At 70.8% G+C, this 55815-nt stretch carries 57 protein-coding genes and 2 tRNA genes (2 of these 59 running past the window's edge); 19 read left to right on the forward strand and 40 right to left on the reverse strand.

What is annotated here, in order from left to right; translation table 11 throughout:
- Positions 1-90, forward strand: partial view of an alpha/beta fold hydrolase gene (locus AB0B68_RS13180; RefSeq protein ID WP_357196008.1) — the 3' portion only. 765 nt of this gene lie to the left of the window's left edge; 90 of the gene's 855 nt are visible here — the last part of the coding sequence; its start codon lies off the left edge, out of view; the stop codon is at positions 88-90.
- Between the two features lie 147 nt (positions 91-237).
- Positions 238-1389 (forward strand): site-2 protease family protein, encoded by a 1152-nt coding sequence (locus tag AB0B68_RS13185; protein WP_357259981.1) that lies wholly within the window; start codon positions 238-240, stop codon positions 1387-1389.
- 142 nt (positions 1390-1531) lie between these two features.
- Here the strand turns inward: AB0B68_RS13185 and AB0B68_RS13190 are convergent, their stop codons facing one another.
- The 3 genes from AB0B68_RS13190 to AB0B68_RS13200 form a co-directional block, all read right to left on the reverse strand.
- Entirely contained in the window at positions 1532-2443 is a 912-nt protein-coding gene (locus tag AB0B68_RS13190; protein WP_357196014.1) for an alpha/beta hydrolase, read from the reverse strand.
- A gap of 143 nt (positions 2444-2586) precedes the next feature.
- On the reverse strand, positions 2587-3858 hold the full coding sequence (locus tag AB0B68_RS13195; RefSeq protein ID WP_357259984.1) for an FAD-binding protein: 1272 nt from the start codon (positions 3856-3858) through the stop codon (positions 2587-2589).
- A complete protein-coding gene (locus AB0B68_RS13200; RefSeq protein WP_357259987.1) occupies positions 3855-4538 on the reverse strand; it encodes a hypothetical protein in 684 nt (227 codons plus the stop codon). Before AB0B68_RS13200 ends, AB0B68_RS13195 begins: the two co-directional genes overlap by 4 nt.
- Before the next feature lie 189 nt (positions 4539-4727).
- Here AB0B68_RS13200 and AB0B68_RS13205 point away from each other — a divergent pair, with 189 nt between their 5' ends.
- Complete coding sequence (locus AB0B68_RS13205; protein WP_357223898.1) at positions 4728-5150, forward strand: hypothetical protein; 423 nt, start codon at positions 4728-4730, stop codon at positions 5148-5150.
- Between the two features lie 33 nt (positions 5151-5183).
- On the opposite strand, the gene AB0B68_RS13210 is transcribed toward AB0B68_RS13205, so the two are convergent.
- Positions 5184-6113, reverse strand: a complete 930-nt coding sequence (locus AB0B68_RS13210) for an LLM class F420-dependent oxidoreductase (RefSeq protein ID WP_357259990.1) — start codon at positions 6111-6113, stop codon at positions 5184-5186.
- Positions 6114-6211: 98 nt separating this feature from the next.
- Between AB0B68_RS13210 and AB0B68_RS13215 the strand changes: the two genes are divergently transcribed.
- Positions 6212-6523 (forward strand): metalloregulator ArsR/SmtB family transcription factor, encoded by a 312-nt coding sequence (locus AB0B68_RS13215; protein WP_355009751.1) that lies wholly within the window; start codon positions 6212-6214, stop codon positions 6521-6523.
- The gene (locus tag AB0B68_RS13220) at positions 6524-7054 is read left to right on the forward strand and encodes an SRPBCC family protein (RefSeq protein ID WP_355580151.1); all 531 of its coding nucleotides are present in this window, start codon (positions 6524-6526) and stop codon (positions 7052-7054) included. It begins immediately after the preceding gene.
- 47 nt (positions 7055-7101) lie between these two features.
- On the opposite strand, the gene AB0B68_RS13225 is transcribed toward AB0B68_RS13220, so the two are convergent.
- The 4 genes from AB0B68_RS13225 to AB0B68_RS13240 all read right to left on the reverse strand — a co-directional run bounded on the left by AB0B68_RS13225 (position 7102) and on the right by AB0B68_RS13240 (position 10253).
- The gene (locus AB0B68_RS13225) at positions 7102-8139 is read right to left on the reverse strand and encodes a hypothetical protein (RefSeq protein ID WP_357259993.1); all 1038 of its coding nucleotides are present in this window, start codon (positions 8137-8139) and stop codon (positions 7102-7104) included.
- Positions 8139-8408 (reverse strand): hypothetical protein, encoded by a 270-nt coding sequence (locus AB0B68_RS13230; RefSeq protein ID WP_124859437.1) that lies wholly within the window; start codon positions 8406-8408, stop codon positions 8139-8141. Before AB0B68_RS13230 ends, AB0B68_RS13225 begins: the two co-directional genes overlap by 1 nt.
- Positions 8409-8862: 454 nt before the next feature.
- The gene (locus tag AB0B68_RS13235; protein WP_357259996.1) at positions 8863-9657 is read right to left on the reverse strand and encodes a methyltransferase domain-containing protein; all 795 of its coding nucleotides are present in this window, start codon (positions 9655-9657) and stop codon (positions 8863-8865) included.
- 41 nt (positions 9658-9698) lie between these two features.
- Positions 9699-10253 (reverse strand): Uma2 family endonuclease, encoded by a 555-nt coding sequence (locus AB0B68_RS13240; protein ID WP_357259999.1) that lies wholly within the window; start codon positions 10251-10253, stop codon positions 9699-9701.
- Positions 10254-10424: 171 nt separating this feature from the next.
- Between AB0B68_RS13240 and AB0B68_RS13245 the strand changes: the two genes are divergently transcribed.
- The 4 genes from AB0B68_RS13245 (at position 10425) to AB0B68_RS13260 (ending at position 13296) form a co-directional block, all read left to right on the forward strand.
- Positions 10425-11027, forward strand: a complete 603-nt coding sequence (locus AB0B68_RS13245; RefSeq protein WP_357260121.1) for a TetR/AcrR family transcriptional regulator — start codon at positions 10425-10427, stop codon at positions 11025-11027.
- A 10-nt stretch (positions 11028-11037) separates the two neighbouring features.
- Complete coding sequence (locus tag AB0B68_RS13250; RefSeq protein WP_357260003.1) at positions 11038-11511, forward strand: GNAT family N-acetyltransferase; 474 nt, start codon at positions 11038-11040, stop codon at positions 11509-11511.
- A 9-nt stretch (positions 11512-11520) separates the two neighbouring features.
- Positions 11521-12000, forward strand: a complete 480-nt coding sequence (locus AB0B68_RS13255) for a hypothetical protein (protein ID WP_357260006.1) — start codon at positions 11521-11523, stop codon at positions 11998-12000.
- Positions 12001-12075: 75 nt separating this feature from the next.
- Entirely contained in the window at positions 12076-13296 is a 1221-nt protein-coding gene (locus AB0B68_RS13260) for an MFS transporter (RefSeq protein WP_357260009.1), read from the forward strand.
- 6 nt (positions 13297-13302) lie between these two features.
- On the opposite strand, the gene AB0B68_RS13265 is transcribed toward AB0B68_RS13260, so the two are convergent.
- Positions 13303-13896, reverse strand: a complete 594-nt coding sequence (locus tag AB0B68_RS13265) for an HD domain-containing protein (protein WP_357260013.1) — start codon at positions 13894-13896, stop codon at positions 13303-13305.
- A gap of 165 nt (positions 13897-14061) precedes the next feature.
- Between AB0B68_RS13265 and AB0B68_RS13270 the strand changes: the two genes are divergently transcribed.
- Positions 14062-15006 (forward strand): RNA polymerase sigma-70 factor, encoded by a 945-nt coding sequence (locus AB0B68_RS13270; protein WP_357260016.1) that lies wholly within the window; start codon positions 14062-14064, stop codon positions 15004-15006.
- 82 nt (positions 15007-15088) lie between these two features.
- Positions 15089-16276 carry an FAD-dependent oxidoreductase gene (locus tag AB0B68_RS13275; RefSeq protein WP_357260019.1) on the forward strand — a complete coding sequence of 396 codons (1188 nt, stop codon included), beginning with the start codon at positions 15089-15091 and terminating at the stop codon, positions 16274-16276.
- 98 nt (positions 16277-16374) lie between these two features.
- On the opposite strand, the gene AB0B68_RS13280 is transcribed toward AB0B68_RS13275, so the two are convergent.
- The 9 genes from AB0B68_RS13280 to AB0B68_RS13320 all read right to left on the reverse strand — a co-directional run bounded on the left by AB0B68_RS13280 (position 16375) and on the right by AB0B68_RS13320 (position 25328).
- The gene (locus tag AB0B68_RS13280; protein WP_357196057.1) at positions 16375-16632 is read right to left on the reverse strand and encodes a Txe/YoeB family addiction module toxin; all 258 of its coding nucleotides are present in this window, start codon (positions 16630-16632) and stop codon (positions 16375-16377) included.
- Entirely contained in the window at positions 16629-16910 is a 282-nt protein-coding gene (locus tag AB0B68_RS13285) for a type II toxin-antitoxin system prevent-host-death family antitoxin (protein WP_357196060.1), read from the reverse strand. The genes AB0B68_RS13280 and AB0B68_RS13285 overlap by 4 nt, the downstream gene beginning before the upstream one ends.
- 128 nt (positions 16911-17038) lie before the next feature.
- Positions 17039-18256 carry an Imm21 family immunity protein gene (locus tag AB0B68_RS13290; protein ID WP_357260022.1) on the reverse strand — a complete coding sequence of 406 codons (1218 nt, stop codon included), beginning with the start codon at positions 18254-18256 and terminating at the stop codon, positions 17039-17041.
- Between the two features lie 100 nt (positions 18257-18356).
- The gene (locus AB0B68_RS13295) at positions 18357-19787 is read right to left on the reverse strand and encodes a hypothetical protein (RefSeq protein WP_357260025.1); all 1431 of its coding nucleotides are present in this window, start codon (positions 19785-19787) and stop codon (positions 18357-18359) included.
- Positions 19784-20314: a SigE family RNA polymerase sigma factor gene (locus AB0B68_RS13300; protein ID WP_357196069.1), complete on the reverse strand. Its 531-nt coding sequence runs from the start codon at positions 20312-20314 to the stop codon at positions 19784-19786. Before AB0B68_RS13300 ends, AB0B68_RS13295 begins: the two co-directional genes overlap by 4 nt.
- A gap of 113 nt (positions 20315-20427) precedes the next feature.
- A complete protein-coding gene (locus tag AB0B68_RS13305; protein WP_357196072.1) occupies positions 20428-20736 on the reverse strand; it encodes a hypothetical protein in 309 nt (102 codons plus the stop codon).
- 92 nt (positions 20737-20828) lie between these two features.
- Positions 20829-21713 (reverse strand): hypothetical protein, encoded by an 885-nt coding sequence (locus AB0B68_RS13310; protein WP_357260029.1) that lies wholly within the window; start codon positions 21711-21713, stop codon positions 20829-20831.
- A gap of 34 nt (positions 21714-21747) precedes the next feature.
- A complete protein-coding gene (locus tag AB0B68_RS13315) occupies positions 21748-22467 on the reverse strand; it encodes a hypothetical protein (protein WP_357260032.1) in 720 nt (239 codons plus the stop codon).
- A 95-nt stretch (positions 22468-22562) separates the two neighbouring features.
- Positions 22563-25328: a BTAD domain-containing putative transcriptional regulator gene (locus AB0B68_RS13320; protein WP_357260124.1), complete on the reverse strand. Its 2766-nt coding sequence runs from the start codon at positions 25326-25328 to the stop codon at positions 22563-22565.
- Between the two features lie 136 nt (positions 25329-25464).
- Between AB0B68_RS13320 and AB0B68_RS13325 the strand changes: the two genes are divergently transcribed.
- The 4 genes from AB0B68_RS13325 (at position 25465) to AB0B68_RS13340 (ending at position 28300) form a co-directional block, all read left to right on the forward strand.
- A complete protein-coding gene (locus AB0B68_RS13325) occupies positions 25465-26310 on the forward strand; it encodes a hypothetical protein (protein WP_357260035.1) in 846 nt (281 codons plus the stop codon).
- 81 nt (positions 26311-26391) lie between these two features.
- Complete coding sequence (locus AB0B68_RS13330; protein ID WP_357260038.1) at positions 26392-27012, forward strand: dihydrofolate reductase family protein; 621 nt, start codon at positions 26392-26394, stop codon at positions 27010-27012.
- A 16-nt stretch (positions 27013-27028) separates the two neighbouring features.
- A complete protein-coding gene (locus AB0B68_RS13335) occupies positions 27029-27481 on the forward strand; it encodes a hypothetical protein (protein WP_357260041.1) in 453 nt (150 codons plus the stop codon).
- Positions 27482-27595: 114 nt separating this feature from the next.
- Positions 27596-28300: a TMEM175 family protein gene (locus tag AB0B68_RS13340; protein WP_357260045.1), complete on the forward strand. Its 705-nt coding sequence runs from the start codon at positions 27596-27598 to the stop codon at positions 28298-28300.
- Positions 28301-28331: 31 nt separating this feature from the next.
- Here AB0B68_RS13340 and AB0B68_RS13345 read toward each other — a convergent pair whose 3' ends face one another.
- The gene (locus AB0B68_RS13345) at positions 28332-28886 is read right to left on the reverse strand and encodes a hypothetical protein (RefSeq protein ID WP_357260049.1); all 555 of its coding nucleotides are present in this window, start codon (positions 28884-28886) and stop codon (positions 28332-28334) included.
- Positions 28876-29424 (reverse strand): hypothetical protein, encoded by a 549-nt coding sequence (locus AB0B68_RS13350; protein ID WP_357260052.1) that lies wholly within the window; start codon positions 29422-29424, stop codon positions 28876-28878. Before AB0B68_RS13350 ends, AB0B68_RS13345 begins: the two co-directional genes overlap by 11 nt.
- Positions 29425-29544: 120 nt before the next feature.
- Here AB0B68_RS13350 and AB0B68_RS13355 point away from each other — a divergent pair, with 120 nt between their 5' ends.
- Positions 29545-30009: a hypothetical protein gene (locus tag AB0B68_RS13355; protein WP_357260055.1), complete on the forward strand. Its 465-nt coding sequence runs from the start codon at positions 29545-29547 to the stop codon at positions 30007-30009.
- A gap of 54 nt (positions 30010-30063) precedes the next feature.
- Here the strand turns inward: AB0B68_RS13355 and AB0B68_RS13360 are convergent, their stop codons facing one another.
- Positions 30064-30738 carry a uridylate kinase gene (locus AB0B68_RS13360; protein ID WP_357260058.1) on the reverse strand — a complete coding sequence of 225 codons (675 nt, stop codon included), beginning with the start codon at positions 30736-30738 and terminating at the stop codon, positions 30064-30066.
- A gap of 608 nt (positions 30739-31346) precedes the next feature.
- On the opposite strand from AB0B68_RS13360, the gene AB0B68_RS13365 reads away from it, so the two are divergent.
- Positions 31347-31691 (forward strand): hypothetical protein, encoded by a 345-nt coding sequence (locus tag AB0B68_RS13365; RefSeq protein WP_357196114.1) that lies wholly within the window; start codon positions 31347-31349, stop codon positions 31689-31691.
- A 258-nt stretch (positions 31692-31949) separates the two neighbouring features.
- Here the strand turns inward: AB0B68_RS13365 and AB0B68_RS13370 are convergent, their stop codons facing one another.
- On the reverse strand, positions 31950-32696 hold the full coding sequence (locus AB0B68_RS13370; protein ID WP_357260061.1) for an SDR family oxidoreductase: 747 nt from the start codon (positions 32694-32696) through the stop codon (positions 31950-31952).
- Between the two features lie 94 nt (positions 32697-32790).
- Here AB0B68_RS13370 and AB0B68_RS13375 point away from each other — a divergent pair, with 94 nt between their 5' ends.
- Positions 32791-33390 (forward strand): TetR/AcrR family transcriptional regulator, encoded by a 600-nt coding sequence (locus AB0B68_RS13375; RefSeq protein WP_357196120.1) that lies wholly within the window; start codon positions 32791-32793, stop codon positions 33388-33390.
- A 115-nt stretch (positions 33391-33505) separates the two neighbouring features.
- Here AB0B68_RS13375 and AB0B68_RS13380 read toward each other — a convergent pair.
- The 4 genes from AB0B68_RS13380 to AB0B68_RS13395 all read right to left on the reverse strand — a co-directional run bounded on the left by AB0B68_RS13380 (position 33506) and on the right by AB0B68_RS13395 (position 37307).
- Positions 33506-33582: transfer RNA gene (locus AB0B68_RS13380), tRNA-Ile, on the reverse strand.
- Positions 33583-33704: 122 nt separating this feature from the next.
- On the reverse strand, positions 33705-34943 hold the full coding sequence (locus tag AB0B68_RS13385) for an FAD-dependent oxidoreductase (RefSeq protein ID WP_357260064.1): 1239 nt from the start codon (positions 34941-34943) through the stop codon (positions 33705-33707).
- A complete protein-coding gene (locus tag AB0B68_RS13390) occupies positions 34933-37050 on the reverse strand; it encodes an MMPL family transporter (RefSeq protein WP_357260068.1) in 2118 nt (705 codons plus the stop codon). Before AB0B68_RS13390 ends, AB0B68_RS13385 begins: the two co-directional genes overlap by 11 nt.
- Positions 37051-37234: 184 nt before the next feature.
- Positions 37235-37307 (reverse strand) — tRNA-Asn (locus AB0B68_RS13395).
- Between the two features lie 294 nt (positions 37308-37601).
- Here AB0B68_RS13395 and AB0B68_RS13400 point away from each other — a divergent pair.
- The gene (locus AB0B68_RS13400) at positions 37602-38006 is read left to right on the forward strand and encodes a hypothetical protein (RefSeq protein ID WP_269682837.1); all 405 of its coding nucleotides are present in this window, start codon (positions 37602-37604) and stop codon (positions 38004-38006) included.
- A gap of 64 nt (positions 38007-38070) precedes the next feature.
- Here AB0B68_RS13400 and AB0B68_RS13405 read toward each other — a convergent pair whose 3' ends face one another.
- The 14 genes from AB0B68_RS13405 to AB0B68_RS13470 all read right to left on the reverse strand — a co-directional run.
- Positions 38071-39078, reverse strand: coding sequence for a sugar phosphate isomerase/epimerase family protein (locus AB0B68_RS13405; RefSeq protein WP_355009784.1), 1008 nt, complete (start codon positions 39076-39078; stop codon positions 38071-38073).
- Between the two features lie 211 nt (positions 39079-39289).
- Positions 39290-39793 (reverse strand): ATP-binding protein, encoded by a 504-nt coding sequence (locus tag AB0B68_RS13410; RefSeq protein WP_357260071.1) that lies wholly within the window; start codon positions 39791-39793, stop codon positions 39290-39292.
- A gap of 370 nt (positions 39794-40163) precedes the next feature.
- Positions 40164-42278: a ThuA domain-containing protein gene (locus AB0B68_RS13415; RefSeq protein WP_357205777.1), complete on the reverse strand. Its 2115-nt coding sequence runs from the start codon at positions 42276-42278 to the stop codon at positions 40164-40166.
- Between the two features lie 75 nt (positions 42279-42353).
- Positions 42354-45212 carry a PQQ-dependent sugar dehydrogenase gene (locus AB0B68_RS13420; protein WP_357260074.1) on the reverse strand — a complete coding sequence of 953 codons (2859 nt, stop codon included), beginning with the start codon at positions 45210-45212 and terminating at the stop codon, positions 42354-42356.
- A 219-nt stretch (positions 45213-45431) separates the two neighbouring features.
- The gene (locus AB0B68_RS13425) at positions 45432-46499 is read right to left on the reverse strand and encodes a polyprenyl synthetase family protein (protein ID WP_357205780.1); all 1068 of its coding nucleotides are present in this window, start codon (positions 46497-46499) and stop codon (positions 45432-45434) included.
- Entirely contained in the window at positions 46496-47911 is a 1416-nt protein-coding gene (locus AB0B68_RS13430; RefSeq protein ID WP_355009789.1) for a nucleotide pyrophosphatase/phosphodiesterase family protein, read from the reverse strand. The genes AB0B68_RS13425 and AB0B68_RS13430 overlap by 4 nt, the downstream gene beginning before the upstream one ends.
- Positions 47908-49107, reverse strand: a complete 1200-nt coding sequence (eboE, locus tag AB0B68_RS13435) for a metabolite traffic protein EboE (protein WP_357260077.1) — start codon at positions 49105-49107, stop codon at positions 47908-47910. Before eboE ends, AB0B68_RS13430 begins: the two co-directional genes overlap by 4 nt.
- Positions 49107-49964, reverse strand: a complete 858-nt coding sequence (locus AB0B68_RS13440) for a TatD family hydrolase (protein ID WP_355009791.1) — start codon at positions 49962-49964, stop codon at positions 49107-49109. The genes eboE and AB0B68_RS13440 overlap by 1 nt, the downstream gene beginning before the upstream one ends.
- Positions 49965-50573, reverse strand: coding sequence for an EboA domain-containing protein (locus AB0B68_RS13445; protein WP_357205787.1), 609 nt, complete (start codon positions 50571-50573; stop codon positions 49965-49967). It abuts the gene before it with no gap.
- Between the two features lie 55 nt (positions 50574-50628).
- Positions 50629-51582 carry a sugar phosphate isomerase/epimerase family protein gene (locus tag AB0B68_RS13450; RefSeq protein WP_357205790.1) on the reverse strand — a complete coding sequence of 318 codons (954 nt, stop codon included), beginning with the start codon at positions 51580-51582 and terminating at the stop codon, positions 50629-50631.
- Positions 51579-52526 (reverse strand): SCO3242 family prenyltransferase, encoded by a 948-nt coding sequence (locus AB0B68_RS13455; protein ID WP_357260081.1) that lies wholly within the window; start codon positions 52524-52526, stop codon positions 51579-51581. Before AB0B68_RS13455 ends, AB0B68_RS13450 begins: the two co-directional genes overlap by 4 nt.
- The gene (locus tag AB0B68_RS13460) at positions 52510-53676 is read right to left on the reverse strand and encodes an inositol-3-phosphate synthase (protein ID WP_357260085.1); all 1167 of its coding nucleotides are present in this window, start codon (positions 53674-53676) and stop codon (positions 52510-52512) included. The genes AB0B68_RS13455 and AB0B68_RS13460 overlap by 17 nt, the downstream gene beginning before the upstream one ends.
- Positions 53677-54321: 645 nt before the next feature.
- Positions 54322-55530, reverse strand: coding sequence for a Gfo/Idh/MocA family oxidoreductase (locus tag AB0B68_RS13465; protein ID WP_357206719.1), 1209 nt, complete (start codon positions 55528-55530; stop codon positions 54322-54324).
- 21 nt (positions 55531-55551) lie between these two features.
- A protein-coding gene (locus AB0B68_RS13470) for a substrate-binding domain-containing protein (protein WP_357206721.1) crosses the window boundary here: on the reverse strand, positions 55552-55815 show its 3' end. It continues 789 nt past the right edge of the window; only the last 264 of its 1053 coding nucleotides appear in the window; its start codon lies off the right edge, out of view; its stop codon occupies positions 55552-55554.

The following is a 55815-nucleotide window of genomic DNA, read 5'->3' on the forward strand; positions in this document are numbered from 1 at the left end:
CCGATCGCCGACTACGCGCTGGACTGGGCGCTGCGCGCGGCGGCCCTGCCCCGCGAGGCGACAATCGCCAGCGAAACCCCCCGCCGCTGACCCGGCTGGTCGCCCTGCCCGATTGCCATGATCAGATGATGAGAAACAGCTCTGGAATGTCTCTGACAGCTGTTTCTCATCACCTGATCACGCAAGACCACGCTGGCGGTGCGGCATGTCGGCGTCCTGGCGGGGTACCTCTGTGCGATGAGGGCCAGTTTCCGGCTTGGCCGGGTCGCAGGAGTGCCGGTCGGTGTCAACTGGAGTGTGCTGGTCATCTTCGCGCTGATCGCGTGGGGGTTGGCCGCGAACCAGTTCCCCCGTTCGTACCCGGACCGCTCGCCCGTGGCGTACACCCTCGCCGGCCTGGCCGCGGCGGTGGTCTTCTTCCTCGGCCTGCTCGCCCACGAGGTGTCGCACGCGGTGGTGGCCAAACGCAACGGGCTGGAGGTCGACGGCATCACGCTGTGGCTGTTCGGTGGCGTGGCCGAGTTGCGGGGCGAGCCGCGTGACCCGGGCGCGGAGTTGCGCATCGCAGGCGTCGGCCCGCTGGTCAGCCTGCTGATCGGGGCGTTCTTCGGTGCCATCGCGGCGTTGCTCGCGCTGGCCGGGCAGGGCGGGCTGCTGTTCGGGGCGGTGGCCTGGCTGGCGGGGATCAACGTGTTGCTGGCCGTCTTCAACGTGCTGCCGGCCGCGCCCCTGGACGGTGGCCGGTTGCTGCGCGCCGCGGTCTGGAAGGCCACCGGCGACCGGACCCGGGCGTCAGTGGTCGCCGCTCGGGCCGGCTGGGTGCTGGGTGTGCTGCTGATCGGCCTGGGGTTGTGGCAGTTCCTGTCCGGTGTCGGTTTCGGTGGGCTCTGGTTGGCGCTGATCGGCTGGTTCCTGATCGGAGCAGCCGGCATGGAGGAGCGGCAGGCCCGCACCGGCACCGCGCTGCGCGGGATCCGGGTGGGCGACGTGATGACCCCGCAGCCGCAGACGGCCTCGGCGCAGATGACTGTCGCGGACTTCGTCGACCACTACCTGTTCGCGTACCGGCATTCGGCGCTGCCGCTGACCGAGGACGGCCGGCCGACCGGGCTGGTCACCGTCGATCGGGTGCGGGGCGTGCCGCCGGAGCGGCGGGCGTCGACCACGCTGGCCGAGGTGGCCTGCCGGGCCGAGGATCTGGTGCTGGCCCAGCCCGGGGAACAGCTCAACGACCTGCTCCCCCGGCTCTCCGAGTGCGCCGACGGCCGCGCCCTGGTGGTGACCGAAGACGGCCACCTGACCGGCATCGTCTCCCCCAGCGACATCAGCCGCGCCGTCCAACGCAGCACCCTCCGCACCCCCAACCCCACCCCCTCCCCACCCCGTTGATCATGAAGTTATTGCGCCGACACGCCGTGCCGAGTGGCAATAACTTCATGATCAACCGAGGCGGAGGGCTGAGGCGGGGGCCGAGGCGGGGGCGGGGGCGGGGCGGGGGCGGGGGCGGGGGCGGGGGGCAGGGATTGCGGGGTCAGGAGTGGGGGCAGGTGTCTCGGTACTCCTGGATGGTTGCTGAGGCTGGGGGTGCGGGGCAGAGGAACTGGTCGTAGCGGGTGTCGTCGTCCACGAAGCGCTTCAGCCAGGAGATGCTGTACTTGGCGACCGTCACGTTCGTCGAGGTGGGCGCGGAGTGGCTGGCGTTGTTGAGTTCCAGGTACGCCTTGTCCAGCGTGGACGGCAGGCTGGTGTAGAAGGGCTCCGAGTGCGACGAGACCGGCGCCACCGAGTCGTTCTCCGCGCCGACGACCAGCGTCGGCACTCGTACGCCGGACCAGTTCTTGACGGTGTGCCAGCCGGTCAGCGGGATCGCGGCCTGCAACTGCGGTCGTGAGTTCGCCGCCGAGAGGCTGCCGCCGCCGCCCATCGAGTGCCCCATCACGGCGAGCCGGTTGCGGTCGATCCGGGTACGCACGCCGCTGGTGTTGGTGAGGTAGTCCAGGGCTGCGAGCAGTTGCGTGCCCCGGCTGGCCGGCTGGTCGTAGCGGGACAACGTGTCGATCGTGATCACCACGAAGCCCTGCGAGGCGAGGCGCGGTCCCAGCCAGGCCACGCTGGACTGGGTGGCGGTGTAGCCGGGTGAGATCGCCACCGCGCCGAAGGTGCCCTCGGCGGTGCTGGTCGGGTAGTAGATCGTCCCGCCCCGGAAACCGCTGACGCTGGAGGCCGCGACGGTGCTCTGGGCGATGGCGAACGCGCCTCGGCTGGCCTCGATGCTGGCCACGGTGGGGGCCGGGCCGCGCTCGTAGGGGCTGGCGGCGCCGTGGGCGGCCGGCGCCGCTGCGCCCAGTCCGGCGCCGAGCACGGCCAGGGCGAGCGCCCAGCGCAGACCGCGGCGGGGGCGAGGGACGACTGGTTCGGTGATGATGGCGGGTACGGGCTGCATGTCTCGCTCCGAGGGATGGAGCCGACGGTCCCGGGACGGGGACCGGACGATGAGACTCATCGACAGACGTCAGTGTCCGCTCAGGGTCTCGCACCCCACCAATCCCAGCCGCCCCATGCCGCCGCGCTATGACACGCGCCGCGTCACCGGGGGAAGTAGCGGTCCATGGCCTCGGTGCGGAACGTGCCCTTCGGGTCCAGGTCGGCCAGGAGCGCGGCGAAGTCGTCGTAGCGCGGGTAGCGGGCGGACAGCTCGGCCGGGTCGGTGACGAAGACCTTGCCCCAGTGCGGGCGGGGCGCGAAGGGCGCCAGCCGCTCCTCCACGGCGGCCACCACGGGCAGCACCGCCGCGGTGTCGTCGACCCAGGTGAAGTGCAGCACGAAGCTGTCGCGCCGGTAGTTCGGGCTGAGCCACAAATCGTCGGCCGCCACCGTCCGCAGCTCGGACACCAGCAGTACCGGGGCGATCAGGTCCGCCACGTCGTCCAGGGCGGCGAGCGCGTCTGCCGCCGCCGTACGCGCGACGTGATACTCGGACTGCAGCTCGTCGCCGCTGCTCGGGGTGAAGCCGAGCTTGAAGTGCGGCAGCCGTTCGTGCCACGGGCCCGGCTCGCCGAGCTGCGGGGTGCAGTTCTCCGCCGGCATCCCGAGCACCGGGTGCCGAGGCTGGTCGGCAGCCGTGGTGCCCAGCCAGTCCGCCGGGGGTGACGGCTCGTCGGCCACCTGCTTGCGCCACACCTCGCGCAGCCGGGGGGTACGGAAGTCGGTGAAGACACTCACGCTGTACGCCGAGCCGAGCGCCTCGTCCAACGCCGTCCGGTCCAGGTCGAGGCGTACGTACTGGCGCAGCGCGAAGGTCGGCACGACGTCCAGCGTGACGCGGGTGACCAGGCCGAGTGCGCCGAGCCCGACCACCATGCCGGCGAACGTGTCGGTGTCGCGGTCGACCCGCAGCAGGTCACCGTCGGCGGTGACCAGTTCGAGGCCGGCGACCGCGCTGGCCAGGTTGCCGTGGGTCTGACCGGAGCCGTGGGTGGCGGTGGCCACTGCGCCGGCCACCGAGATGTGCGGCAGCGAGGCGAGGTTTTCCAGCGCGTACCCCTGGGTGTGCAGCTGTCGGGCGACGTCGCCGTAGCGCATCGCGCCGCTCACCGTGACCTGCCCGCGCTCGTGGTCCACCTCGACGACCGGGGGCAGCCCGGCGAGGCTGACCAGGTCACCGTCGGTGTCGCCGAGACGGTTGAAGGAGTGCCCGCTGCCCACCGCCCGGATCCGGCTGCTGCCGGCGACGAGCCGGCGCAGCTCGTCGACAGAGGTGGGGCGGTGGAACGCCTTCGCGGCGTACCGCACGTTGCCGGCCCAGTTGCGGCGCGGAACGTCAGTGGTCGACGCGGTGTGCGGTCCCTGCGCGGTCATGTGGCGGTCTCCCGATCGGTGCTCTGCTGGTCGGCCAACGCGGCGACGAGGGCACCCAGAACGGTATCCGTCTCGGACGTGTTGTAGCCACGCTGGGCGATCGGCAGACCAGCCTTGGTGGCGCGTTCGATCTCCCCGCGGGCCGCCTGCCGGGCTGACGTGTCCCCGGACATCAGCGCGTCCTGGCCGCGTCGGATCAACCGGTCGACCCGGTCCATCTGGTAGCCACGCAGACCGATCATGAGCTCCGGTGCCTCGAAGGCGGCGCGGCGCACCGCGAGCAGGTCGACGAACCGGTCGCCGGCATAGCGGGTCAACGCGGCCGACACCTGCTCGGGCTGCTCACGGACCTGGTCGAGGACGAGCAACTCGATGGCCGGGCGACCGTCGGACGGATGGCGCGCCGTCACCAGCTCACGGGGCACACCCTGCACAGGAACCAGCAACAGTCGCGGCGGGCTCGCGTAGCCGTCGCGTCGGGGCGGCTCGTCGAGGACCAGCGTGTCGACCTCGTCCCACCGAATCTCCCGGCGCAGGCCGGGACGCCGGATGCTGAGCCCATCCGAGTGGATCCCGAACCGGAACGGCCGCATCGCGCTGACCAGCGCCACCGCGCCGAGCGCGATCGCCCCCACCGCGATGATCGTCCGTAGCAGGGCGCCGTCGCTGGGATAGACCAACAGAAGCACTCCACCGAGTACGCACACCGAGGCGAGCGCACGGGCCCCCCGATTCCGGCGCAGTTCCACGCTCGGACCCCCGTTTCATGACCGTGGCGTCGGTCCCGACATCTTCCGCCAGACCGGGCACCAGGGACACCGGTCGATCGGGCACGGTTGTTCTCGTCGTCGTCGGGGAACCCTACGCCCATGAGCAGCTACCGTGATCCGGCCGCACGAGGCGACGTCTTCCCCTCCGAGGAGGAGCTGGACCCGACCGGCACCGAGGTCGAGCAGGCCAGCGCGCCGCCGGCCGGCGAGTTTTCGAGCCACCCGTCGCCGACGCCCGGTCCTCGGCCCACACCGACGCCCGCGCCCGCCCCGACTCCGGTGCCGGCACCCGGCCCGCCGCCGCGCGCTCCTGGCGCGCAGTCGATCGTGACGCGTCACCTGGACGGCTCGGTGGAGGTGGTCACCGACCTCGACGGTGACGGCGTCGCCGACGTCGTCCAGATCGACGTGGACGGTGACGGGATCCCGGACATCACCTACGTGGACAGTGACCGCGACGGGCGGCTGGACACCGTGCTGGGCGACCCGAGCGCGGTCGGGACAAACTTCCACCGGGCCTGACCGGCGAGGTCGTCCCACGGCCACCCGGCCGAGTCAGAGCTTCGCCATCACCTCGCCGGCGACCAGCTCCAGGTGCTCCAGGTCGCTGAGGTCCAGCACCTGGAGGTAGAGCCGCTCGCTGCCGATCTCCGCGTACCGGCCGATGGTGTCCAGCACCTCGGCGGGCGTGCCGGCCAGACCGTTGGCCCGCAGCTCGTCCGGATCGCGACCGATGGCGGCAGCGCGGCGGGCCACCTCGGCGTCGTCGCGCCCGCAGCAGAGCACCAGGGCGTTGGACCAGACCATCTCGGCCGGGTCCCGGCCGATCTCGACGCAGGCCGCGCGTACCCGGTCGAACTGCGCCGCGGTGTCCGGCACCGAGGCGAACGGCAGGTTGAACTCGTCCGCGTAGCGGGCGGCCAGCCGAGGGGTGCGCTTCGGGCCCGTACCGCCGAGCAGGATCGGAGGACGGGGCTGCTGCACGGGCTTTGGCAGGGCCGACGAGTTCCGGACCGGGTAGTACCGGCCGTCGTGGTCGAACCGCTCCCCCGGCGGCGTGGCCCAGAGCCCGGTGATGACGGCGAGCTGCTCCTCCAGCCGGTCGAACCGCTCGCCGAGCGGCGGGAACGCGATGCCGTACGCGCTGTGCTCCTCGGCGTACCAGCCGCTGCCGATGCCCAGCTCCACCCGGCCGCCGCTCATCTGGTCGACCTGCGCCACAGTGATCGCCAGCGGGCCGGGCAGCCGGAAGGTGGCGGCGGTCATGAGCGTGCCGAGCCGGATGCGGCTGGTCTCCCGGGCCAGGCCGGCGAGCGTGGTCCACGCGTCGGTGGGGCCGGGCTCGCCGCTGACGTCACCCATCTTCAGGTAGTGGTCGGACCGGAAGAACGCGCCGTAGCCGGCGTCCTCGGCGCAGCGGGCGACGGCGAGCAACTGGTCGTAGGTGGCACCCTGCTGGGGCTCGGTGAAGATCCGAAGTTCCATGATCCGAGCATAGGGAGCCGATCGGCGGTGGCGCGTCGGGACGACGACCGTCGTCATATGCTTTGACAGTCATATGACGGACGAGGCATATTGGGAAGGTGTCCACCGACGCCTTCACCGTCCTCGCCGAGCCCACCCGGCGCCGGATCCTCGATCAGCTCCGCGACGCCGAACGCAGCGTCGGCGAGCTGGTCGATGGGCTCGGGGTCAGCCAGCCAGCCGTCTCCAAACACCTGCGGGTGCTGCGCGACGCCGGCTTCGTCACCTGCCGGACGGCCGCCCGACAGCGGATCTACCGCCTCGACCCCGGCCCGCTGCGGGTCGTCGACGGCTGGCTCGACCCGTACCGGCGGCTCTGGGCCCGACACCTGGACGCCCTGGAACGGCACCTCGACAGTCAGGAGCAGTGAATGGACCGCGACGCGTTCCGCCCGAGCCCACCCGCCGACGTGCGCGCCGAGCGAAACGACGCTCGCGCGACCCTCGTCTTCGTCCGCGACCTGCGGCATCCGCCAGCCACCGTCTGGGCGGCACTGACCGACCCGGCCCAGCTCGCGCAGTGGGCGCCGTTCCTCGCCGACCGCGATCTCGGCAACGCCGGCGCCGCCGTGCTCACCCTCGTCGACGGCGAGACCACCCAGGAGGACCCGGCGACGGTACGCCGGGCCGAGCCGCCGCACCTGCTGGAGTACACCTGGGGCGACGACCTGCTGCGCTGGGAGCTGAGCCCGCTGGGCAGCGGCACCCGGCTCACCCTGCGGCACACCGTCGCCGACCGGGGCATGCTGCCGATGGTCGCGGCCGGCTGGCACCTCTGCCTCGACGTGGCCGACCGGTTGCTCGACGGCGACCCGGTCGGCCCGATCCGCGGCGCGGAGGCCAAGGACTTCGGCTGGCCCGAGCTGCGCGACGCGTACGCCGAACGGCTCGGTGAGGGCTGACCGGTGCAGTTCCGGCGGCCCCGGAGCCCGGAGCCGCCGGAACCCGGTCAGACGTACGGCCGCTTGGCGTACGCCTCGCGCAGCGCGGTCAACCCGGCCGCCTTCGGCACCAGGGTGCCCCAGCCGGAGTTGAAGTAGTTGGTGCGCACGATCCGTGGCCCGCGCTCGGCGTTGAGCTGGGCGATCGCGGGCGGGACGGTGGCGATCCAGGCGGCCTGGTTCGGAATCTCGGCGACCCTGACGCCCCACTCCGCGATGATCACGGGTCGGGACAGCGCCACCGGGCCGAGATCCGCCACCGCCCAGTCCTTGGTACGCCGAAACCGGGCCAGCGCGGTGTGGCTGGCGTTGGTGCCGTACACGTTCCACTGGAGGTAGTCGAGGCGGGACATCAGCGACTCCGGGTGGGTGCGCTGGAAGCATTCCCGGTCGAAGCCGCCCAACCCCACCGAGAAGGTCGTCCCGGTGGGCAGGGTCCGCGCCTTGAACCACGTCAGGATGTAGTTCATCGCCTGCACCGCGCGAGCGTCCGACTCGGCCCAGGTGTACGCCTTCCCGTCCTCGGTGGTGCCGAACTCGTGATCGGTGTCCAGTTCCGAGGCGAGCTGGATGTTCACCCCGAAACCGAGCGCCCGGTACTGCGACAGGGCGCGGGCGAACAACCCGTCGCACTGCCCCTTGATCACCTGGTTGTACCCGTACGCCCTCGGCCAGGTGGTGCCGGGGCGCTGCTGGATGGTCATCGACGGGGCCGGCACCGTGTAGCTGACGCCGTCCACAGTGATGCTCTGCGGCCCGTAGTTCGGGGCGCCGTAACTCTTCAACTCCAGGACCATGTTCATCTGCACACCGGCCTTACCCAGGTTGACCAGCCAGGGCCGGTTGTAGCCGGGGAAGATGAAACCGTCGGCGAAGCTGCGGTACTGGGTGAGCGACCGGAAGTTGCCGCCGGCCATGTCGGCGGTCGGGTCGGCGCCTCCGGAGAGGTAGTAGCCGCCGAGCACGGGTTGGCTCAGGCTGTAGTCGGCGGCCGCCGTCGCGGTGTTGCCGGCGGCGTCGCGGACCTGGACGGTGACCCTGGGCATCACGCCACCGACCGATACACGGCCACGGAGCCGTTGTCGGAGACCCGGGTCCAGGTACGTCCGGAGTTGTCGGTGACGGTGACTGTGAGCGGGTCGATGACCGCGGTGACCTTGACCGGCGCGCTGCTGTTGCCCTGCGCGTCGGTGACCACGATGGTGACGGTCAGCGGTTTGGTGTCGGCGTCCGAGTAGGTGACGGTCAGCAGCATCTGGTCACCCGGCGCGAAGACGGATGCGTTCAGGGCTGCGGTTGCAGTGGGAGCGGCCATGTCGGGCCCTTTCTTGCTCGGTCGCCGGGCCTCGGCGCGCGGTCGAGCGACGCCGGACCCCGGCGGGGTCCACAGTGCGAAAGGCCGGCGGGGCACGGGGACGGCGGGCACGACCGGCGGACGGCGCTGCCTGACTGCCGATCGTGCTGACGTCCTTGTCCCGATGGGCGGAGGCACCGCTGCGGGCGCCCGCAGGGGTGTCGGTGACAGCCACGGCCTGTCGTACGCGCGATCGGCACGGCAGCTGTGCCGTGACCGCCACGGCTTCGAGGCCGGGCTGGGTGAGGGCGGCACCGGTGCGGACGATGTTGTCCCCACCGGGCCGGAGGATCGGGATGTGGCCCGCCACCCGTCTACCTCCACCTGCCCCAAGGGTGCCCTACCAGGGGATTTACCGTCTTGTCCGAATTGCGACAAGAGCCCGGAAGGCTCGGGAAGGGCTTGGCGCGACGGGTTACTCGGGCGGCGTGCCCCGCACGGCCCAGGCCCGCGCGGTGAGCCGGATCGACCCGTCCGGCTCGATCGGAAGCCGGGTCGCCAGCAACTCCCGCAGCGCGGCCCGGTCGGATTCGGCCAACGTCGCGACGTACCCCGGGGCGGACCCCTGACCGCCGAGGAACGGTGCCCAGTAGTCGGCGAAGTTGGTAAAGGTCGTCGGTACGTCGACCGGCCAGACCGACACGTCCCGCAACCCGGCCCGCTCCCACAGCGTGCGGAGCGCGTCGGGCTGGCACACGGTGGTGCGGTTCCCCTCGTCCCGCTTCGCCGAGGCCGGGTCGAGCTGTGCGGCGGCGGCCCAGAAGTGCCGCATCATCGCCATTCCCTCGGCGTAGTCCCAGACGTAGGCGGCCACCACCCCGGCCGGCCGGACCACCCGGGCGAACTCCGCCACCGCCCGCGCGGGCTCCGGCACGAAATTGAGCGTCAATCCGCTGACGACCACGTCCGCGACGCGATCGGGCAGCGGCAGCGCTTGGGCGTCACCAACATGGAAGGCCGCTCGGGGGTCGGTGACCTGGGTACGCGCGACAGCGACGAAGCCCTCCGACGGGTCGATGCCGGTTATCTCGGCGGGGTCGTTGTGGGTGAGGATCGTCGAGGTCAGTGCTCCGGTGCCGCTGCCCACGTCGAGCCAGTGCCGCTCCGGCGCAACGGCCAACCCGCGCAGGAATTCCACAGCGACCAGGCGGCTCCACCGACCCACGTACGCCTCGTACGCGTCACCGTTCGCCCACACCGGCTGCACCATCCCGAAAAGATACGACAGGTCAGGGCCGTCGATGCTGGCGTTCAGTCGAGGTGATCGGCGGGGGCGGTCTGGAGCAGCCAGGCCAGTGGCATCCGTGCCCGCGTCTCGTAGCTGCCGTCCCTGCTCAGCCGGTGGAGGGTGACCGTCTGCGCGCCGTCCCGATCGACGACCCAGTACTGCGGGATCCCCGCCGACGCGTACTCGCGGACCTTGGTCACGGAGTCCATCGCCTCCGAGCCCGGCGAGACGATCTCCACGACGAGTACGACGTCGGCGACAGTGGCCCAGACGCTGCGGGACGGCGGCTTACGCCAGACGCTCACGTCGGGGATGCGGCCACCGTCACCGTCCGGTCCGGAGATGCGCACACCGACCGCCTGAAGCACGTGCTCGGCAGGCCACCCGGCCACGATCAGCCAGGCGAAGAGGCGGCTGGCGATCATGGCGTGTTCCGAATCGGGCGGCGGCATGACCGACAGGACCCCCTCGGGGCTGGTCTCATAGCGGTGACCGTTCGGATCGGCGGCGTTCATCGCCGCCACGTCTGCGAGCGTCACAACGGCGGGCATGTGCATGCCGACAGCCTCAGCGCTCATGGGTCTCATCCTAGGTGACCAGCGGTGCCGAGCACCGCACCCGAAGGCGCGGTGTCCGCGGCGGTGGCGACTGGTCCACCCGATCTGGCATCCTGGTCAAGTGGAACCTCGTTCCGCTAACAATGACACGGGACACTGTTCCGTTTGCCGAGTGACGGAGGTAACGGCGCGTTGGTCGACATCGACGGCGAACCAGGGAGGCCGACCCCGCGGAAGCGGGCCGACGCCCGGCGCAACGAGGCGACACTGCTGGCCGCCGCCGCCTCGGCCTTCGTCACCTCGGGCGTGGACGTGCCCGTACGGGACATCGCCACCCGGGCCGGCGTCGGTGTGGGCACCATCTACCGCCACTTTCCGACCCGCGCCGACCTCATCGTCGCCGTCTACCGACACCAGGTCGAGGCGTGCGCGGAGGCCGGGCCGACGCTGTTGGCGGAGAGCGACACACCGCACGCCGCCCTCGCCCAGTGGATCAATATCTTCGTCGACTTCCTGGTCACCAAGCACGGCCTCGCCGAGGCGCTACAGTCCGACAACGCGGCCTTCGAGGCGCTGCACGCCTACTTCCTGGACCGGCTCCTGCCGGTGTGCGCCCAACTGCTCGACGCCGCTGCCGCGGCTGGCGAGATCCGCCCCGACGTGAGGGCCTTTGAGCTGCTGCGCGGTGTCGGCAATCTCTGCATCGGCGCCGGCGAACCTCGCTATGACGCGCGTCGCATGGTCGAACTCCTCGTCGCGGGGCTGCGCCAACACGAGGCCACCGGGCCGCGATAGCTTATTGATCATGGCGAACTGGGAGCTTCGGCCGGCCTCGGCGGCGGACGTCGAGGCGGTGGCCGAGTTGCGGGCGGTGGTACTGCGGGCCGATCTGGAGCGGCTCGGGCGGTACGACGAACAGCGGGTGCGGCAGCGCCTGCGGGACGGTTTCGCACCGGCGTACACCTGGGTCGTCGAGGTGGACGGCGCGTTCGCCGGCTGCGTGGCGCTGCGGCCCGCCGCGGACGCCCACTGGCTGGAGCACTTCTACCTGGCTCCGCGGCTACAGGGCAGTGGCATCGGCACGGCAGTTCTGCGCGAGTTGCTGCGTCGGTGCGACAGCGCCGGCACGCCGGTCCGGCTGAACGTGCTGCGGGGCAGCCCGGCCCGCAGCCTGTACGAGCGGCACGGCTTCACCCTCGACACCGAGGATGCGGTGGACGTGTTCATGGTTCGCGCCCCCAAGGCGATCGCCGCCCAGACTCCAACAGTGTCAATGTAACGTTGACGGATGACGTCGGAGCTGGCCCGGTTGGCGGAGGTCCGCGCCACCCGCGCCTGCCTGGACGAGCAGGAGCTGGAGCTCATCGACCGCGCACGCCACGACGGTGCGACGTGGGCTCAGATCGCGACGGCACTCGGCCTCGGCAGCCGGCAGGCCGCCGAGCAGCGTCGACAACGGCTGGTGGCGGCACGGTGGTCCCGGCGGCAGCAGCTCGACCTCCGGATGCCTCAGCAGATCGCGGCGCTGCGGGCGGCGGTGGCCGACCTGGCCCGGTGGATCGGGGCCGACCAGCGGTGGGACAGCCGATTTCGTCGAGCGGCGCTCGTCCGGAGCACCGTGGACGCCGCGCTGGACGCGGCCCCGGGTTCGCTGCACGCGTTGGCCCTGCACCTCACCACCGATCTCGCCGGAGCGGGTGAGCGACTGCCCGCGCCGGCGCGGACCGCCGCGAGGAAGATCGACGTCGCCCTGTCAACGGTTGATTGACAAGGGCCAGCGGCATTGCCCGCACTCCGCTCAAGCTTGAGGATATGAGTCACCTCGACTCAACTCGGAGTGCTCATGCGTCGCAACGCGGGCCTGTTCGTGGCGATCTCCCTGCTGTCCGGCTTCGGCAGCAGCGCCATGTCCCTGGTCGCCGGCATCTGGATCCTGGACCTCACCGGCTCCACCAGCCTCGCCGCCCTCGCCGGGCTCTGCGTCTACGCCCCGGTGCTCACCGGCCCGTGGTTGGGCGGTCTGCTCGACCGGGCGGCCCGGCGGCCGCTGGTCATCGCCGTCAACCTCATGCTGGCGGCCGCCCTGCTCGCGCTCCTCGCGGTGCGCGGGCCGGGGCAGACATGGCTCATCTTCGCCGTCGCGTGCGCCTACGGCGTCAGCTACGTGCTGATCGACGCCGGCGAGACGGCGTTGCTGCCGTCGGCACTCGCGCCGGCCGAACTCGGTGACGTCAACGGGTGGCGCTCCAGCGCGCAGGAGGGCATGAAGCTCGTCGCTCCCCTGGCCGGGGCCGGCCTCTACGGGTGGCGCGGCGGCCACGCGGTCGCCGTCCTCAGCGCCGCCATGCCGGTCCTGGTCGCCACCCTGTACGCGCTCCTTCGCCTCAACGGTGCGCCCACCGGCCGGCCCCCCGAACGCGGCGACGGCCCACGTGCCGGAATGGTGGTCCTGTTCGGACAGCGAGCGACCCGGCTGGCGGTCGTGCTCGCCGCGGTGTCGATAGCCATGTCCGGCTTCACGACCGCGGGAATCTACGCGATCGTCGTGACCGAGCTACGCCTGCCGACGACGTTCCTCGGTGTGCTGGCCAGCGCGCAGGGCGCGGGTTCCGTTCTCGGTGGCCTGATCGTCGGCCGGCTCATCGCGGCGAGAGGTCCCGTGGCCATCGGTGTCGCCGGAACGGCGCTGTTCGCGGTCGGTTGCCTGACGCGTTGCCTGCCGTGGTGGCCGGCAACTGTCGTCGGGGCGGTGGTGGCCGGCGTCGGGCTGCCCTGGACCCTGGTCGCGGCGGTGACCGCCGTACAGACCCACACGCCGTCAGCGCTGCTGGGACGGGTCTCCGCGACGGCCAACACCGCGATGTTCGGACCGCTCGTCGTGGCGATTCCGCTCGGCTCCGCGGCCGTCCACCTCGGTGCCCGCCCGCCGCTCATGGCAGCCGCGGCGATCTGCCTGACCGCCGTGGTGATGGCGACGTTCCGCCGCCGGTCGACGCCGTACGACGAGACGCCGACCGCGTCCACACCACGCCGGACGGCTGGGACGGGTCCGGCGAGCCGCTGACCGGGTTCACCCGCGTACCGGATGGGTCGCCTGGAAGGCGAGTCGACGGTCCGCGTCGGCGGCGATCTCATCGAGGATGTCGTCCAGGTCGAGGAAGACCGACCAGCGCTCGCGGCCGGTGGCGTCGGCCAGCCGGTCCACGAGCAGCTCTTCCAGGTCGGTGACCCGCTTTCCCTTCCACACCTTGTCGGCCACGCTGACCAGCAGGTCGTCGACGCCGACGCTGTCCTGGTGCCAGGACGCGTGGTCGCGTGCGAACCGGGCCGACGACTCGCCGACGCCATGCTGGAGCAGCAGCTCGTAACCGGCGGGCTCGTGCGCGGAACCGGGCCCGGACAACTCCTCCGGGTGCCGGACCTTGCCGATGTCATGGGTGGCGGCGCCGAAGAGCACCGCCTCGCGGTCGAACGGGAGTTGCGGGAACCGGTGCGCCATCGCGTCGGCGAGCTGCGCGGCCACGTCGTGCACGGCCCGCAGGTGCGCGGCGAGGCGCGGCGGCGCGTCCAGGACCTCCAGCAGGGCGACGACCTGGTCGGGCAGGTGCCGTAGCGGCGGGTCCGCGGGTGCGGTGAGGGCGCGGCGCAACGGATCGGACGTCACAGCGGCAAGGGTACGACCACCACGCGCGCCGTGCGATCCGTTGATCAAGTGATGAAAAAGAGGTCAGGAACAGCGCTCAAAGCTACTTTTCGTCACTTGATCATGGCGCGAGCGGTGGGACGGGCACCGGGACGGCGGCGCCGCCCGCCCGGATACTGTCTAGCCATGCCGCTCAGCCCGGACGAGGTCGAGGTGTTCGAGCACTCCAGGCCCCGCCTGGAGGCGATCGCCTACCGCCTGCTGGGTTCGGCCAGCGACGCGGAGGACGCCGTTCAGGACACCTTCCTCCGCTGGCAGGGCGCGGACCGGGAACACGTCGAGACGCCCGAGGCGTGGCTGACGAAGGTCCTCACCAACGTGTGCCTCAACCAGCTGACCTCGGCGCGGGCCAGGCGGGAGACCTATGTGGGCACGTGGTTGCCCGAGCCGGTCCTCGGCGGGGACCGGATGCTCGGCCCGCTCGACACCGCCGAGCAGCGCGAGTCCGTCTCGATGGCGGTGCTGACCCTGCTGGAGCGGTTGTCACCCAACGAGCGAGCGGTGTACGTGCTGCGGGAGGCCTTTGGCTACCCGCACGGTGAGATCGCCGAGATCCTCGGCATCACCGAGTCGAACTGCCAGCAGACCTACCGGCGCGCCAAGCAGCACGTCACCGCCGAACGGGCCCGCGCGGAGGTCGACCGCGCCACCGCCCGGAAGGTCGTCGCGGAGTTCCTCACGGCGGCCAACAACGGCGAGATCCAGCGGCTGGTGGAGTTGCTGACCGACGGCGCGACGAGCACCGCCGACGGTGGCGGCAAGATCCCGGCCCGGTCCGCGCCGATCGTCGGCGCACTGGCGGTGGCGAAGTTCCTGCGCGGCCTGTTCAAGCCGACCGACGTCAAACGGGACCTGGTGGGTGGCAGCCCAGCCGTACACGTCGCCACCGCCAACGGCGCTCCGGCGGTGGTGGTCGTGATCGACGACCGGGTCATCGGCGTGATGTCGCTGGAGGTGACGCCCGAGGGCGTGGCGGCCATCCACAACCAGGTCAACCCCGACAAGCTCGTCCGCGCCACCCGGCAGTGGTCCGCCTCGGAGCACGAGGAGCCCACCCTCCGCGTCTGGTGATCCAGCTCATAGCCGACTCCTGTCAGGAATCGCGTCGCTGTCCGGTTCAGGAAGCGACCACCACCGAGACAGGAGTGCCACCATGAAGCACCGCATCGTCGTCCTCGGAGCGGGTTACGCCGGAGCCATGGCCGCCGGGCGTCTCGCCAAGCGGCTGCACCCGGACGACACCGAGATCACCCTCGTCAACGCCGACGCGGATTTCGTCGAGCGCGTCCGCATGCACCAGCTCGCCACCGGACAGGACCTCACACCACGCCCACTGAGCAAGGTCTACGCCGGCACCGACGTGACGCTTCGGCAGGCGCGGGTCACCGCCGTCGACGCCGACCGCAGGACCGTCGCGCTCGTCGACGACAACGGCACCGACGAGATCGCGTACGACACGCTGGTCTACGCCCTCGGCAGCGTCACCGCCGACCACGGCGTCCCCGGGGTCGCCGAGCACGCGTACGACATCGCCGGTAGGCCCTCGGCGCTGCGGTTGCGCGACCGCCTCGCCCACCTCGCTGCCGGCGGGACCGTGCTCGTCGTCGGCGGCGGCCTCACCGGCCTCGAAGCGGTCACCGAGATCGCGGAGACCCGGCCGGACCTCGACGTCGCGCTCGCCGCCCGCGGCGGTCTCGGCGACTGGCTCAACGGCAAGGCGCAGCAGCACCTGCGCGGCGTCTGCGACCGGCTCGGCATCACACTGCACGAGCACGCCGACATCACGCGGGTCGAGGCGGACGGTGCTGTCACCCGCGACGGTCGGGAGATCCCGGCCCAGGTGACGGTGTGGACGACCGGCTTCGCCGTGCACCCCATCGCCGCCGCCACGACCCTGGCGGTCGCGCAGACCGGCCAGATCATCGTCGACGCCAGCATGCAGTCGGTCTCACACCCCGAGGTGTACGCGGTGGGCGACGCCGCGATCGCCGAAGGACCGGGCGGCAAGCCACTGCGGATGTCCTGCGCCTCGGGCATCCCGATGGCCTGGCAGGCCGCCGACGCCATCGCCGCGCGCCTGACCGGTCGGGCGAAGTTCCCCAAGGCCCCGCTGCGCTACTTCAACCAGTGCATCAGCCTCGGCCGCCGCGACGGCATCATCCAGTACGTGACCGCCGACGACCGGGCCAGGCCGGCGCAGCTCACCGGGAAGCTGGCGGCCCGGTACAAGGAGTTCGTCTGCGCGGGCGCCGCCTGGAGCATCGCCCACCCGGTCCTGTACCCGGTCCGCCGCCACCGCATCGTCCCGACCCAATCGGAGATCCACACGGCCACCTCGTGAACGGACGTGCAATCGGTGTGGTGCTCGGCGGCATCAGTGGCGTCGAGGTAGGCGGAGTTGCGAGGCCTCGCCGCCAACCGGTCGGCGCTCCGAACTTGCTAGCTGTCGCCGTAGTGATATCGGCAGGCGATGATCTCGACGTCATCCTTGGTGATCCGGTACACCAGCCGGTGTTCACGATCGATCCGGCGGGACCAGAAGCCGGACAGCTCTCCCCGAAGGGGCTCCGGTTTGCCGATGCCTTCGTACCCGTTGCGCATGGCGTCCGCGATGAGGTCATTGATGCGTTTGACCAACTTACGGTCCGTGTGACTGAGGTACTGGCTCCACGCAGTCGCGGTGAAGACCAGTCTCATGCGACGTCTCGCACCGTTGCCGGGTCGATCAGGTCGCGCTCGACCACATCATCGCCCTCCAACTCCGCCATCGATCGGCGCAGAGCGGCGGCGTTGCCCGGGCTACGCAGGAGGTATTCGGTTTCCTTCATCGACTCGTACTCAGCGAGCGGCACGATCACCACCGGCTCGTGGCCTGACCGGGTCACCACCACTTCCTCCGCGTCGTTGATGACACTGTCGAGTTCGGCGGCCAGGTTCTGCCGAAGCTGGGTGAAGTTCACGGTTCGCACGATCACCTCCAGGTGGGTACAGAAAACTGTACCTCGGCCCGACGATGCAAGGTGACAGAAGTCCGGCCGTGTGAGGGCGTTGGGCGGGCCGGAGCCCTGCCGGGCGCCGGCCTGTTCAGAGCTGTTCGGGTCGCTCAGACCGGCCGCGTCTGCTCGACCAGGTGGACCAGCATCAGCGCCGTCCTCTCGTCGGGTTGCACGAGAGCGGTGCGGATCAGGTAGGTGCCACGGGCCAGGTCAACGGTGAGGTGGGTGGTGTGCTCCAACCCGTCACCTGTGTAGGCGGAGTCGAACAACTCGGCTGGCCCGCTGGTCGTCCACGTACCCGCGTCCTTCCAGTCGGCGATCTCGACCGCCCGGGGAACGAGGCGGACAACCTCTGCCTCGGATTCGGCGTACAGCCACCGCACGAAGATCCGCCGGTCCGGCAGGTACGTGGTGGAGGCTGGCTCGTCGGCCAGAACGAGCGCCTGGGCGGCACCGACGTCAAGCACCCCCACGTAACCGTCGACCCGGCAGGCCCGGTCGTAGTCACCCCAGGAGTCATCGTCGTCGTCCGACGCGCCCTTCCACTCGCCGAGCGCGCTCGTCGGCACGACGATGAGCGGCCCGCCGCCCGAGTCGACCCACGGCAGCAGGCTGACCGGCGTGCGCGTACGAGCGAGAACCGAGGCCAGGTCGGTCATGTCGGTCACGATCGCGTCGGCACCGGCGGCGGTGAGGCGTTCGGCCTTGCCGGGTCTGTTGGCGTACCCGATGCAGGCGACACCGGCTGCTCGGGCGGCCTCGACGTCGGTGACCGAGTCACCGACCAGAACAGCGGCACCGGGTGCGACCTTCAGCGCCCGCAGGGCCTGCACAACGGGCGTCGGGTCGGGCTTCAGCAGATCGGGATGCTCGCCCCGCCCGACGACGGCGGCGAAGTAGCGGGCCCGGTCGCGGCGCCCGAGGTAGGCACCGATGGCGGCGGCAGAGTTGTTGCTGACGACAGCGAGGCTTCGCCCGGTCGCCAGGCATGCCCTGACCAGGTCGAAGGCTCCGATGGTGGTCTCCGCGGACGCCGCCGCCTCGACCTCCGCCGATGCCAGGGCCGCACCAACGACGCCCACCAGCTCGGGCGCGAAGGCAGCTGTCGCGCGGAACAGCGCCAGCGGGTCGTCTCCGTCGCGTAACTCGTCGGGCAGGACGACGCCCCGGCTGAGAATCAACTGACGCAGGTCGGCGGCGACGCGCGGCGCGGCCTTGCTCCCGAACAGGCGGCAGATCGGCCCGTCGAAGTCCACGAGTACGGCTTCGGCCCGCTCGGCGATGTCGGCGAGCCGGTCGGCTGGCCGTTCTGCCTCGATCGTCACCACGCGCTCCCGCAGGCCGTCTTCGCCGTCAAGGCTGTCGATCCTAGAGGCCGACGCGGGCCGTGCCGTCCGGGGACGGCTCGGCCCGCCTGCCGTCGCGTCAGGGTGTCACCCGGGTGGCAGGGCTGTCGCCGGGCAGACCTCCTGCGCTGCTGTCGGTCTCCACGGGCGGCAGCGGGGTGGTCCCGAGGACGCCGCCGTCCCTGCCGTACGCGGTGAGAGTGGCCGCCCGGTCCGCTGGTACCCGGGTGGTGCCGGCGTTCGACGCGTCGAGGGTGACAGTGGCCGGGGATGCGCCTTCGATCGTCACCGTGACGCGGGCCGCGTCCGGCGGTGCGATCACCCGCACTTCGCCGGTGGCGGGACGGGCACCGTCCTCGGTCCGGACCCGCCAGCCAATCGGTCGCTGGTCGGCACCCTCGGCCGGTAGCAGCAGCCGTAGGTCGATGTACCAGCCGGTCCGATCGTCGCCGTGCATGGCGTACGCAATCACTCCGCCCCCGGCCGGTTGCACGGTGAGCAGCGCGGCGGCCTGCCCGTCATCGCGGCCCGACCACCGCACCCGCACTGTCGTGCCGCCGACCGGGAGGTGACTGTTCTGAAGTGCCGTCTGGACGAAGTTGCGGAGGTTGGTGTCGTCGATCGGCGTACCTCGGACGGGTTGACGAGCGCCGACGAGCAGAGAGTCCATCTCCGGCCCGGTCGGGTAGAGCCCGGCGTACGGGCCGCCGCCCAGACCGCCCTGGAAGAACACCCGGTCGCCGCGGCTGACCCGGACGACGGGTTCGTGCGGCAGGGGCTCGGGCGGCAGTACGCCGAAGCCGACTCCGCCTCCGTCCGCCCGGGCGATGTCCCGGTACTCCACGGTGCCCCTCGACGTGTATCGAGGGTCACCAGTGATCGTCACAGTGGATTCGGGCGGACCGACGGCGACCGCGAACCCGGGCCGGTCGGGGTAGGCCCGCATCAGCGTCATCACCGGGTCGTCGTCACCCTCGCTGTGGCCGCTGTACCGCATCTGCTGGGCACCGGCCCCGGCGGGACCCACGTACCAGACCAGTGCCTCCCTGGTCAGCAGGCCGAACCGCAGCGGCACCGCGACCAGCGCGACCCGGTGGCCCGGCTGGTCACTGCCGTAGATCAGACGGATCCGGTCACTGTCGCCGATCTTCCAGGCACCCACCGGGGCGTCGATTCGCACCGGCGGATCGGCGGTGATCCGCGCCCGTAGCGTGTCCAGCCAAGCCTCATCTCCGGCCAGCGCGCCCCGTGGTGGTGCGTCGAGCAGCGCCGTCGGAGTGGCGGCGACCGCGATACCCGGCGCCCATCCGGGCAACGGAACCACGTTGGTCTGGACCCCGACGAGCGCGACCCCGACCGCGGCGGCCAACGCCGTGCGGATCAGCCGCGTCCGCTGGTGCCGTCGCTCCCGGCCGGCGAACCCGGGCCAGGGATCCTCGGGTACGTCGACGCCGTGCGCGGCCTGCCGCAGCGCGGGACCGAGCGTCGAATTGGCGAAGCTTCCGGTCATGCCAGTTCCTCCTCGAGCCGTGCCGGGGACTGCGCGGCGGGTGGGACGAAGTCGCTGCGCAGTCGGGCCAACCCGCGCGACGCCTGGCTCTTTACCGCGCCGACGGAGCAGCCGAGGACCTTGGCGGTGTCCGCCTCGCTGAGATCCTCGAAGTAGCGCAGCACCAGCACCGCCTGCGTCCTGGGCGGTAATCGCCGTAACGCGGCGAGGAGAAGTTGCCGCTGCTCCACCTGCGCGTACGCGTCGTGAGTCGGCTGGCTGTCGGAGGTCAGCAGCGGCACCTCCAACGGCCGCCGTCGACGTCGCCAGGAGATCGCCGTGTTCACCATCGCCCGACGTACGTAGACCTCGGGCGCGTCCCGGCGCAGCACCCGCCCCCAGCGCCGATGGGTCTTCTCCAACGCCGACTGCGTCAGGTCCTCGGCTGTCCCCCGGTCACCGGTCAGCAGGTAGGCCGTTCGAAGCAGCGATCCCCACTGTCGTTGGACGAACAGCCGGAACTCTTCGTCGTCCTCGTGCCGACTCACGCCACCTCCAGGTCGCGTCCACCTCGCGTCTGAGTGCGGACGCAGGGTGAGACGCCACCGGCGGTCTCCAGGGTTGAGTGGAGGACTGCACGGGGGCGTCGTAGTCGACGGGCTCAGTCCCCCGGCTGTTGACCCACGGAAGGCCCATCAGACGCGGCCTGGCGCTCGGCCTGCCAGATGGCGTGGCCTTTGAGCAGGTATCCGACCCAGTAGATCGCGAAGAGGATCAGGAAGCACGCGAAGAACACTCCCGAGATGATGCTCGCGAGAATGAGCGCTCCCTCGCCGTCGCTCAGCCCGTAGATCGCGAAGCTGAAGACGCCCAGGACGAAGAAGAGGACCATGTAGAGCGGCAGTGTCGAGCTGTCTGTCGGGTGGGAATCCCGAGGCGGCCACGGCACGCGAGGGTCGCTGCTGATCATCTCGTGAGTATGAGCGGCCCGCTCAAGCGCGGAACCCCGCTCCGCGTCGACCGGGGAGGTCGGGCGGAGCGGGACCGTGGACGGCCTACCGGTCAGAACCCGCCCCACTGACGAGCCGAGCACTTCCAGGTCTTCCCGTTGTCCTGCGAGACGCAGAACACGAGGATCTTGCCGAGGATCGGCAGGTTGAGGGTGAAGAGGTGACCCTTGGTCTTCGCGTACACGACGCCGGACTTCTCGGCGACGTCGGCAAGCGCCCACTCCGGGTCCGGTCGGTCCACTGTCGCCACCCGGCGCAAGGACGTGATGTCCCTGCCGTCGAGGAGCGTCCTGATCTCGTCCGCCGACGGCTCGCCGTCGCCGATGAGCGTCTGCACGCCGGACGGGCCGTCGACGGCGACACCATTCGCCTTCTCGAAGGCCGCCTTCGTCCCTCCGACCGTGGTACCGCCGGCCAGGTCGAGGGTGAGGATCAGCTCCCCGGTCCGGCGCGACAGCAGGCATTCCCAGACGGACTTGCCGGACGCGACGCACATGGTCAGGCACCACTCCCGGCCGCCGGAGGTGGACGAGGCGAAGAGCAGGGACGTCGCCGTCCCGCCGTCGCCAGTGCCGTCGTACGTGCCGTCGGCGAGGTCGGCCATTGTCGTGCCGAGCACCTCCCGGCTGCCCGGGATCGTGCCGACGACCTTGACGCCGTCGACCTCCTTGCCGGCGGCGAGCGCCGCGAGTTGGTCGCTGGTGAGGGTCCGCCCGCCGGTGTCGACGGCCAGCACCTTGTCCAGGTCGCCGACGGGCCGGCCGGTCAGGTCCTCCAGTTGTCGAAGCATCGTGCCCGGGGCACCGGGGTGGTCGGTGATCGTCGTCCGGGCCTCCCCCTCGGCGGCCTGCGACGGGGCGTACGAAGCCGTCAGTCCGACGATCAGGGCGGCCGTGACGATGGTGGCGCGCCTGGTGATGTCCCGCAGAGTTGTCATGCTGTCCTCATTTCCGTGATCGGGGTCGGACGGGCTACCAGCGACACGTCACGATGTCGCCAGTGGTGTTGGGAGACCCCCACTCGCAGTGGTCGTCGATCCACTCGCCGATCTCGCCGATCGTGTCCACGATCCAGGCGAACACCGACTTGATCGCACCCCACAGGCTGAAATAGACGACGGTCGTCTCGGGTGTCCCGCCGGCCTCGTCGATGACGTCCTTCGTCGACATGGCGGCGTCGGGCTTCTCGATGATGTCCAGCACCCGCACTCCGGTGTCGTCCTTGCCGGCCAGCAGCGCCTCGATCTGCTCCGGGGTCCGCTCCTTGCCGTCGTCGACCGCCACTATCGCGCGGTCGACGAACACCTCCCGGCTGCCGCTGACGGCCTGGGCGATGCCGGCGATCTCGCCCACTGTGAGGTCGTTGCCGAGCGCGGGGCCGGTGAAGCGTCGAACGGACACGGCACCGGACGGCTCGACCTCGACTTCGTCGGCCGTGATCATGTCGTCCGCTCCGAAGGGCGCCCAGGCGAACGTCCACTTCCCGCCGACGCAGCGGAACGGGCCGTACTCCCGGCCCTCGGGCGCGGTCTCGGTGCGGAGGACCTTGCCGCTCTCGTCGACGTGCTGGACCACGCAGTCGGCGCCCTTGCTCGGCGGCTTGTCGGTCTGGGCGACGGCGGCGGACGACATGGCCAGCACCGTCGCGCTGACCACCCCGATCACCGCGAGGCGGTGTGCCAAACGACTCATCGAACGCTCCGTTCCTCATGCGGAAGAGACTGGTGTCCGAAGAGTGCCGGGCGGCGCTGAAGCGGCCCGGAAACGGCGCAGAAAGCGGGGGTACGTCAGCGCAGCCGGGTGGCGTCGAGCTGTTCGAGGTCGGCGCGGATCGAGTCGGCGTCGGCATCGCCGAGCTCGTCGAGAATGGTCAGGGCTCGCCGCCACGCGGCACGGGTGGCGGGGACGTCGCCGAGCGCCAGGTGGCTGCCGCCGAGATTGACGTACGTGCCCGCCTCGGCGTACCTGTCGTTGACCTGCGTGAAGAGTTCGAGTGCGTGCTCGTAACAGGCGATGGCCCGCCGATCGTCGCCGAGCTGGTGGTGGGCGTGGCCGAGGCTGTCCCAGGTGTCGGCCTGCCCCTGTACGTCGTCCACCTCCTGCAACATGCGCAGCGCCTGGCCGCACGATTCGAGGGCACTGTGGTAGTTGCCGAGCAGCGATTCCTGCCAACCGACCGCGTTGAGGGTGTACCCCTGCCCGGCCCGGTTTCCGGCCCTTCGAAACAGGGTCAGCGCCCGCCGGGAATGGTGCAGCGCCTGCTGGTGCTGCCCCTGCCGCTCGGCCAGTTGACCAAGGTTCAGGCAGGTGTGGGCCCGTCCGGCGTCGTCGCCGACGTCGGTGAACAGGTCGAGTGCGCGCCGCAGGTGGTCGTCGGCCTCGTCGTACCGTCGGAGCCGGGAGCAGGCGAGACCGAGGCTGCGGTGCGCGTGGCCCTGCCCCGCCTGGTCCCCGATGCGGGACGCGGCGGCCAGAGCGATCTGCTGCGTGCCGAGCCAGTCCTGCCAGTGCCCCTGCCGGTGCAGAAAGCCGGCCATGGTCCAGGCGAGCTGCCAGGCGTGTCCCTCGAACCCGGACCGCGCCGCGAGCGGCACGGCCGCGAGCAGGACGGGGACCTCAGTGGCGAACCACGCCGAGGCGGCCGATCGGCTCCTGGGGCGTTCCGGCGTCACACCCGCCCGGGGTGGCGGGAGGCTGATCGCGCTGAAGTGCGGGTGCAGTGCCAGGTCGGCGGCGTGAGCGGTGTGCAGGCAGTGGTCGAGCAGCCGGTGGATGGCGGCCCGACGCTCGGCCGGCGGCTCGGCCTCCTCGGCCAGGTCGGCGGCGTACGCGCGCAGCAGGTCGTGGAACGCGTAGCGCCCGTACGTGTGCTCGGTGAAGAGGTTCGCCCGGGTCAGCTCGGTGAGCAGAGGGCCGGTCGCCTGCCCGTCGACGCCGGCCAGACTGGCCACGGCCGGGGCGGAGACGTCCGGGCCGGGATGCAGGCTCAGCAGCCGGAACAGCCGGGCCGCGGCCGGGCTGAGCGTCCGGCACGACCAGGAGAAGACCGCCCGTACGTCGGTGGCCTCGTCACCTGCGCGGAAGGCGTCCAGGTCGCCCAGCTCGCCGGCGACGGCGGCCAACGAGAAGCGCCGGTTGGTGGCGGCTCTGGCGGCCACGATGGCCAGGGCGATGGGCAGCCGCGCGCACCGGTCGGCGATGGTGTCGGCCGCGGCGGGTTCGGCGGCGACCTGGCTCTCCCCCAGCCGGCGGACCAGCATGTCGCGGGCCTCGCCGGGGCTCAGCAGGTCGAGAGGCACCGGTTGGGCGCTTTCGGTGACGACCAGCGGGATGAGCTGGTCGCGGCTGGTGACGATGGCGAGGCAGTCCGGTGAGCCGGGCAGCAACGGCCGGACCTGCTCCGCGTCGCGGGCGTTGTCCAGCACCACCAGCAGTCGCTTGCCCGCCACCGTCGTGCGGTACAAGCTCGCCATCGAGTCCAGGTCGCGGGGCATCCGGGCCACCGGAACGCCGAGCGCCTCCAGGAAACCGTGCAGCGCCCGCACCGGTTCGGTTGGTGTGGCCGCCGGGTCGAAGCCGCGCAGGTTGACGTAGAGCTGCCCGTCGGGGAAGCGCTCGGCCGCGCGGTGCGCCCAGTGCACGGCGAGGGCGGTCTTGCCGACGCCGGCCGTCCCGGACACCACGACGGCGCCGCCCCGGTCGATCAGCGCGTCGAGGGCGGCGAGCTCCGCGTCGCGTCCGGTGAACGTGGGTACGGGGGGAGGCAGTTGCGCCGCGACCCGCGTCGGTGCCGCCGGGGCCGGTGCGGCGATGGCGCTGTCCTGGCGCAGGATGGCGCACTCCAGGTCGCGTAGCCGCGGACCGGGGTCGAGGCCGAGGTTCTCCCGCAGGTTGTCGCGCAACCGCCGGTACGTGGCGACCGCCTCGCCCTGCCGGCCGTCGCGGTACAGGGCGAGCATCAGCTGCGCGTGCAGGTGCTCGTCGAAGGGGTGTTGTCGGACGAGCCGTTCCAACCCGGGGACGAGGCCGGCGTGCTCACCGACGGACAGCCGGGCCTCGGCGAGCGACCGTTCGGCCTCCAACCGTAGGCGTGCCAGGTGTTCTGCCTGCTCCTCAAGCCAGGCCGCCCCGGCTACGTCGGCCAGCGGTGGGCCCCGCCACAGTGCCACCGCGGCCGTCAGGTGCTTCACCTGCTCGTTGGGGTCCGTCGAGCGCCGGGCCAGCTCGATGAGGCGCTCGGCGGCCTGGACGTCCGTGGAGTCCGGCCCGGTGTCGAGCAGATAGCCGGGCTGGCGCGCCACGATCGATCCGGGCTCACCGAGCACCCCGCGGAGGTAGGACACGTGGCGTTGCAACGTGTTCGCCGCGGTGGCCGGTAGCTGGTCGCCCCAGACCACGTCGACGAGCCGGTCGATGCTGACGACACGGCCCGCGTGCAGCGCCAACGTGGCCAGTACCGCCTTGCGGCGTACACCGTTCACCGCCTGCGGAGCGCCGGCGACGACCACCTCCACCGGCCCGAGCAGCCTGACCCGCACCCCCGTACCAACCATCGAGATCACCGAATCAGGCTAAATCTCCACCCCGGCATGCTCGATCCGTTCGTCGCGCACTGGACACGATCCAGGGGGCACCAGAACCGGACTCCGGGAGCTAGCCTCTAGCGCACTACGGCAGGGAGGTGCGCCGATGAGCCGCCGGCTGCGGCGCGTCGCGATGGTGCTGCTCGGCGCGGTGTTGCTGGGCACGGTCGGCCACAGCCTCGGTTCCTGGTATGGCGGTCGCGGTGTCACTCCGCCCAGCGACAACCAGGCGCAGACCGTGGCGGCGCAGCTGCTTCCCGGTGCGGTGCCGGTCAACTCGGATCGCATCGTGCACGGCTACCGGTGGGGCGTTCATCTCGCTGCCGACGACCTGGGCTCGGGCCGGTCGTCCTTCCGATACCACGATGGTGACGACTGTGGGCTCGCGGAGCAGCTACGGCGCAATGCCGGGACGCAGGGGTGGGAGGGCCTTCGCCGCGTACCCGGCTACCTGTGCGACGGCTGGCGGGCTGAGCGCGACGGCCTGACGGTCGCGCTCGACTACTCGGAGAGCGGGACAGAGCTGACCATCGCGCCGGCCGCGCCCGGCACGTTCCTCGCCAGCACTGTCGCTGGCACCCTCACCGGTGCCGCAGCCGGCGCGGCGCTGTTCGCGTGGGTGGGACGGCGGCGTCGACCCGTACCCCTGCTGGTCTGCACCCTGGTGACGGTTGGCCTCCTCCCGGGTGCCGCCCTCATCTGGATGGCCCTGGGTCAGGGCATCGTCACCGAGCCGATCTGGCCCATCTGGCCCGCTCTCGCCCCCGTGCTCGTGCCACTGTGGCTCGTGCTCCTCCTGGTCGGCGTGTACGCCTTCCCGAGACGCGAGACCGGGACCGACCCCAGCTCTCGGGTCACGGCGGTGGTGGTGAGTGTCGCGTGCGGCCTGGCCCCCGTGGTGATGGCCACCGCCCTGCTTTTCCTGTTCGCTCGAGCGCAACCCTCCCGCTAGCTGCCAGAACGTCGATGCACGATCGGGATCAGGAGCGGCCGTAGGCTGATCTCCCGCCCATAAGCGTCAATGGAGAGCACAGTGACCACACGTAACGGCAAGGTGATCGTCGACCAGACCATCTCCGCCGACGGGTACTCGGCCGGGCTCAACCAGACCGAGGAACGCCCGTTCGGCGACGACGGCGGTGACGGCGGGGGCCGCAGGCTGCACGCCTGGATGTTCGACGCCGCCGAGGAGAACCAGGCCGAGATCGACCAGATCACAGCCGCGTCGGCGGTCATCATGGGGCGCAACATGTTCGGCCCCGTGCGCGGTGCGTGGGACCGGCAGTGGAACGGCTGGTGGGGTGACGACCCACCGTTCCACAAGCCGGTGTTCGTGCTCACCCATCACGCACGGGAGCCGCAGCCGATGGAGGGCGGCACCACCTTCCACTTCGTCACCGACGGGATCGAGTCGGCGCTCACGCGGGCCCGTGCGGCGGCCGGTGGCGGCGACATCCTGATCCACGGCGGTGCGACCACCATCAACCAGTACCTCGCCGCCGGCCTCGTCGACGAGCTGCGCCTGCACATGGTGCCCCTCACCCTCGGCACCGGTGTGCGGCTGTTCGACGGCGTCCCGTCGCTGAAGCTCGAACAGGTGACGGCACGGGCGGCGAGCGCGGTCCTGCACGTCACCTACCGCGTGCTCTCCTGAACCGACGGAGGTTGCGTTGTCCGCCATCGCGTCACTGACAGTGGTCCCCAGGGACAGCATCGTTGAGCTGGCCCGCCTGGCCCGCACATCGCCGTCGTCGTTCCGCGCGTACCTGGCCGAACACGGGAGCAGGGCGCGACAGGAGTACGACTGGTCCGGCTACTGCATGCTGTACGTCCTGACCTATCTGGAGGAACGCGGCATCGACCTGGATCCGCCGGAGTTCAACGCCGAGTCGGAGGCCATCAACAGCGCGTACGGCCTGACCACGCTCATCACTCCAGCACCAGGGTTACTGGATCAGCTCGATCCCGGCGCGCACCGCGCGGAGGAGTTGGTCGCCCACTTCGAAGAGATGGGGGTGGACTTCGAGGAGAGCGGCACGGCCGGCCTGGACACGCTGAGGTTGCTGCGCGACAGCGTCTCCGAGCTCCGCGACGACCAGGTGTTGCTGATCAACATCGGCTGAGGCCGACTCACCCGGGCGGAAGACGGCGCCTGACCCGCAGGCCGGTTTGGTTCCGGCGACGGCGGGAACCCGCGGCACCGGAAAGCTCTTGGGTGACCACCGTGGGGGAGGCTCATGCGCTGGTTTCGCGCGGCTCGCGGCGTCTCCACCGAGGGCACAACCAGAGCCAGCAACCCGATCGGTGCGGAACGAGACCCGAAGCGGGCAGTCACCTTCAGCGACGCGGTCATTGCCATCGCCGTCACCCTGCTCGTCCTGGAGATCCAGCCGCCGGAGGACACCGAGCACCTGCTCCGCGGCCTCAGCGAACTGTGGCCCTCATACCTGGCGTACGCGATCACCTTCCTGCTGATCGGTCAGATGTGGGTGAACCACCACGTCATGTTCGACCACATCCGCTCCGCCGACCGCATGCTGCTCCTGCTCAACACCCTGCTGCTGATGGTGATCGCGTTTCTGCCGTTCGCCTCGTCCCTCCTGGCCCACGCGTTCGAGTCGGGCCACGGCCAGCGCACCGCACTCATCTTCTACGGGTCCACCTATGTGGTGGCCGCCATCCTCTTCAACGTGATCTGGGAGTACGCCAGGCACGGCCGTCGCCTGCTGACCTCCACCACCGACAACGACACCGCACGGGCGATCAGCAGACGCTTCCGCCCCGCGCCGTTCTGGATCGTCGTCGGGACCGCGCTGGGCGCTATTCATCCGGTCGTGGGCCTCGTGGTGGTCATCGCGTTCATCCCCTTCTACTGGCTGCCGATCAGAGGCGAGGTCGGCAGCATCAAGCGCACCCGCGAGCAGAGTCACGGTGACCGGTAGCCACGAACCAGCTGCCCTGTCACCCCGGCGACTAGCGGGGCCGGAGGTCGCGGGGGGTGAGCGGCCGACCCGCCGCGTCCTGAACGGCGACCGACACCGAGTTCTTGCCAGCCCAGTCCGGGCCGGTTGGTGCGGCCTGCATCACGAAGCGCCTGGACCCGTCGGAGCCGTGGACCTCGAGAGGCACCAGGTCGGCGTTGCGGAAGCGGGCCTGGACATCTCCGCCGTCCGCGGCCACCTCGGCTCGGGCGGCAGCGGCGGGGAGCATGCCGAAGATGATCGGGGCGGCGGCGCCGCGGAGCGTACGGACGCTGAGTTCGTAGTTCTGCAGAACTCCGAACTCGGTGCAGGCGCGTTCCACTGTCGCGCCGTCCTGACGCAGGTAGAGACACTCGCCCCAGGTGCTTTCCCGAACCTGGACCACCGACCAGTGCACGCCGCCGGTCGTGCCTTCGGTGAGTAACCGGGGACCGGTGACGCTGGGCCGCCGCCCGTCCCAGCCCTCCCAGTTGAGGCTGCCGACCACGGCAAGACCACCGAACACCACCACGGCGGCCACCACGGTACGGAAACGGCTAGTAGACAAGCAGATCACCGCCTTGCGCGTCGTGCAGCCGCAGCGACACGACCTCGACCCGGTCGCCCGCATCGGGTACGTACACGGCGTAGACCCGGTAGGTGTCGTGACCCGATGCGATCGTGGCCGCCTCGCGTGGCGTCCCGTCGCCAAGGGTGATCTGGATCGACGTGGCGGCGGCCGGCACGATGCCGTAGAGGATCGCCTCCGGCAGGCGCCTGCCCAGACGTTCCGAATGGACCTGCTCGACCCGCCCACCGGCCAGCCAGCCGTCGCCGTCAGCCACCCGGGGCCAGGCGCAGTCCTTGCCCGCCTCCCGCCAGTTGACGTACGGGTCGGAGAACGTCTCCCGCTCAAGTTTGGCGCAACGGACATCGAACGAACCGGTGACCCGGAGCCGATAGTTGTCGCCCTCGTCGAGGGTGAAGAAGGCGACGTTGCTCTTCCACCGGTCACCGATGGCGACATAGGTCCAGCCGGAGACCGCCAGCAGAACGAGAAGGCCGATGAGACCCCGGCGTACGGCCCTGCGCGGTGCGGCGGTCATGCGGCGCTCCTCGGTGGGGTTGACGCACTCACGGTAGCGCCGACGCACCAGCGCCTCGGGGAGACCGAATGCCTATCCTGTCAGCTCGCCGTCTTCCACCCGCCGGACAACGGCCTCGACGTGAAGGACATCGACAGTCGTAGGATGCCCTTCGTGGGATATACGGTGTGGCCGTCAGGCCGTCTGCACCTACCAGAGTCGGACGACGCCGCCGCGGTCGCCGCCGCCAAGGCCGCCATGGCCGAACAGGCTGGTTGGTACAAACCCGATGAGTCTCCGTCGGATGACACGCTTGTCGACATAGCGTGCGAGGCCAGAGCCTCGATCGTCCGCGACGGCGACTGGATCGAATTCGATCATGACGGCGAGGGTGACCCCAAGTGGTCGTACCAGGCCATTGCCTTCTACGTCGCGATCGCGCCGTTCGTTCGCTCCGGAACTGTCCACATCGAAGGTGAGGACGGGGCCCGCTGGTCCTACACCTACGCGGACGGGCAGGTCACCCAACAGGGTTGGAACGGTTGGGACGGATCCGTCGAACCGTTTGGCCAGTACGTCGAAACCCCACACCCCGACCGTGGGTGACAGGGCTGCCTACCGTGCGCTCGACCGGCCTGCCCGGAGTCAGGATGAGTGCGGTCAGCGCGTCCGCGTCTCCCAGACCGGCCGCTGGGGCTCGTCGTTGTGCACGACGATGTCGGCGTGCTGGGTCGGCTGGGCCGTAGCGAGGTAGAGGTGCTGGGAGGGGATGTAACGCTCCCGCCAGCGCCGTTCGACGTCGGCCCGGGTCGACACCCGGCGCTCCCGGACCACGGCACGGTCCACGGTCTTCTCCAGTGCCGTCGACACGAAGACGCGCAGCTCCCACCGGTCGACCAGTTCCGGGCGCAGCAGGAAGACGCCGTCGAAGACGAGCACGGCGTCGGCCGGGGCAGTCACGACCGGCGGGGACAGCACGGCATCCGTCGCGCCGTCGTAGACCGCGGGTTGGAAGCGTCGATCTCCGCCCGGCCCCAGCGGGTCGAGTAGAACCCGCTTCAGCGCCCGATAGTCGTGGGTGTCGTGGTAGCAGCCAACGGCTGAGTACTCGCCGCGCGGATAGCGCTGCGCCCGAGGAAAGAGGAAGTCGTCGATCGTGGCGCGGATGACCTCGCGGCCCTGTGCGCGCAGGACGACGGCCAACTCGTCGGCGAGGGTGGTCTTGCCTGCGGCCGGCGGCCCGTCGATCGCAACCCGCGTCGGGTGGGCGACCGTGACGGCGCCAACCGCCTCAGCCAAGCGGTCGAGCAGCTCGTCGCGGGTGCCGTGAACCATGTCCTGCCCCTCCTCACGTCACCGCTCGCCGGTCGGGCCGGATCTGCGTCCCATCGAAGTCGGTCACATCACGTAGGGTCTTCTACTCCGGGCTCGTGGTATGCGTGGCGGGGGCGGGTCGCGGTGTCCCATATTCAGTCCCGGGATCACTCCGGGGACCTACCAGTGCCCGCCCCCCGTAGCCGCGCTGTCCCATGTGGGTTGCTCTGACCGGCCAACTGAGGGGCACCGTAACAGGCGGCTACGACACCGCTCAGGGACCAAACGTCTGGCCGGCGCTACCCCTCCGCCGGCAAGTCGTGAAACCACCGGCGGGACGACGCGGGTACCAGCAACAGGCCGACGATGACTGCCGCACCAACGATCTGAAGCAGCCCTGACGCACCATCCTCGGTGAGAAGAAGTACGCCTATCAACCCGGTGGCAACGGATGGACCATTCGCAAACATCATCGACGCCGGGATGGCGGCGCCCACAAGCAAAATCACGGTCCACCTCGGTGAGGAAGACGCCGACGTTGTGCCACCTCCGACGGCCGTCCTGCCGTTGGCGCGGGGCCCGAATCGTCAGCTTGAAAAGTGCCGATGTCCGGCTGTAGCGTTCTGCCAGTGGGACGGCTAGTGGACCGGCATCGTGATCTGGCCGGGTGGTTGGTGACGCCGCTGTTCACCCTGATAGCCGCTCCAGTGTTGGCCTGCCTCGCCGGGGTGTTGGGAAGCCTCGGGGACCGCAACGGTCCACCGGCGCTGTGCAAGGAGGCCATAGCAGACAACATGTGCGAGGAGACCATCCTCGGGGTGGCCGGCTTACATGTGCTCATCTCAGGCGTCATGTGGTTGCTGCTCTGGGTCATTCCATGGTGGCGAGGTCTTCGCACGGTGCGCATTCTGCTGGCCGTCGCTGCGACAGTCGTTCTCGTACTCCTGCCAGTGCGGATGTTCCGCTGGTCCTGACACACCGCCCGCCGCTTGTCGTCTGCGGACATCTGGTTGCCCGGGACGTTGATGCCGGCTTCCCAGGTGTCGGCTTCAACGGCAACCTCTGTTCGGTGCCGGTCCGAGACCACCGGCGCCTGCGCAGGTGCCGGTGGTCCCGTCGCCCGCCAGCATCGGACGGGTGCAGCAAAGCTCCTACACGACCTGCCTCGACCGAGGGCCGTCGTCGTGATCGGCCGGGGGTCGATATCACCCGGCCACAGGTTGGAGTTCGAACTAGGCGCCGTATCCGCCGTCGATCCGGAGTACTGCGCCGGTGACGTAGGAGGCCTCCGGGCTGGCCAGGAAGACGACGCCCGCGGCGATCTCCTCCCCCCTGCCGTAGCGCCCCATCGACGTCGTCGGAAGGAACATGGCTGCGGCCGGGCCGTCAGCCGGGTTGGCGTCGGTGTCGACGAATCCGGACTGGATGACGTTGACCGTGACACCCCGGCCCGCCAGATCGCGGGCCACGCCCCGGCTGAAGCCCTCGATGGCCGACTTCGTCGCCGTGTAGTACGCCATCCCGGGGAACCCGGCCCGCATTCCCACACCCGAGCTGATGCTGATGATCCGCCCGTCATCTGGCAGCAGCGGCAACGCCTCCCGGATCGCGGCCGCCGGGCTCCTGTAGTTGGCGGTGAGCTGGCGCTCGATGGCGGCCTCATCGGGATCGACCTCGTCGATGCGGCCACCACCACCGATTCCCACGTTGTTGACCAAGATGTCGAGCTTTCCGAACTGCTCGACCACCTGGTGGATCAGGCCGGTCGCCTGCGTCACGTCCGTCTGGTCGGCCCGGAACGCTGCCGCGCGCACTCCCTTCGCCTCCAGGTCGGAGACCACGGCCTTGGCCCGATCCTCCGCGGCCACGTAGCTGATTGCGACGTCGGCTCCCTCGTCGGCCAGCGCCAGCGCGATCGCGGTGCCGATCCCCCGCGATCCGCCGGTCACGATCGCCACCTTGTTGTCCAGCTTTCCCACTGCTGCCCACTTCCCGCGTATGACGAGTTATTGACTGACCGGTCCACCATAAGGATTGTGGACCGGGCGGTCAAGGATCCGTATCCTGGATCGCATGGCACGTCCGCGAGGGTTCGACGAGAAGCAGGTACTCCACGCCGTCCGTGATCAGTTCTGGAACGCCGGTTACGCCGCGACCTCGCTGGAGGACCTGATGCGGGTCAGCGGGCTGGGCAAAGGCAGCCTGTACGCAGCGTTCGGCGACAAGCGCCGGCTTTTCCTCCGGGCGCTGCGCAGCTACACCGACGACAACCACTACCACCTGCGCAAAGCCCTCACCGAAGCTCCGCGGGCCGTGGTCGCACTACGCACGATCCTTGAGCCACCGATCGGCGACCCGACCGGCGCCGGCGAACGGCGTGGCTGCCTGATGGCCAACAGCACCTTGGAACTCGGCAACGCCGACCCCGAAGTCCTCGATCACGCCCACCGCACGTACGAGACGTCCACCGCGCTGATCGGCGACTGCGTGGCCCGCGCCCAACGCGAGGGCGACCTACCCGCGGAGGCGGATCCGATCGCACTGGCGCGCGCACTCCTGGCCGCGCAACAAGGCCTGCTGTTCATGAGCCGGACCGGCATGGACACGGCGACACTCACCGCCACAGCACGATCACTCGCCAATCAACTCCTACCGGATCCCCACGACGGCTGAACCGACCGGGCGGCGGGCCGTGCTGCTGCGGATTCAGCGCGGACTGAGGGCCTCGGCCCGGACCTCGACGCGTTCCGTCCGGGTCATAGGCAGCATGGCTGACCAGCAAAACGGCTGGTGGGGCGGGCGGGGCTCGAACCCGCGACCGAGGGATTATGAGTCCCCTGCTCTAACCGGCTGAGCTACCGCCCCGAAACACCGCGCCGGATCTTATCCCGCTCGGCGATCAGCAGCCAGCATGAAGCCGGCCGGTGCCCACGCCTGCGCCAGCACGATGGGCAACAGGAATATAACAGCGTGCTCGGGTACGACCGTCAGCCGGCGCGCAGCTCATCCAGTACAGCTCCGGCGGCGCGCCAGCCGCTGGTGAGAGCACCTTGGATCGATGGGCTGTCCTGGTGGTCACCGGCCACGAAAAGGCCCTCCCCCAGCGCCACCGGCTTGCGCAGCCGTCCCTGCGGCGGTGGCGCGGCGGGTAGCGCCTCGGGAATGGCCACTGTGGTGAGGTGGGTCCAGTCGGCGGTGGAGCGGCCGTACAACCGGGTCAACTCGGCCCGGATGGTCGGCTCGGGTGGGGCCGTCGGGCCGACCACCGAGGTGGCGATGAGGTGCCGCCCGGTGGGCGCGTACGTCGTGGCGGCGTTGCTGAGCACCACGGTGTTGGCGACGAGTTCGCGTCGGTCGCCGTCGACGAGCAGGATGGGCTCGGTGAGCGGCGGCTCAGGTGCGCTGTGGTAGTAGGTGGTGTAGCTGTGCATGCGTACCGTCGCCAGGGCCGGCAGCAGCGCGGCCGCGGCGGGCGGGTCGACGGCGACCACGACGGCCCGGCAGTGGATCTCGCCGGCCTGGGTGCGGACCCGGCCCGGGGTGACCTCCGCGACCGGGGTGTTCAGGTCGAGCAGGTCGGCGGGCAGTGGCGCGGCGATGGCCCGGGGCAGCGCGGCCATTCCTTCGGCGGGCAGGCCGATCCGGCCGCGGGCGAAGGAACGCAGCACCATCGCCAGCACGTGGCTGGAGGTGGAGAGTTCCCGGTCGATGAACACACCGGACAGGAACGGCCGCAGCAGCTCCTCGATGATGGCGTCGGAGAGGCCGGCGCGGCGCAGCGCGGTCTCGGTGCTGGTTTCCGGCGCGTCGAGCAGCCGGGACGCGGGGAGGGTGGCGCAGCCGGTGGCGAGGGCGGCGAAGCGCAGCCGGTCGAGCAGGGAGCCGACCCCGGCGAGCGCGGTGCCGGGCCCACCGGTCGGCTCGCGCAGCGGGTTGACCAGCCGCAGCAGCTTCTCGCCCTTGCGGACCAGCACACCGGAGGTGAAGTAGCCGAGGTTGAGCTGGTCGGTGTCGAGCAGTGTGCCGAGCCGGGGGTAGGCGGTGTTGAGCACCTGGAAGCCCCGGTCGATGAGGTGACCGTCGACGACGTCGGTGGCGACCCGGCCGCCGAGCCGACCCTCGGCCTCCACCAGCCGCCAGGGCACGCCGGCGCGGTGCAGCCGGCGGGCGGCGGCGAGGCCGGCCAGGCCGCCGCCGACGATGACCACATCGGTTTCAGCCAGCACCGCGCGCCTCCCGCTCACCGTTCGCCCGGGACAACCGGCCCGGCCACCAGATCTTCGGCCCGATGTCGTACGCGAGTGCGGGCACCAGCAGCGACCGGACGATGATGGTGTCGATCAGTACCCCGATCGCGACCGCCGTACCCAACTCGACGAGCACCACGAGTGGCAGGACGGCGAGGGCGGAGAACGTCGCGGCGAGCACGATGCCGGCGGAGGTGATCACCCCGCCGGTGACGGCGAGGCCGGCGAGCACTCCGGCGCGGGTGCCGCGCTTGACCGACTCTTCGCGGACGCGGCTCATCAGGAAGATGTTGTAGTCGATGCCGAGCGCGACCAGGAAGACGAACGCGAACAGCGGGAACGACGAGTCCACGCCGGGGAAATCGAAGACGTCGCGGAACAGCAGCGCGCAGAGGCCGAGGGTCGCCGCGAAGCTGAGCAGCACAGTGGCGATCAGCAGCAGCGGGGCGAGCAGCGCGCGCAGCAGCAGGGCCAGGATGACAGCGATGACCACCAGCACCACCGGGATGATGACGTTCTGGTCGCGCTTCGCGGCGTCCGAGGTGTCCACGTTGATCGCGGTGAAGCCGCCGACGACCGCGTCCGCGCCGGGCACCTGGTGTACGGCCACCCGCAGCTCGCGGATGGTCCGCTCGGCGCCGTCGCTGTCTGGTGGGTCGGCCAGGGTCGCCTCCAGTTGCACCCGCCCGTCGACGACCTTCGGGGCGGCGTTCTCCTGGGGTGGGCCGGTCTGCGGGCCGGCGGTGAGGGGGCGGACGTCGGCGACCCCGGGCACGTCCTTCGCCACCTGGGCGACCTGTCGGGCGGTCTGCTCGGTGGTGAAGATGGTGGCCGGGCTGCCGGTGCCGGCCGGGTAGTGCCGGGAGATCACCTCCTGACCGTCGACGGAGTCGGTGCGCTGGGTGAACAGGTCGGACTGGCCGAGGGTGGTGGCGCCGAGCTGGGTGAGGCCGAGGGTCAGCAGGGCCAGCACGACGGCGGTGCTCAGCCAGATCGGGCGGGCGTGCCGGGCGACGAAGCCGGCGACGCGGCTCCAGATGCCGTGTTCGGCCCGAGGGTCGGCCTGGTCGGCTCGGGGTCGTCGGGGCCAGAACGCCCACCGTCCGCCGAGCACCAGCAGCGCGGGTAGGAAGGTGAGCATCACCAGCAGGGTGGCGGCGATGCCGATGGCGGCGACCGGTCCGAGCGCCCGGTTGGAGTTGAGGCTGGACAGCAGCAGGCAGAGCAGGCTGACGATGACGGTGCCGCCGGACGCGATGATGGCCGGAGCGGCGCCCTTCCAGGCGGCCTTCATGGCGTCCCATGGGCGCTCGTGCCGGTGCAGTTCCTCCCGGTAGCGGGCGATCAGCAGCAGCGCGTAGTCGGTGCCGGCGCCGAAGACCAGCACTGTGAGGATGCCCTGGGCCTGCCCGTTGAGCTTGACCACGTCCGCGTCGGCGAGCAGGTAGACGAAGACCGAGGCGAGGGCGTACGACATCCCGGCGGCGAGCAGCGGGAAGATCCACAGGACCGGGCTGCGGTAGACGACCAGCAGGATGACAAGCACCACGACCAGGGTGACCAGCAGCAGTGGTCCGTCGATGGCGGAGAAGACCTCGATCAGGTCGGCGAGCAGACCGGCCGGGCCGGAGACGTCCACGGTGAGGCCGTCCCGGTCACCGCCGGTGATGTCGCGCAGTTGCTCGACGACGGTGCCGATCTCCTCGCCCTCGGCGTCGTCCACCGGTACGACGACCTGGAGTGCCTGGCCGTCGTCGCTCTTGATGGGCGGGGGCAGTGGGGTGACCACTCCGGGGATCTGGGCGAACCGGGCGGCGTCGGCGCTCACCCGTTGCCGGTCCGCGTCGGTGATCCCGGTGGGCCGCTCGTAGACGACCAGAGCCGGGATGGTCTGCCTGTCGACGAACTCGCTGGCGAGGTCCTGGGCTCGGGTCGCCTCGGCGTCGGTGGGCAGGAAGGCGGCGTTGTCGTTGGTGGCGACCTCGCTGAGGCGTCCCGCGTACGGGCCGGACACGCCGCCGATCACCAACCAGGCCAGCACGACCGCCACCGCGATCAGCGTGGCCCTGCCGCCTCGTCCGGACATCCGCCCCTCACACCCCAAGGTTCGACGCGCTCTGAGCGCGGCCACCATCGCCCATCCTGCCGCCCAAACCCATCAAGACGGTGTGAATCCGGCATACCGTCAGCGTCGATCAAGGAGTTGTGGTGGTGAGGCGGGCATGAAGAACGCCCGTCGGCTTGGGGCCGACGGGCGCTGGGTGGAGAAGCTCCCCCGATTGGACTCGAACCAATAACCTGCCGGTTAACAGCCGGCTGCTCTGCCAATTGAGCTACAGGGGATCGTGCACCGCCTGACATCGGATCTCGCCGACGCCGTGCGACGGGACAAGAGTACAGGACTTTCCCCGGTGGCGGTCCAGCGGGTTCCACCCCGGCACCGGTTGATCAAGAGGCGCAGGTCAGGGTCCGCGACGCATTGACAAACAGGGTAAATCGCCATCCCGGCACAACCATGCTTGAGCGGGGAGCAGGATGGGTAGTTAGCTGCGGACAGAGGACGCAGGCGCGAACAGGTCGCCTTCCGACGGGGCAACTCGCCGGGGCGACGGCGCGTCAGGTACGGAAGGAGCCGCCATGCGCGGAAAGATCATGTTTCTTGGCGGGCTGGCTGCGGGATTCGTCCTGGGCGCCCGTGCCGGCCGGGAGAAGTACGAAGAGCTCGTGGTCCGGGGCCGCAAGGTGCTCGACCACCCGACCGTCCAGGAGGCGGCCGGGGTGGCGCAGGCCCAGGCCAACAAGCTCTACAGCGAGGGCAAGGACAAGCTCGGCCAGACCAAACTGGGCGAGAAGCTGGGCAACGGCAACGGCAGCACCGGCAAGCAGGAGCTGACCGCCGCCGACGACGCGTTCGCCGGCACGCCCGCCACTGTGGGCGCCAAGGCGGGCACCAGCACGGTCGGCACGACCTCCGGGTCGCCGTCGTCCACGAACCCCCGCACCAAGCCGTCCGGCTCGGGCACGAACGCCAGCACGCTCTGACCAATCGCACGTCGACGGGCCGGTCGCCGCAAGGCGACCGGCCCGTGGTCTGTCCGACGCGCGGTCAGTCCTTGCTGCTGAACGCCGCGTCGAAGGCGGCGCTCGGTGCGTCGAAGGCGAGCCGGCGGACGAACTGCAACGCCTCCGGAGCGCCGACCAGCCGGTCCATTCCGGCGTCTTCCCACTCGACCGAGATCGGGCCGGTGTAGCCGATCGCGTTCAACGCGCGGAAGCAGTCCTCCCAGGGCACGTCGCCGTGGCCGGTGGAGACGAAGTCCCACCCGCGCCGCAGGTCGGCCCAGGGCAGGTGCGAGGCGAGCCGGCCACGCCGGCCATCGCCGGTACGCACCTTCGCGTCCTTGCAGTCCACGTGGTAGATCCGGTCGGCGAAGTCGAAGATGAAGTTCACCGGGTCCAGCTCCTGCCACACGAAGTGCGACGGGTCCCAGTTCAGACCGAACGCGGGCCGGTTGCCGATCGCCTCCAGCGTCCGCTTCGTCGTCCAGTAGTCGTACGCGATCTCACTGGGGTGCACCTCGTGCGCGAACCGCACTCCCACCTCGTCGAACACGTCGAGGATGGGGTTCCACCGGTCGGCGAAGTCCTGGTAGCCGCGCTCGATCATCGACGGCGGCACCGGCGGGAACATCGCGAGGGTGTGCCAGATCGACGAACCGGTGAAGCCGACGACGGTCTTCACTCCGAGCTTCGCCGCCGCCCGCGCGGTGTCCTTGATCTCCTCGGCGGCCCGCTGGCGAACCCCTTCGGGCTCCCCGTCGCCCCAGATGCGGCCGGGCAGGATGTCCTGGTGCCGCTCGTCGATCGGGTGGTCGCAGACCGCCTGACCGACCAGGTGGTTGGAGATCGTGAAGACCTCAAGGTTGTGCTTCGCGAGGGTTTCCTTCTTGCGCTCGACGTACGAGTCGTCGGCGAGCGCCTTGTCGACCTCGAAGTGGTCGCCCCAGCAGGCGATCTCCAGACCGTCGTAGCCCCACTCGGAGGCGAGCCGGCAGACCTCCTCGAACGGAAGATCGGCCCACTGGCCGGTGAAGAGCGTGATGGGTCGCGCCATTGTCCTTCTCCCCTGATGTGATGGGGATTCCTGTGCGGACCGGGGCGAGGGTGACCGGACGTGCGTGGCACCCGAACGGTCACCGGTGGGTGCGGAGCACACCTGAGCCCGGCGGGTTGCGCCTCCCACCGGGTCACCGGCCACCAGCACGGTCGCCGACCCCCACCCTATTTCCGCAGTGCCCCATCGGGGAAGCCCCGCAGTCGGCCGATCATCCGATCATTTCCTCGGGCGCGGGCAGGACAGCCCGTACGGTGAAGCCACCACCGGCACGCGGGCCGGCGGAGAACGTGCCGCCGAGCCGCTCGGCGCGCCTGCGTACCCCGAGCAGACCCCGACCGGCGCCCTGGGTGCCGCCGCCGGACGGAGCGGGACCGGCGCCCTCGTCGCGGACCTCGATGCTGATGCCCGCGGCGTCGTAGCGCAGGCGGACCCCGACCGGGGCGCCCGGCGCGTGCCGGCAGGCGTTGGTCAGCGCTTCCTCGATGATCCGGTACGCCACGACGTCGACCGGGCCGGGTAGCGGGCGGGGTTGCCCTGCCATGGTCCACCGCACCGGTTGACCGGCGGTGAAGCCCTCCACCAGCGCGTCGAGGCGGTTCAGGCTGGGCGCCGGCTCGGACGGGTCGTCGGGCTCGTCGGCCCGACCCAGCGCACCGAGCAGCTGATGGCCTCGCGCCAGCACCGTCCCGCGCCACTGCGCGAACAACCCCATGCAGGTCAAGGTACGGCAGCCACCTGTGAGCCGGTCGGCGGCATCCACGCAATGTGCCTGCATCCGAGTGCGCCGGCAGCGGTGCGGGGACCAGCCCTGCACCGGGGCTCCGGCCTCCCCAACAACCCCGCGCACCCCCGCGTAAACGGCGGGCTGGCGGGATGGCAACCGGCGGACGAATCGGTGCGAGCGTGATGCCTCTGTGTCATCAGGATGACTCAGAGGCATCACGCTCGTTGAAGACACCGCTCGTCGCCCTTTGCCGACGCAACTGGCTGACGGGGGACGCCAACCGGGCACGTCGGCCGGGCACGCCGGCCGGCCCGGAGGGGCCGACGACGTGAGCCGCGGCCCCTTCGGGGTCAGTCGGTCAGGGCAGGGTCCACTTCTGGTTGGCTGCGTTGAGGCAGGTCCAGAGGTGCACTGCGGTGCTGTCGGCGGAGTTGTTGCCGGAGACGTCCAGGCACTTGCCCGACGACGGGTTGCGCAGCGTGCCGTCGGACGCGGCAGCCCAGTTCTGTGCGCCGCTGCCGTTGCAGGTCCAGAGCTGGATCTTGGTGCCGTCGGCGGTGCCGCTGCCGTTGACGTCCAGGCACTTGCCGAGCGCCTTGATCGTCGAGTTCGGCGTCACGGTCCAGGTCTGCGAGGCGCTGCCGTTGCAGGTGTAGAGCTGGATCTGGGTGCCGTCGGCGGTGCCACCGTTGCGCACGTCCAGGCACTTGCCGGCCAGACCCTTGATCGGGCCCACCCCGTTCGTGCCACCTCCGCCCTTGACCAGGGTGAAGTCGTCCAGGTCGAAGAGCCCCGTGCCGCTACCGGTGAAGGTGAGGTAGAGGTTCTGGGTGCTGGACGGGACGTTGGACAGCGCCGCGGAGACGTTGGCGTAGGTGCTCCAGCTGCCGGTGTTCGGCACCGCGACAGTGCCGAGCACCGGGCCGGTGGCCGAACCGGTGCGCACCTGGATGGCGCCACCCGCGCCGCCGGAGACGACCCGCGCCGTGAACGAGGTGACCCCGGCCAGGTTGACCCCGTTGTACGCGGCCCAGTCACCCGGCTCGATGTAGCCGAGGGTCTGCCCGCCGTTGGCGCCCGCCTTGGTGAACGCGGAGACCCCGTTGGCCGAGCTGAACGCCTCGGCCTGGATCGTGGTGTTCCCGGTCGGCGGCGGGGTGCCGCCCAGCTCCTTGATCCGGATGTTGCGGAAGGAGGCGTCGTCACCGGTGCCGTGGTTCTGGATACCGATGTGACCGGCCAGCGACCGTACCGGGTTGGTGTTGGTGAAGTCGTTGATCTTCACCCCGTTGAGGAAGATCTGCAGCCGCTCGCCTTCGACCAGCAGCTCGTACGTGTTCCACTCCCCCGCCGCGTTCAACGCCGCGTCGCGGGCGGCGATGTCGGCGGACTTGAACGTGTAGACCGCGCCGGTGGTGCGGTCGGTCGCGTCGGTGGCGTCGATCTGGATCTCGTACCCGTTGTCGACCGCCGACCACGGGTCACTCGACGGAGGGAACCCGATGAAGATGCCGGAGTTGTCGTCACCGGCCAGCTTCCAGTCCATCTTCAGCGAGTAGTTGGTGAACTGCTTCGCGTTGTACCAGTACAGCCCCATGCCGCCGACCGAGGTCAGGGTGGCGTCAGTGTTGGTGAAGCTGCCCGGGCCGGCCTGTGACCAACCGGCCGTCGAGCCGTTGAACAGCGGGGTGTAGCCGGTCTCGGGCCGGCAGTCGGCCTTGCTCCGACCGGAGGCGTACCGGATGCCGCCGAGCAGGTGGTTCCGGAACCCCGACTCCGCGTACGACGCCTGGGTGTGCCCCGCGCCGGTGTAGAAGGACCGGCCGCCGCTGTAGCTCTTGCACCAGCTCAGCGGGTGGTCGGCGCCCATTCCGCCGCCGGAGTACGACGACTCGTCGAGGGTGGCCAGCACGTGGGCGCTCGACCGGGCGTTGGTGCGGTAGTTGTACCACTCGTCGGTGCGGGTCCAGGTCTGCGGCAGGTGCGCGGTTGCCGCGTGGCCCCGGTCCTCCACCTTCATGTTGGCCTGCTGGATCGCGGGGTGCGAGGCGAACCACGCCCCGACGAGGTTGCCGTAGAACGGCCAGTCGTACTCGGTGTCGGCTGCGGCGTGCACACCCACGTATCCGCGGCCCGAGCCGATGTACGACTCGAAGGCGGTTTGCTGGCTGGCGTTGAGCACGTCGCCGGTGGTGTTGAGGAAGACGACAGCCTCGTACTGGTTGAGGTTGCTCGTGGTGAACGCGGCGGCGTCCTCGGTCGCGGTGACCGTGAAGTTGTTCGCCGCGCCCAGGTCGCGGATGGTCTGGATGCCGACCGGGATCGCGTCGTGCCGGAAACCGGCGGTCTTGGAGAAGACCAGCACGTCGTACGGGGCGTCGGCGGCGCTGGCCGGGGTGGCTGGGGTGGTGCAGGCGATGACGGCGAGTGCGGCCATTGCCGCACCGAGGACGGGTCGCATACGTCTGCGCATATCGCTCTCCTAACTGCGGTTAGGAGGGGCCCCTCGCCTCACACTAGGCGTGCCGAGGGGCCCCCACCTGTCAGCTCAGGGCAGGATCCACTTTTGGTTGGCGGCACCGCTGACGCAGGTCCAGAGGTGGACCGCGGTGCTGTCGGCGGAGCTGTTGCCGGAGACGTCGAGGCACTTGCCGGACGCCGGGCTACGCAACGTGCCGTCGGCCTGGGCCACCCAGTTCTGCGCGGCGGTCCCGTTGCAGGTGTAGAGCTGGATCTTGGTGCCGTCGGCGGTGGCGGCACCCGCGACGTCCAGGCACTTGCCCAACGACTTGATCGTCGAGTTCGGCGTCACGGCCCAGGTCTGCGCCGCGCTGCCGTTGCAGGTGTAGATCTGGATCTGCGTGCCGTCGGCGGTGGCGGCGTTGCGCACGTCCAGGCACTTGCCAGCCAGACCCTTGATCGGCCCGGCCCCACCGGCCGGGGGCGTCCCGGTCACGAAGGTGAAGGCGTCCAGGTCGTAGAGCGCCCCGGTGCCCGACCCGGCGAAGGTCAGGTAGAGCGTGGTCGTGCCGGTCGGCGGGTTGCTGATCGTCCCGGTGACAGTGGTGAAGGTTTCCCAGCCGCCGGTCACCGGGACCGTGGCCGAGCCGAGCACGGTGCCGGTGGCCGAGCCGGCCCGGACCTGGAGGGTGCCGCCGGCGCCCGCCGAGGAGACCCGGGCGTTGAACGAGGTCACGTTGCCCAGCCGGTACGGCTGGAACGCGATCCAGTCGCCGTTGTTGATGTCGCCGACGGTCTTGCCACCCTCGGCCGGGGTCTTGCTGAACACGTTGATCCCCGACGAGGTGCCGTAGAACTCGGCCTGGCGGTGCCGCGGCGGCAACGTGTGCTGGGTGTGCGTGGTCAGCCCACCGGCGTCGGTGTACTCGGCGTCGAAGATCGCGAAGATGTTCGCCGCGTCGTCGTGCTCACCGTCGACCGGGATCGTGATCGAGCCGGAGCAGCCGGTCTTCGAGGTGATCTGGTGCCCGTGCTGGTCGTGGCCGAGCACGTAGGTCATCTTGACCTTCGTGCAGTCGATGGTGCCGTCCTCCGGGTCGGTCACCGTGATGCTGTACGGCACCGTGTCCCCGAAGCCGAACAGCTGACCGTTGCCCGGGTTGTTGATCGTGACGGTGGGCGCGGTGTTGCCGACGCTGATCTGCACGCTGCTGCTGCCGGTGGCGCCCTGCGGGTCCCGCACGGTCAGCGTGGCGGTGTAGGTGCCGTTGGCGCTGTAGGTCTTCGTCGGGTTCGCGGCGGTCGAGGTGGTGCCGTCACCGAACGCCCAGGCGTAGGTCAACGTGCCACCCTCGGGGTCGGACGAGCCGGCCGAGGAGAACGTCACCGCGAGCGGGGCCGCACCGGAGGTGCGGTTGGCGCTGGCCTTCGCGGTGGGCGCCCGGTTGCCGCCGCCGACGTAGTCGAAGCGGTAGAGCGCGGAGTTGGCGTCACCGTTGAAGTAACCGGTGCCGTAGTCGAGGACGTAGTAGGCGCCGTCCGGGCCGAACGCCGAGTCCATCACCTGCTTGCCGACCCAGGGGAAGGTGTCGATGGTGCCCCGGGAGCCGTCGGAGTTGACGTGGATCGGCTTGATCCAGCCCCGGCCGAACTCGGTGGCGAAGAACTGCCCGTCGAACGACTGCGGAAACTTGGTGGTGGAGGTCGACGAGGCGTTGTACCGGTAGACCGGGCCGCCCATCGGCGACTCGGAGCCGCCGCCGAACTCGGTCGGGGTGCCGGCGTCACCGGCGTACCGGATCCAGGCCGGCTGGGCCGGCGGCAGGGTGGTCAGGCCGGTGTTGCGGAACGAGTTGTTGGTCGGCCCGCCGGCGCAGTTGTACTTCGCGCCGCTGGCGCTGGTCGCGAAGTCGAACTCGTTGTACGTCTCGGTGCTGGTGTTGGTGCCGGTGCAGTACGGCCAGCCGTAGTTGCCCGGTGCCGCGACCCGGTTGAACTCCACCTGGCCGGACGGCCCGCGGGTGGAGCTGGTGGAGCCGGCGTCCGGCCCGTAGTCACCGACGTAGACCACACCGGTGGCCTTGTCCACGCTGATCCGGAACGGGTTGCGGAACCCCATCGCGTAGATCTCCGGCCGGGTCCTGGCGGTGCCGGGGGCGAACAGGTTGCCTGACGGGACGGAGTACGTGCCGTTGGCGTTCACCTTGATCCGCAGGATCTTGCCGCGCAGGTCGTTGGTGTTGCCGGCGCTGCGCTGCGCGTCGTACGCGGGGTTGCGGTTGGTCCGCTCGTCCAGCGGCGAGTAGCCGGACGACTCGAACGGGTTCGTGTCGTCGCCGGTGGACAGGTAGAGGTTGCCGGCGGCGTCGAAGTCGATGTCACCACCGACGTGGCAGCACACGCCCCGGCTGGCCGGGACGTCGAGCACGTCGACCTTGCTGGACTGGTTGAGCGTGAAGTCCGAGTTGAGGGTGAACCGGGAGAGCCGGTTGACGCCGTCGAAGGCCGAGAAGTCGGTGCCGGTGGCCGGTGCGTCGCCGCCGGGGGTGGAGAGCGGCGGGGCGTAGTAGAGGTAGATGTAGCGGTTGCTGGCGAAGCCCGGGTCGACCCCGACGCCCTGCAACCCCTCCTCGTCGTGCGTGTAGACCGAGACGGTGCCGATCACGGAGGTGGTGCCGTTGGCGTCGGTGCGGCGCAGGGTGCCGTTGCGGGCGGTGTGCAGGACCGAGCGGTCCGGCAGCACCGCCAGGGACATCGGCTCACCCATGTCGGTCACGCCGCGAGCCAACTCGACCTGCTGGAAGTCGCTGGCGACGATCGTGTGTGCCTGGGCGGGGGCCGAGCCGGCGGCGAAGGTGACAGTGCCGGCGGCGACCGCCAGCAGCAGCGCGGATCCGGTGGAGAACCATCGTCGGGACCGTTGTCGGGGAGCGTCCTTCATTGACATCTGTGCTGTCCCTTCCTGACGTGTGACTGCCAGGCCGGGCGCGCGCCGTCGCGCCGGATGCCGTAGCGGTGGTGGGGGGGTCGATGGGTTACCGCGCCGCCGGTTCACCTCGACGAAACATCTTCGTGTTGGTCACGACACTAAGTCGCACGTGTCGATGTGTCCATACCTTCCGGCGGTTCAGCATCAACTTTTGTCGATTTGATCGAAAGTCGCCGGTCAGGCGCGTCGGTCGATGGCCTGCCCGGCCAGCGCAACCAGGGCCGCGCGGGCCTCGTCGGCCACCACGGCGTTCTGCAGCGCGGCGAGCGCGGCCTCGGTCCGAACCCGGATCATCTGCTCGATCCGCTCCCGCGCGCCGGTTGCCTCGATGATGTCGCGCAGCTCCGCCGCGCCCTCGGCGTCCAACGCCGGGTTACCGAACAGCTCCCGCAACCGGACGGTCTGGGGCCGGTCGGCGGCGCTGCGGGCCAGCGCCATCATGACCGTGGGCTTGCCCTCACGCAGGTCGTCCAGGACCGACTTGCCGGTCACCGCCGGGTCGCCGAACACGCCAAGGACATCGTCGCGGAGCTGGAACGCGTCACCCAGCGGGTCACCGAACTCGCCCAACGCGGCGATCAGCTCCGGCCCCGCGCCGGCCAGGGCCGCACCGATCTGCAACGGCCGGGTGACCGTGTACCGGGCAGCCTTCATCCGGATCACGGTGAGCGCGCTGGCCACCGAGCCGTCGCCCACCCCCGACACCAGGTCCAGGTACTCCCCCGCGATCACCTCGGTACGCATCAGCGCGAACACGCCGTACCCCCGGTGCACCTGCTCGGTGCTCAGCCCGCACTCGTGGAACATCTGATCCGACCAGGCCGCGCAGAGGTCCCCGCAGAGCAGCGCGGTGTTGCGGCCGTACGCCTCGGGGTCACCGCGCCACGACGAGCGGGCGTGCAGGTCGGCGAAGAGCCGGTGCACCGACGGCTCACCCCGGCGGCGGTCGCTGCCGTCCAGGATGTCGTCGTGGATCAGCGCGAAAGCGTGGAACAGCTCCAGGGCCGCCGCGGCCACCACGATCGGGGTGCCGTCGGCAGCCCCCGCGCCGCGCCAACCCCAGTAGCAGAAGAGCGGTCGTAACCGCTTGCCACCGGCCAGCACGAACCGTTGCAGCGCGGTGAACACGCCCCGCGGCGCCCCGTCCGGCCAGTCCGGGCCCTGTCGGCTGAGAAACCCGGCCAGCTCCGCGTCGAAGCGTGCCCGCAGTTCGCTGGCGTCGGTGGGCGCGACGGTGACCGTCATGTCCGCTCCCCCGAGCCGCTCGCGCCGTCAACGCCTAATCCGGCGAGCTCCAGCAGCAGCGCCTTGACCTCGGTCGCCGCGATCTTGTCCCGGGCCGCGGTCGGGTCCGAGCAGAGCAGCACCGGGCCATCCGCCGGGTCGGCCGGCAGCCGCCCGTGCGAGCCGCGAACCGCCTGCGCACCGGCGTCCAGGCCGACAGCGCTCATCAGGTACCGCATGCCGAGCTTCTTGCGGGCCAGGGCGACCCCGGCGCGAGCCTTCGCGGCACCGGGGTTCGCCGGGTCGAAGAACAGCTCCGCCGGGTCGTAACCGGGCTTGCGGTGGATCTCCACGAGTCGGGCGAAGTCCGGTGCGTTGGCGTCGTCCAACCAGTAGTAGTAGGTGAACCAGGCGTCCGGCTCGGCCACCAGCACCAGCTCACCGGCGCGCGGGTGGTCGAGCCCGTGTGCGGCCTTGCCCTCGGCGTCGAGCACCTCGGCGACCCCGGGCAGGCCGGCGCAGAGCTTCGCCACCGCCGGCACGTCGGCCGGATCCTTGACGTAGACGTGCGCGATCTGGTGGTCGGCGACAGCGAACGCCTTCGACGTCCACGGGTCGAGGTACTCCATGCCCGCCTGGGTGTGCACCCGCAACAGGCCCTCCGCGCGCAGCAACCGGTTGACGTCCACCGGCCGGGAAACGTCGGTGATGCCGTACTCGGACAGCACCACCACTGTGGCGTCCCGGGCCCGGGCGGCGTCCAGGAGCGGGCCGAGCACCGCGTCCAGCTCGGCTGCCGCCGCGGCGGCCTGGGCCGACGAGGGACCGAAGCGTTGCAGGTCGTAGTCCAGGTGCGGGACGTAGACCAGGGTCAGGTCGGGTGACACGTCGGCAAGGATCTGCTCGGCGGCCTGGCAGATCCACTTCGACGACGGCAGGGCGGCGGTCGGCCCCCAGTAGGTGAAGAGCGGGAAGGTGCCCAGCCGCCCGGTGAGCGCGTCGTGCAGCTCCGGCGGGTCGGTGTAGCAGTCCGGTTCCTTGCGCCCGTCGGCGTAGTAGACCGGGCGTGGCGTCACCGTCCAGTTGACGTCGGCGCCCATGGCGTACCACCAGCAGACGTTGGCCACCGTGTAGCCGGGTTCGGCCCGACGGGCGGCCTGCCAGAGCTTGTCCCCGCCGACCAGCGCGTTGTGCTGCCGCCACAGCAGCACCTCGCCCAGCTCCCGGAAATACCACCCGTTGCCGACGATCCCGTGCCCGCTGGGCTGCTCGCCGGTGAGGAAGGTGGACTGCACCGAGCAGGTCACGGCGGGCAGCACAGTGCCCAGCTCGGCCCGGAAGCCGCCGTCTGCCACCCCGCGCAGTCGAGGCATGTGGGCCAGTAGTCGGGGTGTCAACCCCACCACGTCGAGGACCACCAGTCGCCTGCTCATCGCGTCACTCCCATGCTCACGGTTCGGTCTGTGGTCAGGCCGAGGCCGACCAGTTCGTCCCGGGCGAAGGCCAGCTCCGCGGCGATGCCGGCGGCCAGCTCCGCGTCGGTGCCGGGCCGTCGTGCAGCCGGCAGCACCCCCCAGGTGTACGTCTCGACGTCGAGGTGGTCACAGCCGGCGGTCGGGCCGTCGAAGAGCGCTCTCAGGGCCGCACGAAGCACCGGCACTGTCGAGCCGAGCGGCTCCTCGGGTGGGGCGTGCAGCGGCACGTGGTAGTGCACCCGCCACGGCCCGGGCAGCGCCCGCTCCAATGCCTCGTCCAGGTCGTCGGCCGCGTACGTCGGCTCGGCCGGGTCGGCCAGACCGGCGCAACCGGTGCCCCGGGTCTGGTGCAGGAAGCGCGGCTCCACCCAGCGGCGCAACGCCTCGGCGTCACGGGCCGGGTCGGCGGCCTCGACAGCGGCCGAGACCTGCACCTTCACCACCGGCAGTCCGGCCGCCCGCAGTCGGTGCAGCGCCTCGGTCGGCTCTTCCCAGGCGCAGGCCAGGTGGGCGAGGTCCACGCAGACACCCAGCCGGTCGGTGTCCATCCCGGACAGCAGCGCGACCGCCTGACCGGTGCTCTCCACCACACAGCCGGGCTCGGGCTCGAAGGCGACACGCACCTCACGGCCGGTGTCGCGTTGCACGTCGGCCAGGCCGGTGGCGAGCTGGTCCAGGCGGCGTCGGGCCGCGTCGGCCCGGCCGGTGTCCCACGGTTGACGCCAGGCCAGCGGCAGCGTGGAGATCGAACCCCGGGCGGCGTCGTCGGGCAACAGGTCGGCGAGGACCCGGGCCATGTCGAGGGTGTAGGTCAGGCGCTGCTCGGTGGTCCAGTCCGGGTGGTACACGTCCTGCTTGACCACCGGGGCCTGGAAGGCCGCGTACGGGAAGCCGTTGAGGGTGACCACCTCCAGGCCGCGCGCGTCCAGCTCGGTGCGCAACCGGCGGCGTAGCGTCTGGTCGGCGGCCAGCTCGGCGGCGACCGGGGCGGCCAGCCACAGGCCGAGCCCGAGCAGGTCGCTGCCGAGCGCCTCGCGGACCGGCACCGCGTAGGTGTCCAGTTGACCGAGGATCCCGGCGAGGTCCTCGGCCGGGTGCACGTTGGTGCAGTAGCCCAGGTGGACGGTCTCGCCGCCGGCATGTCGCAGCCGCATCAGCTGCCGCCGCGCAGGATCGAGTTGCCGGTCTGCGGGTCCACGGCGGCGGCGGCGTCCAGGTCGCTGAGGTCGAGCCGCCCCGACTGCCCGTAGAACTCCACCGGGTTTCGCCACAGCACCTTGTCGACGTCGTCGTCGCTGAAGCCGGCCGCGAGCATCGCCTCGCCGGTGGCTCGGGTCAGCAGCGGATCGGAGCGCCCCCAGTCGGCTGCCGAGTTGACCAGCATCCGTTCCGTGCCGTACTCCCGCAGCAACTCCACCATCCGCTGCGGCGTCATCTTGGTGTCCGGGTAGATGGAGAAACCCAGCCAGCAGCCGCTGTCGCGGACCAGCTTCACTGTCACCTCGTTGAGGTGGTCGACGACCACCCGACCCGCGTCGATGCCGGACTCGGCGACGACGGCGAGGGTCCGCTCACAGCCGCGCGCCTTGTCCCGGTGCGGGGTGTGCACCAGCGCCGGTAGTTCGTACGCCACCGCGAGGGCGAGCTGCGCCGCGAACGCCTCGTCCTCCTCGGGCGTCATCGAGTCGTACCCGATCTCGCCGACCGCCACCACCGCGTCCTTGTCCAGGTAGCGGGGCAGCAGGTCGAGGACCGGCCGGCAGCGCGGGTCGTTGGCCTCCTTGGGGTTCAGCGCGATGGTGGCGAAGTGCCGCACCCCGAACTGCCCGGCCCGGAACGGCTCCCAGCCGATCAGCGAGTCGAAGTAGTCGGTGAACGAGGCGGCGCTGGTGCGCGGCTGACCCAGCCAGAACGCCGGCTCCACCACCGCGCGCACCCCGGCGGCGGCCATCCGTTCGTAGTCGTCGGTGGTGCGTGAGGTCATGTGGATGTGGGGGTCGAAGATGCGCATTCACGCCTCCCGGGGCAGTGCGGCGGTGAGCCGGTCGAGCAGGTCGGTGGCGTCGGCGGGCAGGTCACGGCCGGCGGCGTGTCGTTCTGCGGCCAGCGCGGCGAGCATGGCGGTCAGCTCGCTGTCGGCCCGGGAGTCCAGGTCGGCCACCCCGGCCAGGGGGACGCCGCTGAACACGCACTTGAGCACCGCCTGCCGCCAGGCGGCCTGGTCGAGGTGCCGGGCGTACGGGCCGAGCGCGGCGGCGACCAACCGGGTGTCGTTGGTCCGGATCGCGTCGTGCAGCAACGGCACCGCGTCGGCGCCGATCGGCAGCAGCGGCAGGGCACGCAGCACCGCTCGTCGTTCGGCCGCGTCACCGTGCTGGTAGAGGCGCTCGGCGTACGCCGCGTGCTCGCCGGGCAGGCTGGTGAGCAGCAGCACCCGGGCCGCGTCGTCGGCGGTCCAGCCGGGGGCTTCGGGCAGCGCGGCCCGCCCGCAGCGTCGGCCGACGGCGGGAAAGAGCCTGGTGATCGCGGTGGGCTCGGTGGTGACCCGGCGCAGCGCCGTGTCCAGCCAGTCGGGATCGGGTACGCCTCCCAGCGCGGCCCGTAGTGAATCCGGTGTCATCCCGTCTCCTCCCCTTGTGCTGCTCCCCGGTGCCTCGCCACCCTTTGCTCTGCACCTATATATGCACCGGGGCCTCTTTGGCGGGCGTCGCCTCGGCGGGTGCAGAGCAAAGGGTGCGGGCAGGGTCGTCATCGGTGGCCGCGGCGGCACGCAGGAACTCGATCGACCGGGCCGCCACGGCGGGTGCGGCGTGCGAGTCGCGGGGCAACTCCACGGCGACCAGGCCGCGGTAGCCGGCGTCGCGCAGCGCGGCCAGCACCGGCGGAAAGTCGATCTCGCCGACGCCGAACTCCAGGTGCTCGTGCACGCCTCGGCGCATGTCGTCGATCTGCACGTTGACCAGGTGGTCGGCCACCTCGGCGACGCACTGCGGCACCGGCCAGGGCTCCAGGCACCGACAGTGGCCGATGTCGAGGGTGATGCCGAAGCGGGCCGGGTTGTCCAGTGCGGCGTGCAGCCGACGCCAGTCGGCGATGTCCTGCACCAGCATGCCCGGCTCCGGTTCGAAGCCGAGGGTGACGTCCGCGGTGTCGGCCGCGTCGACCACTGTGGCGCAGCCGGCCACCAGCCGGTCCCAGGCGCACTGCGGTGACACCGACTCGGGTCGGACACCGGCCCAGAACGAGACCGCCTCCGCACCCAGGTCGGCGCCGATCCGCACGGCCCGGCGGAGGAACTCGATCCGCCGGGTCGGGTCGTCGTGCAGCAACGTCGGGGCGTGCTTCTGCCACGGGTCGAGCAGGTAGCGGGCTCCGGTCTCGATGACCACCGCCAGGCCCAGCGACTCCAACCGTCGACTGACAGCGGCGACCCGGCGGGTGAGCCCGGGCGCGAACGGGTCCAGGTGGTCATGGTCCAGGGTGAGCGCCACCCCGTCGTAGCCGAGGTCGGCGATGACCGCGAGCGCGTCGTCGAGGCGGTGGTTGGCGAACCCGTTGGTGCCGTACCCGAGGCGCAGCGTGGTGGCGTCGGTGACCGGCGCACCGGGCCGTGGCTCGGGGACGCTCATGTCGGGGAGACCTTCCGGGCCAGTCGTCGACCCAGCGGCGCGGCCGCCGCGACGGCCACCCCGAGCAGACCTGCTCCACCCCGTGCGGTGAGCGCTCCCTGGAGGGCCGGCAACCCGGTGATCCCGGCGCCGACGGCCGCCCGGACCCGCTTGGCCGACGGGTCCCGGACAACCTCGGCCTGGGCCGCGCCGTACCGGGCGGCGTACCACCCGGCCAGCACCGCGGGCAGCAGCGCCGCGATCGTGGCCGACCGGCTGCGACCCGCGCGCACGCCGGTCTCGTCGACGGTCTCGGCCCGGTCGGTGACCCCGGCGGGGTTCGCGGTGCGGAAGGCGCCTGGCACGGCGACCGCGGCACTGGTGGCGACCAACGCGGTGCCGGCGAGGGTGCGCATCGGCAGGGTGGCGTCGGCGCCGGTGACCTCCCGGCGGGACAGCGCGGTGACCGTCCAGGTGTGCGCGGCGACGGTGGCCGCCGCCGGCAACGCCCGGGTGATCCGACCGCCGGACGCGCCGAGCAGCACGTCCAGCCCTCGGCAGGCGGCCATCACGGCCGGACCGGCCGCGGTGTTCTTGGCCAGCAGGTCGTACCCCCAGATGGTGGCGGCCAGCGGCACGGCGAGCGCGGCGGCGCGGCGACCGCCCACGGCGGCGGCCAGGCCCACGCCGGCGGCCGTGAGGCCTGCCGCGAGACCGACAGCGACGGCCGGCGTGACCCGCCCGCTCGGGATCGGCCGCTCGGGCCGTTCCTCGGCGTCCAGACCCCGGTCGGACCAGTCGTTGGCGGCCATGCCGGCCCAGTAGAGCAGCACCGATGCGCCGGCCAGGGCGGGGGTACGCGGGCTCAGCGCGCCCGCCGCCGCGGCCCCGGCGATCACGTCACCGGGCACCGAGAGCGCGGCCGGTGCCCGGACCAGCTCGGCGAGATCAGCCAACGTTGTCATGATCACTGTCCCCGCCGTCGTGCAGTTGCCGGGTGAAGGCGGTCAGCCGGGCCCACTGCTCGCCCAGCGAGTGGGTGGGCGTGCCCAGCGGGTCCTTGAAGAAGAAGCCCAGGTCGGCCAGCGGCCCCACCTGCCCGGCGGCGTGCGCGGCGGCGGTGAGTCGGGCCAGGTCGAGCACCAGCGGCGCGGCCAGCGCCGAGTCGCAACCGTGCCAGGTGAACTCCATCCGCATGCCGGTGCCGAGGAATCCACTGAAGGTGATCAGATCCCAGGCGGTCTTGAAGTCGCCCAGCTCCTCGACGTACTCGATGCGGGTGCCGCCCTGCGGGACGTAGCCCAGCGTCTCGCCGAGCACCCGCTGCTTGCTCTGCACCTTCGCCGCGTTCGCGGCCGGGTCGGCGAGGGTGGCGCCGTCGCCGCCGCCGAGCAGGTTGACCCCGGACCAGGAGCCCACTGCCAGGTTGCGCATCGCGAACATCGGCGCGAGCACCGACTTGACCAGGGTCTCCCCGGTCTTGCCGTCGTGCCCGGCGTACGGCAGTCGGGCCTCCTCGGCCAGCGCGGCCAGCGCCGGCAGCCGCAGCCCGGTGGACGGGGTGAAGTCGACGTACGGGCAGCCGGCGAGCACCGCGGCGTACGCGTAGAGAGAGCTGACCGGCAGCACCTCGTCCGGCCCGTCGAGAGCGGCGCGTAGCGCGGCCGGGTCGGCGTGCGCGGGGTGCGGTCGAGGGGCCGGCTCGGTGGCGGAGACGTTGACCACCACCACCCGGTCCAACTCGTGCCGGTCGCGGAAGCTGGTCAGGTCGCGGACCACTGCCTCGGCCCGCTCGGCCTGGGTGTCGCCGACCGGTGCGGGGCGCAGCTCCTGCTCGACCACGCCCAGTTCGTCGCGGAGCGCGGCGACCAACCGCCAGGGGATGACACCGGCGTCCGCGAGGGCCTCGGCGCGCTTGCACAGCGGGGTGGTGGCCAGGTCGTGTCCGCCGAAGACCAGGTCGGCGAAGGCCGGCAGGGCCGGGCCGCGCAGATCGGGAAGCTCGGTGACGCAGCCGGTGGGCCCGGCCAGGCCGGCCCGCAGCGCGAGCCCCCCGACGATGCTGGTGGTCGCGACGGAACCGCGCGCCCCTACCAGCCAGACACCTGTTCGCATGGTGCTCCTTCCCCATTTCCGAGGAACCGTCGGTACCGCTAAATATAGGAATATCAGAATATGTTTCGGAAAGATACGGCCCAGTTTCGGAAAAGTTTCGGGCCGGGTGGAATGGGCCCCGTCCGCTCGCCCCGCACCGGAACAGCACCGGCTCCCGACGTCGGCGTCGGCGGCGACGACGCCGGACCGGATCCCGGCAGGTGCGAGCAGACGGGGCTGGTAGGCAGGGTCGGGTCGGCGTCTCGACCCTGCCTCCCCCGCATCCGGCCGGTCGGGGCACTGGTGTGCCCCGGCCGGGCGTCTCAGGCCGCCGCGCCCACCGGAACACCGACCGAACCACTACCCGCCGGGAATCGGCGAGCGGGTGCGGTACGGGCGGGGGCGGCGGCGGGCGGTGTCATCAGGTCCTCCGGAGGTCACCGGTGGTGGCGGTCCTCCGGTGCGGCCGGGGAATCCCGGTCCGGTCGCACCGGACGACCGTCCTGCTCGTGCGCCACCGGGCCGTAGGGCCCGGCTGCACGCTCTCCGATGCCGACCTCTGTCCCGGCCACGGGGCGCAATCCGTGGCTGGTCCCTCGCCGGTCGGCTTCGGAAAGCCAGTCGGGCGATGGCGGTGCGAACACCGCCGTCGCGGATGGTCGATGGTCAGAGAGCCGCCGCGGTCAGGGTCGGTTCCACCTCGGCCCAGGAGGAGCCGAGCTCCGCCGAGCGGGCCACCGCGTCCAGCACCAGCTGGACCTGCAACGCGTCGGCGAAGGAGGGAGTCGGGTCGACACCGGTGGCGACCGCCTCGATGAAATCGCGCATCTCGTGCGTGAACGAGTGCTCGTAGCCGATGATGTGGCCCGGGGGCCACCACGCCGACATGTACGGGTGCTCGCCCTCGGTCACCAGGATGCGGCTGAAGCCCTGCTCCACAGTCGGGCGGGTCGCGTCGTAGAACTCCAGCTCGTTGAGGCGCTCCAGGTCGAAGACCACACTGCCCAGCGAGCCGTTGATCTCGACGCGCAGCGCGTTCTTCCGGCCGGTAGCGAACCGACTCGCCTCGTACGTGGCCAGGGCGCCACCGTCGAGTCGCGCCACGAAGACCGCGGCGTCGTCGACGGTGACCGTCCCGGTGGGCGCCTCGTGGCCGTCCACCGAGGCCGCCAGACCGCTCGACTCGGCGGGCAACGGCCGCTCCTTGACGAAGGTCTCGGTGACCGCGCTGACGCCGCTGATCCGCTGACCCGTGACGAACTGGGTCAGGTCGATGATGTGCGCACCGATGTCACCGAGCGCGCCGGAGCCCGCCCTGTCCTTCTGCAACCGCCAGACCAGCGGGAACTGCGGGTCCACGATCCAGTCCTGCAGGTACGTCGCACGGACGTGTCGAATCACCCCGAGCCGTCCGTCGGCGACCAACTGGCGCATCATCGCGACCGCGGGGACCCGGCGGTAGTTGAACCCGCACATCGACCGCACTCCGGAAGCCCGGGCGACGTCCGCCGCAGCGGTCATCGCCCGTGCCTCCTCCACCGAGTTGGCCAACGGCTTCTCGCACAGAACGTGCTTGCCCGCGGCCAACGCGGCGAGAGCGATCTCGGCGTGACTGTCGCCCGGTGTACAGATGTCGACAACGTCGATGTCATCCCGGTTGATCAGGTCACGCCAGTCGGTGGTGTACGCGTCCCAGCCGAGCGTGTCGGCGGCGTCCGCCACCTTCGCTGTGTCTCGGCCGCAGATCAACGCCATCCGGGCCCGCGTCGGCAGGTCGAACACGCGGTTCACGGTGCGCCACGCCTGTGAGTGCGCGGCGCCCATGAACGCGTAGCCGACCATGCCGACCCGCAGTTCTTTGTCTGTCGTGGACAAGGTGGGTCTCCCCCCGGTATGTCAGAACCCGAGCTTGTCGTAGCTGCTCGCGTTCTCCTTGGTGATCGTCTCCGAGGCCAGGGTCACTTCCTTGGGCACCTGCAGCTCCGTCAGGTCGCCCAGGCCCCGACCCTGCGCGATGAGCCGCGCGAGCGAGACCGCCGAGGAGGCCATCGACGGGTTGTAGGTGACAGTGGCCTTCAGCACGGTGTTGTCGGCCTTGATCGCGTCGATCGCGAGCTTGGAGCCCGCGCCGCCGACCATGAAGAACTCCGACCGGTTGGC

Origin of the sequence: Micromonospora sp. NPDC049049, from assembly GCF_040649115.1 — a bacterium.
Taxonomy (GTDB): Bacteria; Actinomycetota; Actinomycetes; order Mycobacteriales; family Micromonosporaceae; genus Micromonospora.

Coding starts and splice junctions, on each gene's coding strand:
- AB0B68_RS13225 (WP_357259993.1), bottom strand. CDS start 8,139: ATGCCCAGGGTCACCGTCCAGGTCCGCGACGCCGCCGGCAACACCGCG.
- AB0B68_RS13390 (WP_357260068.1), bottom strand. CDS start 37,050: ATGTCCGGACGAGGCGGCAGGGCCACGCTGATCGCGGTGGCGGTCGTG.
- AB0B68_RS13305 (WP_357196072.1), bottom strand. CDS start 20,736: ATGATCAGCAGCGACCCTCGCGTGCCGTGGCCGCCTCGGGATTCCCAC.
- AB0B68_RS13440 (WP_355009791.1), bottom strand. CDS start 49,964: ATGCGCATCTTCGACCCCCACATCCACATGACCTCACGCACCACCGAC.
- AB0B68_RS13255 (WP_357260006.1), top strand. CDS start 11,521: ATGACGTCGGAGCTGGCCCGGTTGGCGGAGGTCCGCGCCACCCGCGCC.
- AB0B68_RS13410 (WP_357260071.1), bottom strand. CDS start 39,793: ATGGGGTTGTTCGCGCAGTGGCGCGGGACGGTGCTGGCGCGAGGCCAT.
- AB0B68_RS13195 (WP_357259984.1), bottom strand. CDS start 3,858: ATGACCGCGCAGGGACCGCACACCGCGTCGACCACTGACGTTCCGCGC.
- AB0B68_RS13210 (WP_357259990.1), bottom strand. CDS start 6,113: ATGGAACTTCGGATCTTCACCGAGCCCCAGCAGGGTGCCACCTACGAC.
- AB0B68_RS13220 (WP_355580151.1), top strand. CDS start 6,524: ATGGACCGCGACGCGTTCCGCCCGAGCCCACCCGCCGACGTGCGCGCC.
- AB0B68_RS13260 (WP_357260009.1), top strand. CDS start 12,076: ATGCGTCGCAACGCGGGCCTGTTCGTGGCGATCTCCCTGCTGTCCGGC.
- AB0B68_RS13250 (WP_357260003.1), top strand. CDS start 11,038: ATGGCGAACTGGGAGCTTCGGCCGGCCTCGGCGGCGGACGTCGAGGCG.
- AB0B68_RS13350 (WP_357260052.1), bottom strand. CDS start 29,424: ATGACCGCCGCACCGCGCAGGGCCGTACGCCGGGGTCTCATCGGCCTT.
- AB0B68_RS13415 (WP_357205777.1), bottom strand. CDS start 42,278: ATGCGCAGACGTATGCGACCCGTCCTCGGTGCGGCAATGGCCGCACTC.
- AB0B68_RS13205 (WP_357223898.1), top strand. CDS start 4,728: ATGAGCAGCTACCGTGATCCGGCCGCACGAGGCGACGTCTTCCCCTCC.
- AB0B68_RS13425 (WP_357205780.1), bottom strand. CDS start 46,499: ATGACGGTCACCGTCGCGCCCACCGACGCCAGCGAACTGCGGGCACGC.
- AB0B68_RS13185 (WP_357259981.1), top strand. CDS start 238: ATGAGGGCCAGTTTCCGGCTTGGCCGGGTCGCAGGAGTGCCGGTCGGT.
- AB0B68_RS13450 (WP_357205790.1), bottom strand. CDS start 51,582: ATGAGCGTCCCCGAGCCACGGCCCGGTGCGCCGGTCACCGACGCCACC.
- AB0B68_RS13325 (WP_357260035.1), top strand. CDS start 25,465: ATGAGCCGCCGGCTGCGGCGCGTCGCGATGGTGCTGCTCGGCGCGGTG.
- AB0B68_RS13275 (WP_357260019.1), top strand. CDS start 15,089: ATGAAGCACCGCATCGTCGTCCTCGGAGCGGGTTACGCCGGAGCCATG.
- AB0B68_RS13190 (WP_357196014.1), bottom strand. CDS start 2,443: ATGCAGCCCGTACCCGCCATCATCACCGAACCAGTCGTCCCTCGCCCC.
- AB0B68_RS13445 (WP_357205787.1), bottom strand. CDS start 50,573: ATGACACCGGATTCACTACGGGCCGCGCTGGGAGGCGTACCCGATCCC.
- AB0B68_RS13455 (WP_357260081.1), bottom strand. CDS start 52,526: ATGACAACGTTGGCTGATCTCGCCGAGCTGGTCCGGGCACCGGCCGCG.
- AB0B68_RS13405 (WP_355009784.1), bottom strand. CDS start 39,078: ATGGCGCGACCCATCACGCTCTTCACCGGCCAGTGGGCCGATCTTCCG.
- eboE (WP_357260077.1), bottom strand. CDS start 49,107: ATGCGGCTGCGACATGCCGGCGGCGAGACCGTCCACCTGGGCTACTGC.
- AB0B68_RS13320 (WP_357260124.1), bottom strand. CDS start 25,328: ATGGTTGGTACGGGGGTGCGGGTCAGGCTGCTCGGGCCGGTGGAGGTG.
- AB0B68_RS13315 (WP_357260032.1), bottom strand. CDS start 22,467: ATGAGTCGTTTGGCACACCGCCTCGCGGTGATCGGGGTGGTCAGCGCG.
- AB0B68_RS13270 (WP_357260016.1), top strand. CDS start 14,062: ATGCCGCTCAGCCCGGACGAGGTCGAGGTGTTCGAGCACTCCAGGCCC.
- AB0B68_RS13295 (WP_357260025.1), bottom strand. CDS start 19,787: ATGACCGGAAGCTTCGCCAATTCGACGCTCGGTCCCGCGCTGCGGCAG.
- AB0B68_RS13230 (WP_124859437.1), bottom strand. CDS start 8,408: ATGGCCGCTCCCACTGCAACCGCAGCCCTGAACGCATCCGTCTTCGCG.
- AB0B68_RS13360 (WP_357260058.1), bottom strand. CDS start 30,738: ATGGTTCACGGCACCCGCGACGAGCTGCTCGACCGCTTGGCTGAGGCG.
- AB0B68_RS13430 (WP_355009789.1), bottom strand. CDS start 47,911: ATGAGCAGGCGACTGGTGGTCCTCGACGTGGTGGGGTTGACACCCCGA.
- AB0B68_RS13235 (WP_357259996.1), bottom strand. CDS start 9,657: ATGGTGCAGCCGGTGTGGGCGAACGGTGACGCGTACGAGGCGTACGTG.
- AB0B68_RS13340 (WP_357260045.1), top strand. CDS start 27,596: ATGCGCTGGTTTCGCGCGGCTCGCGGCGTCTCCACCGAGGGCACAACC.
- AB0B68_RS13375 (WP_357196120.1), top strand. CDS start 32,791: ATGGCACGTCCGCGAGGGTTCGACGAGAAGCAGGTACTCCACGCCGTC.
- AB0B68_RS13460 (WP_357260085.1), bottom strand. CDS start 53,676: ATGCGAACAGGTGTCTGGCTGGTAGGGGCGCGCGGTTCCGTCGCGACC.
- AB0B68_RS13240 (WP_357259999.1), bottom strand. CDS start 10,253: ATGAGCGCTGAGGCTGTCGGCATGCACATGCCCGCCGTTGTGACGCTC.
- AB0B68_RS13400 (WP_269682837.1), top strand. CDS start 37,602: ATGCGCGGAAAGATCATGTTTCTTGGCGGGCTGGCTGCGGGATTCGTC.
- AB0B68_RS13280 (WP_357196057.1), bottom strand. CDS start 16,632: ATGAGACTGGTCTTCACCGCGACTGCGTGGAGCCAGTACCTCAGTCAC.
- AB0B68_RS13310 (WP_357260029.1), bottom strand. CDS start 21,713: ATGACAACTCTGCGGGACATCACCAGGCGCGCCACCATCGTCACGGCC.
- AB0B68_RS13420 (WP_357260074.1), bottom strand. CDS start 45,212: ATGTCAATGAAGGACGCTCCCCGACAACGGTCCCGACGATGGTTCTCC.